The sequence below is a fragment of the Brevibacterium sp. CT2-23B genome (assembly GCF_013168765.1).
GTDB lineage: Bacteria > Actinomycetota > Actinomycetes > Actinomycetales > Brevibacteriaceae > Brevibacterium > Brevibacterium sediminis.
Genome location: NZ_JABBYK010000008.1, coordinates 1 through 57,671, shown reverse-complemented (window position 1 = coordinate 57,671; position 57,671 = coordinate 1). Strand labels below are relative to the sequence as shown.

Genomic DNA, 57,671 nt, shown 5'->3' with positions numbered 1-57,671 from the left:
AGTGCGGGCAGATCGGCGCTCACTCCCCCGCGGGCACCGTCGAGGACCTTCATACCGCGCAGCTGGCCGAGCATGTCCGCGATCTGCGGCTTCGTCAGCGGTGCGGTGCCGAAGGCGATGTCTTCGAAGACCTCGACGAGGATGCCGCCGAGTCCCACCATGACGTTCCACCCGATCCCCGGGGACCGGACGGCGCCGACGATGACTTCGTGGCCGCGGGGCGCCATCTCTTCGACGAGGAGGCCGGTGAGTTCATGGCCCGCCTCACGCAGCGACAGCGTCATCTCCGCCTCGACCCGGGACAGTTCGTCCGAGGTGACTCCGACGCGGACTCCTCCGGCATCGGACTTGTGCACCAGGGTGGGCGAGATCGCTTTGACGACGAGCGGATCGCGCAGGTTCGCAGGGCAGGGCTGGCCGAGTTCGAGCTGGGCACCGGAGGGAACGTCGATTCCGTAGGAGGCCAGGAGCGATTTGCCCTCGGCTTCGGTGAACATCCCAGATTCTCGGGACCGTGCGTTGGCGACGAGGGTGCCGAGCGAAGCTGCGCTGCTCCGCAGAGGCGTATCGACTGACAAGAGAATGACCTCACTGTGATTCGGGATGCAGGCGGTGCCTGCGAAAGCATCTTGTGTGAGTCAAGTCTCGCCAGCGAGAGTGGCAGTGGGAAGCCAGAACGCGCTGGCACGGTGATACGCAAGCCCTATCGGGCGCACTATCACTGGGGTCGTGCGAAGGCTACGCGCGGGTGGCGGCGGCCTCTCGCAGCAGCTTGAGGAAGGCCTGCACGGCCGATGAGCGCGCCTCGCCCTTGCGCACAATGGCCGAGGTCTGCGCCTGCGCCCATTCGTAGTTGAGCGGCACGAGCGCGACGCCGTCGCCGCTGACGGTGGAGTCGACAAGGGTATTGGCCATGGAGATGCCCACCCCGGCGCGGACCATCGCCCGCACGGACTCCGCGTTCGGCGAGGAGTAGACGATGCGGGCTTCGACACCTTCGATGAGCTTGTCGAAGGCAACCTTGATGATGCTCGAATCCGCAGGGAAGATAAGCGGTTCGCCCTCGAGATCGGAGGGGTGGAAGCGATCGACGGTCGCCAGCCGGTGGTTCTCAGGCACGGCGAGGACGATGCGACCGGGGATGAGATCGATGTACTGCAGCAGGGCATCCTCGGCGGCGACGAGCTCGATCCCCGGCAGACGGGTGACGAGACCGACGTCGAACTTGCTGCTGAGGACTCCGCGCACGACCATCCTCGACGGGCCTTCGTCGACATTGAATCGCAGGCTCGGATAGTCGGCCAAGAGCTTGTTGACCACCGAGGGCAAGATCGTCTGGGAACCGGCGGGAACAGTACCCAAGCGCACCTCACCCAATTGCAGACCGCTGATCGCCGAGGCCTCCTCGCGCAGCATGCGCTCGGCTTGGACGGCGGATTCGACGTGGGGCAGGATCTGCTCGGCGGCGTAGGTGGGCTGCACGCCTTTGGCGCCGCGCGTGACGAGAAGGACCCCGAGGTCCTCTTCGAGTCGTTGGACCTGGCTGGTGATCGTCGGCTGCGAGATGTTGAGTTCCTTCGCTGCCTGGCGGAACGAACCGGTGCGCAGCGCCGCTTCCAAGTACCTCAGCTGCTCAAAGCGCATGATTCTCATCCCCGTTCGTCCGGCTCCAGCGTCCGGAACAATTAATATCCCCCGCGCCGGGGCAAGTCAATTTTCGACCGAATGGTCAGGATTATCGACCGGTTGGTCAGGAGTGCAGGTGTCCGGCCTAGTCCGGTTGGTCAGGAGTGCAGTTCATCAAGCCCGGTCGAGTCTCGCGACAGTGCCCCGCCCTCGACGGGGATGGTCGCCGCGGTGATGTTCCCGGCGGCCGGGGTGAGCAGGAACGCGATCGTCGCCGCCACCTCGTGCGGCTGCCCGAGCCGCCGCAGCAGCGGCTTGGTCGACAGCGCCCCATCGGCCGCTTCGTCGAGACCGGCGGCTGCGACCCGCGGAGACAGGAAGAGCCCCGGAGCGACCGCATTCACGCGCACCCCACGCGGCCCGTGTTCGGCCGCGAGCTCCTTGACCCACACCTCGAGTGCGGCCTTCGTCGGCCCGTATCCGGGTGAGAACAGGGATCCGTGGGTGCCGCCGACGCTCGAGACGAAGACGATCGCACCGTCCGTCACCAGCGGCGCCAAACGGCCGCCGGCCAGCAGCGCATGTCGCAGATTGATCGCGAAATCCGCCTCCCACTGCTCGAGCCCGTACCCGGTGATAGACGCAGGGAGCATCCGACCGATGACATCGACGAAACCGTTGGTCTCGCCGAGGCGGCCCTGCGCAGCCGCGACCACGTCCTCCACCCCCTGTGGGGTGGTCGCGTCCGCGGCGATCCAGGGCATGCCGAGGTCCGTGGCCACGGTTTCGACCGCCGCCTCGTCGATATCGACGCACAGGGCGCGACCGCCGAGCCCGGCGATCGCGCGCACGACCTGTTCACCGATGCCGCCGCCGGCCCCGAGCACGACGAACCCTCGTCCGTCGAGTCGGAACAGGCCGGCATAGTCCCGCTGTGAGCTGTCATACCGTGAGCCCGCTGTCATCAGCGGGTCCAGTTGGTGACGACCTTGTGCAGGACGGAGATCGCCATGTCGACGAGCATCGCCAACAGACCCATGGCCACGAGGATGGCGAAGGTCTCGGCGACCTGGAAGTTGTTCGTCGCGATGACGATGCGTTGGCCGAGGCCGACATAGGATCCGACCATCTCCGCGACCACCGCACCGAGGATCGAGTAGACGGCGCCGAGGCGCAGACCGCCGATGATCGACGGGAGCGCCGCCGGGATCTCGATCTTGAAGAAGCGCTGGATCTTCGTCATCCCCAGCGATTTCGTCAGCTGGGAGATGTCGTGTTCGATGCTCTCGAGCGCACCCATGGTGGAAGTCAGGAGCAGGAAGTAGACCATCGTGAAGGCGACGAGGGCCTTCGGTGTGAAGCCGAGGCCGAACCACAGGATGAAGATCGGGGCCAGCGCCGGACGCGGCAGGCTGTTGAGCAGGGTGAGGAAGGGACGCACCGCCGTGTAGAGGACGGGCACGCGGGTGAACACCACGGCCGAGATGATGCCGAGGACGGCACCGGCGGCCAGACCGACCATCGCCCCGCCGAAGGTCGCGAACACGTCTTCCCAGAAGGTCGGGTCGACGAGCTGGAAGACGAAGGCGAGTCCGACGTCCTTCGGCTGCGAGACGAGCGTGGGGTCCATCAGCCCACCGCGGACGAGCAGATCCCAAGCGGCGACGAATGCGACGAAGATGCCCAGGCGCAGACCCCACACCCAGACGCGGCTGTTCATCCGGTCGCGTCTGCGTTCGACGAGGATGCCCGAATCGTCGTACGGCTGTCGGGCGGGCAGCTTGGCGGGGTTGCGGATGACGCTGCCCGCCTGACGGCTGGCGCGATAGTCGCCCGAACCGCCGCCGGAATCGCTCCGGCCGGTGTCCTCGGAGTTGTGATCGGTGGTCACTGTTTCAGTCATCGTCGCCTCCGCGGATGAGTTGGATATCGGCCGGTGAGGAGGTGTGCGGACCACCAGCGACCGAGAGCACTGTGCCGGTGATGTAGCTCGAGGAGTCGGAGCACAGGTACATGCAGGCGTCGGCGACCTCTTCGGGCTGACCGACCCGCCCCAGGGCCAGGTTCGCACCGAACTTCCGTTCGGTCTCGGAGTTGTTGAACCGCGATGCCGCGGTCAGTGTGGCTCCGGGCTCGACGCAGTTGACGCGGATTCCGCGATCGCCCCATTCCCAGGCCATGGTCTTCGTCAGCGAGGCGATTCCCGCTTTCGCCGCGGCATAGGCCCCGCGCATCGGGTGGGCATGATTCGCCGAGGCGGATCCGACGTTGAGGATCACCCCTCCGCCCTGGGCTTCGAAGACGGGGAGCACCGTGCGGGCGGCTTGGAAGGCGCCGGTGAGGTTCGTGCCGATCGTCGCGTTCCACGCGTTGAGCGACATGTCCTCGAGCCGGCAGGCGAAGTTGCCGCCGGCGTTGTTGATGAGGATATCGATGCGACCGAACTTGTCCATCGCCGCGGCCACGAGATCCTTCGCGGTCTGCTCTTCCTTGATGTTGCCGGTGACCATGACCGCTTCGCGCCCGTGGCGCTGAACGGCTTCGACCTTCTCTGTCAGGGTTTCGGCCTTCCGGCCGTGGACGACGAGGTCGGCCCCCGCCTCGGCGAACTTCTCCGTCATCGCACCGCCGATCCCACCGGAGGCGCCGGTGACGATGACGACCTGGTCGGTGAAGTCGAAGTGTGTGTGTCCGACGCGCGGCCCACTCAGGGCGTCCCCGTCGGGATTGTGCTGTGTTCTCACGCTTGCTCCTCGATGCGGCTGGACACGCTGCGTTGCGTGACCGTCTCAGACGCGACATGTGCGTAGGCGCACATTCGGCGTTCGTGACAGCATTGAACGGATTCGGTGCTCCGATCAAGCAGACATCGCCTATCGAAGCGATAGCCACTGTGAGAGCGCCATTTCCTTGACTCTCACACCGAGGTGACGAACGATTCTTGCAACGAACAACGACGTCGAAGAACCACCCGACCCGGCGCTCTCCCGCGCCGCCTCAAGCCACGCTGTGACACAGAGTCGTCTCGCACCGAAGCAGGCGAACTCTCGCGGACCGATCGCCGATCGATCCGACCCGGTCACGGCCGACCCACGTTAGCGAGGAACCATGACCCAGACAGCCGGGACCACAACCCTGACTCGTGAGCCGAACGGAGACCGCCAGGCCCGCGGGGTCTCCATCACCTTCGAAGACGTCAACCACTCGTTCCTCCACGGGGACACCCCGGTTCGCGTGCTCACCGACTTCAACCTCGACATCAGGCCGAGCGAGTTCGTCTCCATCGTCGGCCCGTCCGGCTGCGGAAAGACGACAGCGCTGGGCATGATCGGCAATCTGCTCAAACCCCGCGCCGGCAGTGTGAAGATCGACGGTGCGCCGGTCAAGCCCGGCGGCAACGACGCGGCCTTCCTCTTCGCCCGCGACGCACTTCTGCCCTGGCGCCGGGTCCGCAGCAACGTCGAACTCGGCCTCGAGGTCCGCGGAGTGCCGAAGGCCGAACGCAGGGAACGCGCCGAGGAATGGCTGCGCCGCGTCCGGCTGACCGAGTTCGCCGACTCCGACGTCAACCACCTCTCGCAGGGCATGCGGCAGCGTGTGGCCATCGCCCGCACCCTGGTCCAGAACCCGCAGGTGCTGCTCATGGATGAGCCCTTCGCCGCTCTCGACGCACAGACCCGGGCCATTCAGCAGGAGGAGTTCACGAGCCTGTGGGAGGCCGAGAGGCCCACCGTCGTCTTCGTCACCCACGACCTCGAGGAGGCGATCCTGCTCAGCGACCGTGTCATCCTCATGGCCAGCCGTCCCGGTCGCATCGCCGCGGAGATGCCGATCGAACTCGAGCGTCCCCGCCGCCAGGAGATGCGCCGCGAGTCACCGCTGTTCAAGCAGTACTACGAAGAGATGTCCGACCGCCTGCGCCACGAGGTCCAGCTCGCCGAGGATCGGATGCGGGAAGAGAACGCCATTGACTGAACAATCCATCATTCGGGAGGACGGGACGACGATCACGTTCGGCCGCCTCGGCGAGGGTGCGCAGGTCATCACCTGCCTGCATTCGCTGGGTCTCGACGGGTCGTGGTACTCGCCCCTGGCCGAGGAGATCGGGGGTGAGTTCACGCTCATCGCTCCGGATTTCCGCGGTCACGGCGGTTCGGATTTCGGATCCACCGGACCCACGCTGCCGGCGATCGCCGCGGATGTGCTGGCGATCTGGGATCACCTCGGCATCGCATCTTCGCCCATCATGGGTATCTCGTACGGCGGGATGGTCGCCCAGGCCCTGACCGGAACCGCCCCGGACCGGGTGAGCGCGCAGATCCTCATGGCCACTTCCGGATCGTTCGCGGGCCCCGCCGCCGAGGCGACACTGGGCCGGGCAGCGGCCACCAGGTCCCCGGGCGGGGCGGAGGAGGCGCTCGAGCCGACCATGCACCGTTGGTTTGGCGATGAGGCCGAGAATCCGGACAATCCTCTCGTCGCTCGCGCCCGGCGACAATATCTCGATGCCGGGGCCGAGACTCTGGCCACGTGTTTCGAATCGATGGTCACCGTCGGCGATTACGCGACCGGCGATCCCCCACCGACCCTCGTCCTCGGCGGCGACGATGACCGCAGCACCCCGCGTGCCGCCGTCGAAGCCCTGGCCGCGTCCATCGACGGAGCACGGCTCGCCTTCGTCGACGGCGGCCACCTCGTCGCATTCGACCGACCCCATGTCGTCGCGGCCGAGATCCTGCCTTTCCTGGCCGCCCTCGACTGACGGACGGCGTCCGACCCGCTGCCGGGCCGGACACTACGCACCTTGGAGAAGACAATGAAGAACCTACTCGAAACCGCACCTGCCGACGTCGTCACCGCCGAAGAGCTGCGCACCCACCTCGACTCGGCCTCGGTGCCGGCGCTCGTCATGCTCACCGTCCACGTCACCGGCGACACCTCGCTGCTGCGCGAGGAATGGCGACCGGTGGTGCCGGGCCAGCCGGACTCGGGGCGTTCCGCCGAGGTCGAGGACGACGCCCGCCGCATCTGCTTCGAGGCGCTCGTCCCCCATCTGAATCGGCAGCAGGAATGGGACACAGAACCCAGTGATGAGCTGCGTGAGCAGATCACGACCTGGCTGGTCGGCGGCCCCGTCGAGGATGCGTTGGCGCTGTCGAAGGTCTCGTTCGTGCCCAACAACACCGATCCCCGCAAACCGCAGTGGACCCTCGACGAGGTGGCCCCCGACTCCGCCCTCAACGCCGTGATCATCGGCACCGGCTTCTCGGGTCTGCTCGCCGGCCTGCGGTTCAAGCAGGCCGGTGTGCCGTTCACGATCCTGGAGAAGAACGACAACGTCGGCGGCACCTGGTGGGAGAACACGTACCCCGACTGCCGCACGGATGTGCCCAGCCATATCTACACGTATTCGTTCGTCCAGAGCGACTGGCCGACCCACTTCGGACGGCAGTCGCTCATCCACGACTATCTGCACCGGTTCGCCGTCGACAACGGCCTCATCGACCATATCGAGTTCGGTCATGAGGTCACGGCCGCGACGTGGAATGAGGATTCGCAGACCTGGAGGGTTGAGAGCACGACCGCCGAGGGCGAGGAGAAGATCTTCGACTCCAGTGTCGTCGTCAGCGCTGTCGGCCAGCTGAACAAACCCTCGTACCCGAATATCGAAGGTATCGATTCGTTCCAGGGTGAGACCCTGCATTCGGCGCGGTGGGACCACGACGTCGACTTCACCGGGACGCGTGTTGCCGTCATCGGCACGGGAGCCTCAGCCTTGCAGTTCGCTCCCCCGATCGCCCGGGACTGTGATGAGATGACGATCTTCCAACGCAGCGCCCCGTGGCTGAAGAAGACCCCGGTGCTGCGTCAGGACATCGATCCCGGCGAGCGCTGGCTGCTGACACACCTGCACCAGTACCGTGCGTACTACCGGTACTCGATCTTCCTGCCCCGCGTCGTCGGAAATCTGCCGGTGGCCACCGTCGATCCAGAGTTCGACCCGACGGAGACTTCGGTGTCCGAGGCGAATGAGGCGCTGCGCAAGGACCTGGCGAACTACCTCATCGAGCAGGCCGATGGCGATGAGGAGCTCCTGGCGAAGATCATGCCGAACTATCCGCCGGCGGCCAAGCGCATCATCTGCGATGACGGCACCTGGGTGAGCACTCTCAAACGCGACAACGTCCGCCTCGTCTCCGAAGCCGTGACCCGCGTCGATGAGACCGGAGTGTGGTTCGGAGACGAGCACGTCAAGGCCGACATCATCGTCTACGGCACCGGGTTCAAGGCCGCGGACTTCCTCATGCCGATGACGATCACCGGCACCGAGGGCCGAGACCTGCACGAGGAATGGGGCATCGATGCGAGCGCCTTCATGGGCACCGCGCTGCCCGGATATCCGAACTTCTTCTGCATGTACGGGCCGAACACGAACACCGTCATCCACGGCAACCTCGTCTTCTTCCTCGAATGCCAGGCCAGCTTCATCACCGATGCGATCAGGGTCCTCGCCGAGGACGGGAAGCGCTCCCTCGAACTCAAGCCCGAGGTGTTCGCCGAGTACGACAAGAAGATCGTCGCCGAGTCCTCGAAGCGGACCTGGGGCTGGTCGAAGACTCACAGCTGGTACATGAACGCCGAGGGCCGCTCGACGATCATGTGGCCGCTGCCCGCCCGCGAATACTACGAGGGCACGCACCACATCCGCCGCGAGCAGTTTGGCTTCAACTGACCTCGGTCGATCTCGGCCGATCTTCAGACAGCACCAACCACGTTCCACGAGCGTGAGAACCACGCACGACCGAACCACAGGAGGTTCCCTTGCCGACCCAGTTGCCCACCATCACGGACACGACCGTCGTCGTCTCCGACCTCGAGACCCGCTATCTAACCGGCGGACCCGAAGACGGCGCTCCCGTCGTGTTCTTCCATGACGGAGCCTGGGGCGGCAGCGCCGATGTCACCTGGGGCGATATTCTGCCCCTGGCGGCCGACGCCGGATTCCGGGTCATCGCTCCGGACTTCCTCGGCTACGGCGGTTCGGCGAAGTCCGTGCGGGTCGACGTCTCCCCCTTCGCGTTCCGCATCCGCCACACCTTCTCCCTGCTCGATTCGCTCGGCATCACCGGTCCGGTGCACTTCGTCGGCAACTCCTTCGGCGGATCGCTGGCGCTGCGGGCCCTGACCGATCCGGCCGACCGCGACCGCATCGCCTCGGTGACGTCGATCAACGGCACCGGTGGTCCGTACAAGGCTCCGGACATGGCGAAGATGGGTGCGTTCGATGGCACCGAGGAGGCGCTGTCCACGATCCTCGACCTCCTCGGCGATGACACCGCCAACCGGTCCGCGCACCTCGAGGCACGGCTGAGCTGGGCGAAGCAGCCGGGTCACTTCATCACGATGCTGGCCCCGCATACGCAGGTGCCCGACCTCATCAAGGTCGACCGTCCCGAGGATCCGTACCCGCACAATCTCTCGGATGTCACCGTGCCGGTGCTCCTCGTCCACGGTACCGAGGACACCCTGTACGAGCCGGTTTGGCCGGACAAGCTCGCCGAGGTGATCCCCGGCGCCGAGGTGGCACGGCTGCCCCATGGCCACAGCCCGAACATCACGCACCCGCGGGAGACGTGGGACATCCTCGGTGAGTTCCTGGCTCGTGCGACGGGAGCCGCGAACTGATGACGGACACAGCATCGACGAACCCCGCAGGCACTCAGCGCGATCTCGTCATCTCCGGAGGTTCCGCCGGGATCGGTGAGGCTCTGGTCAAGGATTTCCGCAATGACTGGACGGTCACCTCGGTGTCGCGGTCGCTGCCGAAGAGCCCGGTCGACGGCGTCAACTACGTCGCCGGCGATGTCTTCGATGACACGGCCGTGAACGCGGTGAGGGAATCGCTGGATGCGCGCGGAGTGGGCAGCATCCATTCGCTCGTCCACTGTGCGGGCGTCGCCGATTTCGGCGAGTTCCTCACCATGGACAGGAGCAAATGGGAGCGCACGCTCAACCTCAATCTGCACGGCACGCTCAGCTTCGTCCAGGGTGTGGCACCTCTCGTCCAGGACGGCGGACGCATCGTGCTGTACTCCTCGGGCACTGTGTTCAAGACGCCGGCGGGGGCTGCGGCCTATGCAGCGTCGAAGGCCGGCATCATCGGCTTCGGCCAGACCTTGGCCGCTGAGCTCGGTGCGCGCGACATCACCGTGAACATCGTCGCACCCGGACTCGTCATCACCGCACTGGCCGAGGATCTGGCTCCCGGCGAGGACGCGAATATCGCGACGCGAGCGATCAGACGCCCGGCAGTCGTCGAGGATTTCGTCGGCCCGACGAAGTTCTTCCTCTCAGACGGCGCCGGCTTCGTCACCGGTCAGACCCTCGTCGTCGACGGCGGCTCCATCCGCCGCTGAGGCTTGCGAGGCACCCCTCCCGTTGCGCGCGTGCCCGCTCGTTCAAGAGCACGCGTGGACGAGCAGCGTTGCCCCGCTCGTTCAACGCGAAGCCCGGTTGTCGATAGGAGCACCTATCGACAACCGGGTTTTGCGCTTGAACGACGGCAGCGATTACCCGCTGTGACCGTGGACGGACGCCCGGTCACGACCTTTGCTCCGTAGAATCGGGGCAATTGAACGATCGCTCGGACAGAGCGAGTGGACGGCCAGACCGCTGGCGAGACTAGAAGAATGAGGAAGACATGAGTGTGCTCTATCTGGTTCGGCACGGGCAGGCGTCGTTCGGCACGGATGACTATGACAGGCTGTCTGATCTCGGCAAAGAGCAGAGCCGCATCACCGGTCGCTTCCTCGCTTCCCAGGGCATCGAGCCAGACCAGCTCGTCCACGGAGAGATGCTGCGGCAGCGTCAGACCGCCGAGGGCCTCCTCGAAGGCATGAGCCGGAGCATGGACGCCCACGTCGACGCCGGCTGGAACGAATATGCCGCTTGGGAGCTCACCGGAGTGCTCACGGATCTCGACCCTCGCGCCCAGCACGATTCCAAGATCTTCCAGGGTGAGCTCGAACGCGGTGCGGCTCGCTGGGCCTCGGGCGAACACGACGAGGACTACACGGAGACCTACAAGCAGTTCACGTCACGGGTCGAACGTGCCCTCGATGAGACGACCAGCGCGATGGGCTCAGGCCAGTCAACGATCGTGGTCTCGAGCGCCGGCGCCATCGCGTGGACCGCCGCCCGCCTGATCGGCGGCGGTTTCGACCAGTGGATGGCATTCAACCGGGTGACCATCAACACCGGCATCACGAAGATCATCACCGGCCGAGGCGGCACCAGCCTCATCTCGTTCAACGACCACGGTCACCAGGATCCGAAGAACGCCACCTACCGCTGAGGCAACGTAAGCCGAACCTGCGAATCAGCCCGCTGAGGGGCAAAAGTCGAGGCGGCGAAGGTCGGCCCCTCGAGTCAGCCGTTCCCGCTCTCTCCCGATCGCCCGTGTTCTGTCCCTGTGGGTATCCCGATCACAACCGGTTCTGCAGGTCCGCAGCATCCGGCTGCGTCTGATGCGTCCGATGCGGCAGCGGTGTCGGGCAAGTCGACAAAACCCGACTTGCCGGTCGGCGCATCACACGAAGATCCGGCGTCGGTCGAACACACGCCGGTCTCCGGCAAGACGAGCTCGACTCGGTCGGCTGCCTCCTGGTCCCCGGCGATCGCTGCGACGACGGAGCGGATTTGCTCATAGCCGGTGTACATGAGGAACGTCGGGGCGCGCCCATAGGACTTCATGCCCACGATGTAGAAATTCGGCTCCGGATGCCCGAGCACCCGGGCACCATGCGGAGCGACAGTTCCGCAACTATGATGTTCGGGATCGATGAGCGGGCCCAACTGCCGCGGAGCTTCGACAATCGGATCGAGGTCGAGTCGGATCTCACGTAAGAACCCCAGGTCCGGCCGGAAGCCGGCGGCAGGGACGACCCTGTCGGCATGGAGCGTCACCGACTCGCCGCCACTCTCCGCAGCTAAGGTGCCACGACCGTCGGTGGAGAATCCGGTGATCGTCGTCGAGGCATGCACTTCGATGACTCCGGTCTCGACGAGGTGGCGAAGTCGCGTTCCCAAGGCCCCGCGTGCTGGCAGACCGTCCTGGTCCTCTCCGCCGTAGACAGATGCGGGATCTGATCGCCTGAGCACCCAGCCGATTCGCGTGCCCGGGGCTTCCTCACGCAGTTCGGCCAGCGCCAGGAGCGTGTTGGCCGCCGAGTGCCCTCCACCAACGACAAGAGTCCGCTGCCCGACGAACTGCTCTCGATCTCGGCCGACCACATCGGGCAGAGGCGATGTGACGAACCCGCTGCGACGGGCTTCGGCCTCGCCGGTCGCTGCGAGACCGGACTGCCCGAGCGGGTTCGGGCTCTCCCATGTCCCCGAAGCGTCAATAACTGCCCTGACCTGCAAATCCGCCGATGTTCCATCTGAGCTCCGAGTGCGGATAAGGAAAGGAGTCGATTCGCGCTGCGCGGTGCCCGTCCGATCCATTCCGACTCTGCTCACTGCCACAACCCGGGTATCGATGAGGACGGAATCTCGGAGTTCAGCTGTCTCAGCAAGCGGCTTGAGGTAGTCACGGATGAGCTCGGCACCGGTGGGCAGGCGGTCCCCGTCGGGCTCATGCCAGTCGGTGGGCGCCAGCAGACTGCGCCCCGCCTCGTCGATGTTGTACTTCCACGGAGAGAACAAACCGATATGACCCCACTCGGCCACTGCCGCCGCGACAGTGGTTCCCGCTTCGAGAACGAGCGGTCGAACACCGCGTCGGACGAGCTGGGCCGCGGCCGCGAGGCCGACGGGACCGGAACCGATCACGGCGACCGGGAGCTGTTCGAGCGCATAATCAGTCATTGGGCGCCTCCTCGGCGATGGGGTTCGACGTGGTCGTCGACAGTGTGGATCTCGTCCCTGCATCGGGGGCGAGATCGACGACGAGGGCTTCGACTCTGGTCCCGATCTCATCCCGGATTCGGCGCACAGATTCCAGGCCCTGACCTGCGGGATCATCCAGAACCCAGTCTTCGTAACGTTTGCCGGGGAAGATCGGGCAGGTATCGCCGCAGCCCATCGTGATCACGACATCGGACGCGAGCACGGTGTCGGCGTCGAGGAGCGTGGGACTGTTTCGAGTGATGTCAATGTCGAGTTCCCTCATCGCATCGACTGCGACTGGGTTGATCGTCTCGGCCGGTGCGCTGCCGGCCGACCGCACCTCGATGCGCTCTCCGGCCAGTTCGCGGAGGAATCCAGCCGCCATCTGGGACCTGCCGGCGTTGTGCACGCAGACGAAGAGGACACTCGGCTTGCTCATCTGTGTAGGACTCATACTCGGTTCACTCCTTGACCAGCGACCGATGGGAAGAATCGGGGTCGCACCCAGAGCGCGACGTAGACGAGGGCGACGAGGATGGGCACCTCGATGAGCGGGCCGACGACTCCGGCGAGCGCCTGCCCCGAGGCGACACCATAGGTTCCGATCGCCACTGCGATGGCGAGTTCGAAATTGTTGCCGGCAGCGGTGAATGCCAGGGTCGTCGTCTTCTCATAACCCAGGTTCAGTGCCTTGCCGATGACCATCCCGGCAGCGAAGACGACGACAAAGTAGACGAGCAACGGCAAGGCGATGCGGGCGACGTTGCCCGGGTGAGAGGTAATTTCGTCACCCTGGAAGGCGAAGAGCACGACGATGGTGAAGAGCAGTCCGTACAGTGCCCACGGCCCGACTTTGGGGAGGAATCGATCTTCGTACCACTGACGTCCCTTTGTCTTCTCTCCCACCGTGCGTGTGAGGAAGCCGGCAAGAAGCGGGATTCCGAGGAAGACGAGGACGCTGAGGGTGATCGCCCAGAAGGAGAATTCGCTGGACGTCGTCGGCAGACCCAGCAGGCTCGGAAGCCACTGGAGGTAGAACCAACCGAGGAGCCCGAATGCGAGAACCTGGAAAACCGAGTTGATGGCCACGAGCACGACGGCAGCCTCACGGTCTCCGCAGGCCAGATCGTTCCAGATGAGGACCATGGCGATGCACCTGGCCAGACCGACGATGATCAGTCCGGTCCGGTATTCGGGCAGATCAGGAAGGAAGAGCCATGCGAGCACGAACATGAACGCCGGTGCGGCCAACCAGTTGATGGCCAAAGAGGTGATCATGAGCTTCTTGTCACTCAGCACGTGTCCGGTCTCGTTGTACCGAACCTTGGCGAGCACAGGAAACATCATCACCAGCAGGCCGATGGCGATCGGCAGGGACACGTCGGCGACCTTGACCGCGTCCAGAGTCTCGGCGACGCCGGGCACGAGTCTGCCCAACACCAGGCCCAGGGCCATGGCGCCGATGATCCACAGCGGCAGAAATCGATCTAGTGTCGACATCTTCGCCGCCACAGGCGAATCGGTGCCGGCTGGCGCAGTGGAATGCATTGTCTCCCTCGAGGTCCTGATCGACTCGGCGCCGCGGTCACATGCTGACGCATTGAAGTTTATCGATACGATAGGACCACAATACATCGACAAGTGTCAATGTATGGGCATAATGGAAGAGTGACCACACAACCCGCGCCCCCTCCGACACAAGCGGACGACTGCTGCCCGTCGCTGACCGTCTCGCCGTTGAGCCTCGATGACGCTCAGGATTTCGCGCGCATCTTCAAGGCAGTAGCCGATCCGACTCGGTTGCGCCTGGTCTCCCTCGTCGCCGCGCACGAGCAGCAGGAAGCGTGCGTCTGCGATCTCACCGAACCCGTCGGTCTCGGCCAGCCGACCGTCTCCCACCACCTGAAGATCCTCGTCGATGCCGGAGTCCTTCACCGTGAGAAGCGCGGAGTCTGGTCGTACTACTCGCTCGAGGTGGACACATTGAACCGGCTGTCCGCGTTTCTCTCTACGAAGTGAGAGCACAACGGCAAAGCAGGGAGCTCGCCCAACTTCACGCGTGCATCCGCGCGCCTTTCACCACCCGGTCGACCCCGTTCTTCGCGCCGCGCAGGGCCACCCCGACGAGGTTGAGCTCCTCGGCCGGGACACCGGCCACGGCGGCCCGGTTGGCTGCGTCGTGGCCGGTGGAGAACAGCTCCTCGGTATAGATCGCTGTCGGGATTCCGCGACCCATCGCCTTCGTTCGGATCGACCGCAGCTTATCCCCATCCGCGGTCATCACCATCACCGGTTGGCGCAGCATCGGCAGGTAGTCGTTGCCGTCGGCGTCCCGGTAGTTCTCCCCGACCAAGCCCTCATCGCTCGTGGCGATCCCGGACATGAGGAAAGCGGTGACGTTGAGCTCCTGCCACGGCTGCAGGTCGTCGCGAAGGACGACGACGACCTTGGTGTCGAACCGCACCGGCACGCTCGGATCGGCGGACAGTGTTGGCGCGGCTGCCTCGGTGATGGAACTGCTCGCGGCCGCCTCGGAGGGGGTGGGCTGACCGTCGGTCTGATCTGTGGCATTCGTGTTCTCGTGCATGCATCCACTCTGGCCGACCGTGGCACTGCCGGTCTTGTACATTTGTTGCATGGTCGACGTCATCCGCGCGTGGCACCCTGCGGTCCCGCAGGTGCAGGAAGTCCTGCACGCCCGTTTCGACCATCACGCCTACCCCGCGCACACCCACGATTCATGGACGGTGCTGCTCATCGACGACGGCGCGGTGACCTATGATCTCGACCGCCACGATCACCTTGCCACTCCCGCGGCCGTGACTCTGCTGCCGCCGCAGGTGCCCCACGATGGCCGTTCCGCACTGGCTGACCAGGGCTTTCGCAAACGGGTGCTCTACCTCGATGCCGATTGGCTGCCGCCGACCGCTGTCGACGCTGCGGCCGATTCGCCCACCCTGCTCGGCGCCGATGCGCTGAGCACCGTCACCGATATCCACTCCGCCCTCGCCGATCCCGCCGATGCCTTCGCTGCCGAATGTGGTGTCCTGGCCCTGCGCGAGATCGCGAATTCCTGCCTCACGCCGTCGACCGAGACCGCGTCCGATGCGCCGCTCGCCCGTCGTCTGCGGGAGATGCTCGATGATCGTCTGCTTGAGTCGTTCACCATCGCCGAGGCGGCCGCCGAGCTCGGCGCCCACCGCAGCCACCTGGTGCGGGTGTTCACCACGACGTTCGGGATCGCGCCCCACCGGTATGTCATCGGCCGCCGGGTCGATCGTGCCCGCAGGCTTCTCCTGGCCGGGCACTCCCCTGCCGAGGCGGCTGTGGAGTCAGGATTCCACGACCAAGCTCATCTCACCCGCCATTTCCGGTCGACTCTGGGAGCGACCCCCGGTATATTCTCCGGACGGTAGAGGGCGGGGCCGATATCGATTCGGCTCCGCCCTCTGCGCTCGGATCAGATACGAGACTGCATCACAGCAGGTCGGTCTTTCGTCGTCGTGACACGAGGATAGCGGCGATTCCGCCCCCAATGAGGAGCACGCCGAGGATGCCGAACGTCACCGCTCCAGCGGCACCTGTCCTCGGCAGATGAGAGCCGTCGCTGCCGCGGTCGTTTCCTCCGCTGGTGTTCCCTCCGCTGTCGCTGGTGGATCCATCGGCTGAGGTGCTTCCGCCTTCAGACGTGCTCGACGCAGCACTGCCCGCATTCGAGTTCGTCGCGGCCGAGTCATCAGCGTCCGGATCAGCTGCGGCCGAGTCGCCGGCGCCCGGATCAGTCGCCGCATTGGCATCCGGATCGGCCGTTGCCTTGGCATTGGTGTCCGTCGAAGCTGTGTCCTGGCCGCTGGGATCGGCCGATGCCTGGCCACTCGGGTCAGCCATGGCGTCTACGTCGGCATCCTTCGACTCCTCGTCCTTGCCGTCAGGGTCCGTCGACGCATCGTCAGCACCATTGGGATCGGTCGAAGCCTCGGCGTCAGACTCCTTCGATGCGTCGGGGTCGGCATTCACGTCGGACGAAGTGTCCGGGTCGGATGAAGTGTCCGGGTCAGTCGATGCATCCGCATCAGGCGACGCGTCGGGATTTGCGGACGCGTCGGGATTTGCGGACGCATCAGGATCAGTGGAAGCGTCCGCGTCTGCACCCGGGTCTGCAGAGGAGTCGCCATCCGGATCGGCACCAGCTCCGACGTCCTTCTTGTTGACGATGTCGGAGAACGCCACGTCCCGCTTATCACCGGTGATCGTCACGGTCTGCGTCTCGTCAGTGAGCACATATCCTTCAGGAGCGCTGGTCTCCGTGATGCTGTAGTCGCCCCAAGCCAAATCGGTCACTTCGAACTGCCCGGCCGCCTCATCGGCGTCGAGCTCTCCGTTGTCGGCCACGACGAAGTCCTCGCCGTCCGGACCCGTCAAGGTGAATTCCGCACCCACGAGCGCTTTGCCGTCCTCGTCGACCTTCTTCCAACTCAGTGCTCCGGGAATCTGTTCGTTGACGATCCGGCAGGTGATGATCGCGTCCGTATCGACAGTCTCGGTCAATTCGAATCCGTCGGTGATGTTTCTGGTTCCGACTTCGCGTCCGTCTGCGGTGCAGACCGCGTTCGATCCCGATTGCGGCTGGAGCCGGTAGCCTTCCTGCTGCTTCTCGGAAGCCTGCACCCCTTCCGCCGGGGTCTGCAGTTTGAAACTCACCGTCCCGGCCGCGTCCGTGGTCTTCTCCACTCCGTCCACCGAGTCCGGAGACGAGATCGCCCAGCCCTCGCCTGGGTGCGTCGCGGTGTTCTTCGCGTGTTTGCCGGCCCCAGGGTCGATGAGTTTGGTGACGTTGAGAGTTCCGCGACAGCTCTTCGTGGCGATCTCGCGGAGCTTCTCGGCCAATTCGGAGTAGTCCGAGACCACATAGTAGTCGTCTCCTGAGGTCTGGCCCGAGACCAGCTTGATATTGCCCTCGTTGATCTCGCTGCCCACTCCCAAACCGACGACCTTGGCACCCTGCGACTTCAGTGCATTCGCCGATTCGATGGCTTTGTCGATATCGATCTGATCGGTTCGCGTACCGCGGTCGGAATTGCCCGGTTCGGATCCCGGCACCCCGTATGCCGTTGGCTTGCCGTCGGTGACGAACAGCACCAGGTCATGGTTCGTGCCGCCCAGCTGCCCGAGACCGCGGTCCCAGTTCGTGCCTCCCGAGTCCTGCGGAACCCGCCGAAGCGCGTCGATCTGCTTATTGAGTTCGTCAACTGAGTCCGAGGTTGCGACAGACGTGCTGTTGATGGGCTCGTTGGTGCCGTCGGGCCCGAACGTCGCAAACGAGTTGACAGACACTCTGCTGGGAGTCCCCGAGAGGCCGCTGGCGACAGATTTGGCGGCCGACTTCGAATCGTCGACGTCTCGATCTGACAGGGAATTCGACAGGTCGAGGACGACCCCGATATCGAGGCCGCATTTGTCGGCCAATGAGGGGTTCGGCAGGGGCTCTGCCGCGGCCTGTGCCGGCGCGACGGATGCACCGAGGAATGCGAACGAAGCAAGAACGGACGATGCGAGGATCGCGGCTCCGTGCTTCGTCAGAGGATGTCGCTTCAGAGACAAGGGTTGGCTCCTTCAGAAAAAGCCGTCACCTGCGCATTCGACGAATGCCAGGTAAGCGGATGCACTGACTATGGGGGTGTGAGGCGGCCCTGCAACCACGTGGTTCTGCAGGGCCGCCTCGGGCGAGTCCGGGACTCGGAGGGGACCCGAATCGGCTGTTGTCCAACTGCCGGCTCAGGCTCGGAGCGATCGTGGGTCTTGACCTCTCCATAGACTGAGACCTGCGCGCGGAGGCTTTCGTTCGCGAGTTCCAGAAGTTTCTTCCGGAGCACCAGGACAAGGTCTTCGGTCGTGCGTCCGGCCGAATTCGAATTGCTCAGTCTCACGTGGGCCTCCCTGCACATGTGGCCGAGAATGCGTCGCCAAACACCCAGACCTGGGCGATTGGGAAGCTGGGTTCTGCTCCTGTAGAGTTCTTCCACTCCCCCTGAAAAGCCCCGAACTGTCCCCGAACTCACAGTTGAGGTCCCTCATGCAGTCTCCCCATCGACGTCCGCGCCTTACCTTCGAAGCGATGAGCTGATGACCGAAGCGTGGTCATCATCGACCGATAGTTCCCGGTCCCCTTTCGGACTGCCGCGCCCAGGCAGCGAACTCAGCGACTCCGACCTCTGTGCCCGCATCCGTGACCACCGGCCCGAATCGGCAACTGCACGGACCGCCTACGGTGAGCTCTATGCCCGACATCGACTGCCCGCATTGCATTTCGCACTGCGCCTCAACCGAAATCGTGCGCAAGCAGAAGATGCCGTCGCCGAGGCTTTCGCCAAGATCTGGCGCGCGTGGGGGAACGGGAAAGGGCCGGATGAGTCCTTCAAGGCGTACCTCATGGCCGCTGTGCGCTCCGAATCGTACCGGCGCACGGCGACAGCCCGTGCGACAACGATCGTCGAACCCGATGTGCTGACGTTCCTCGCAGACAGCGAACCGGGCGATCACGCCGCCGAGGTAGCTGAGCGAGATCAGCTGGGCCGTGCCTTCAGATCTCTCCCCGATACCTGGCAGAACGCACTCATTCTCATCGACATCGACGGGATACCGACCGCTGATGCAGCCGAGAAGATGGAGCTGTCGCCGAATTCCTTCAGCTCGCTTCTGCGTCGTGCCCGAGAGGGGCTCCGGGCCGCCTATCTGCAGGAACACGTTGAGCCCAGTGCACCTGAATGTGCTGAGTACTCCTCCGAGCTTGCGCGTTTCGTGCGCCGGCAGCTGAGCCAGAAACGCTCCGAAGCGATCGAGACCCATCTCAGCCACTGCGGTCGCTGCCGCCGTCAGTCCTTCAAGCTCCGCAGCGTCAATACGACGTTCCAGGCATGGATCACGCCCGCTGCTCTCGCTGCCGCGCTCATCGAATGGGGCTATTTCCCGGACTCAGCTGTGCTGCTGACAGGAGCAGGAACGGCGAACGTCGGGCCCGATGGGCAGTCGGGTACGATCGCCGCGGAGCCGCACTCAAGCCCGGCAGCCGCAGTTTCGAAGAGTACCACCGGCACAGCGGCTGCGGGCGGCTCGGGAGGCAGCACCACCGGAATCGCGGCCGGGGCGTCTGCGGTCAAAGTCGCAATCGCGAGCATCGCTGCCAGCGCCGCCATCGCGGCCGGTGCCGCCACACTTGTGAATCTTCAGAGCGACCCTGCCCCACAGTCTGCTGCTTCGGCAGAGACCTCATCGGCGCCTGCTGGCCCACCGAACACGATGCCTTCTTCAGTCTCTCCACCGCACGCTGCTGGGCCGGCCGGAAGCGATGAGAGAGGTGAGAGTTCGGACGAACGCGAGCAGAACGCCGCTGAGCGCTCCGCTTCACGCGAGGAGGAGCGGTCGCGGGCCTCCCGGAAGAACGCTCAAGAGCCCGCCCCGCAGGAGAAGACCCAGACCCCCTCCTCGTCCGACCGGCAGCAGCCGAAGGACGATGACGAAGAGCATGAACCCGCCAAAGTTCCGCCTGCGGAACCGGATGAGCCCTCATCCGAAAAGACCCCAGAGACTGCCGAACCCACACCGGCTGAGGAGCCGACGGACTCGAGCGAGCCCAGCCCAGAACCGAGCAGCACTCCTTCGGCCCCAGCAGGACCGAGTTCCGACTCCTCTTCGGATTCGTCGGAAGGCACTGACGATGCGGCTGCGAACGGCGACGCGGGCTCCTCGACCGCGCCCAGCGAATCGGATGCGGGGGGCGACTCGACCTCAGAAGCAGTCGCAGACGCAGACGATTCGACTGCAGCAGATGCTTCTGACGCCTCAGACGCCGACGGAGAAGACCCTGACGAAGGATCCCACTGTCACGTCGTCGGCTGGTGGGAGTTCTGCCACTGATCCACCGCCGAAGACAAAGAGCTCAGACTGCTCGCGGTGGATCGATCGTTCCGGTGCCTCTGCTAACTGGCCGTCAGGCGGCCGCCTCGCCGCAGACGATTCTCACGCAATCACCTGTGCTGAGCGCGGTGGGCATAGGCCACAGCCTCGGCACGGCTGCGCACGCCGAGCTTGCGGTAAAGCGCGGACAGGCGATTCTTCAGCGTTCCCGACACCACTCCGAACTCGCGGGCGATCTGCGCGATCGACTTCGATGAGTCGATCGCGAACAGCAGCGACTGCTCGGTCGGCGTGAGATCGGTCTGGAAATCGGGCACCGCCTGCGAGGTCTCAGGCAGATCGAGCAGACGCCTTCGCAGCTCGCCCGCCGCCACCTTGCCCGGACCGAACGACCTGGCTACCGCATCCCACATCGGATGCTTCGCCGACTCATGAACAAACGCAAGCCTCGCTCCTCGGGTAAGCTGTGTGATCGCCAGCACGGACGAAGTGATCGAACAGTAGTCGAGCACATGGACGAACGTCTCGAGCGCTTCGTCTGCCCGGCCCTCATGGTGGAGGATGTCGGCGCGCAACGCCATGGCCGAACTCTTCAACCTGGGCCCCTGGTCACCGGCCAGCGCCTGCCCAGTCGCGATCCACAGTACATCGTGCTGGCCGAACACCAGAGCCTGCCGTGCCTTGACAATGGAATATCCAGGACTCTGCGGGTTCATGCGGTCGCCCAGATTCTGCAGCGCCTTCGTCTCCCCCGCGGCAACCAGCACGGAGCTGGCGATGTTGAGAATGCCCGAGAACCGCGTGCTCTGTGCTTCGGTCATCGGCAGGAAACCTACTTGCATGCTCTCCGTCAGTAGCTTCGCCGCGTGCGACGCGCGCCCTTGGAAGACATAGTGCAGGCTTCGTACGATATCGGGAATCGGCCCGAGGTGTTCGGTCGGCAGTGCTGTGTCGAGCGCGGAGACGATCTGCTCGGCGGCAGCAAGATCGAGACGGTCGAGGCTGCGCATTAACTCGATGCACAGGGCCGTGTGCTCATCCGGCAGTGCCTCCATCCCGAATCGGGACGCGGCCTCTCGAGCCCGATCCAGGTTGCGGTCCATTTCCGATCCGTGCCCGTGGCCCATCCCGGCCAAGGCGGTTTCAACCAGTCCGGGCAGCAGAGGGTGGGGAGAGTTCGGGGTGTAGATCTCGGCAAACTGGACAACCCGCTGCAGCATCGACATCGCCTCGGGAAAGCGACCGGCCACAATGAGGTTGCGCCCGTGTTCGAGGTTGAGCTCGGACTGCAGCATGAGCGTAGGTCCGGGGTGACTTAGGCCGAGGTGGCGCAGTCGATCACGTCCCGCTTTGAGGATCTCCAGCGCAAGTCGGTTCTCCCGATTCAACCGGTGCGTCCGCGCTTCCAGCGTGGTGACCACAGCCACCTCGTCGGCTGAGAGCGGCAATGCTGCCTCCTCGCGGAGCAGACCGTGGAGTTCGGGCACGACGATGCTGTCGAAGTCGGTGGCAGCCAGCAGCGTCGGTCCATCGTCTGTGCGAAGCCGCAACCGGGTCGAGTCGATACGGCGGGCCGCGCTTCGGGCCAGGGTAAGGATCGGGTTCGTCGCGAGGACATCCTCGGGGACGCTGAGATAGGCCTCGACGGCGGTGGAAGCGTCGAGAAAGACATTGACCGAGCGGCGGGCCCAGGCCCGTTCGAGGATATGCCAGTTCCGAGTCTCGACGGCAACATCGACGACTTCAACGAGCCCGGATCGCTCATCTGCACGCTGCCGGCCGAAGGTGTCGGCGGCGGCCGCCCCGAGAGCCTCACGCGGGTTCTTGCCGGCGAGTCTCGGGTCGATCGCGGTGTTGCGGCGGACGAGCATCCGGATGAGGGCAGGGACAGCGAAGACCTCGTCGGGGCCGGTCGAGATCGTCAACAGCCCCTCATCGATGAGGAAAGAGGTGAGGTCCTCGGCCGTCGCGTTGGCCGTGTCGGTCACTTCGGCGGCGACGTATGCGGCGTGGACGAGATCGACTGCCACCGAGGTGATTCGCGAGGTCCACGCGAAGAGAGTCAGCAGGAAGAGTGCCGCGGATTCCCGGGAGACGCCGTCGACGACGGGCGTGAGTGCGGGCGGGAGCTGTGCATCGATACGGTCGGGATCGGTGTCGGCAACGGGCACACCTGCGTTCAGGCGTGCCCGCAGGAGGATGTCGGCGACGCGGGTGCGACCACCAGCGCAGGTGAAGAACTGGGTGAGTTCGGACTCGGAGAGGACGTCGCTGCGTTCGATCGCTGCGGCGAATTCAGCCTCCGAGTACGCTCGCGGACCCCATTGTGCGTCGAATGTCGAGGGCGGTGGGGTCGCCGTCTCGTGTGGGTTTACGGCTCGGTTCGTATGGTCGTCTGTCACTGTCGGGATCTTCTCTATCCTCTCGGCGCGCGCCGAGGTGGCAGCGGGGGAACTGCGCAGATGGGCTGGGGATGTGCGTAATTGAGTATGACAGATCTGGTCAGGCCGAACGCGTCGTCGAACCTGACTGTTTCCTTACAGCCGCAGCTTCACCGACCCTTCACACCCACCGGTACTCGTACTCGGGCCGCCCTGGAGTCCCGTGCCGAGGCTGTTTGATCGCCTGCTTCGTCGAGACGAGGTGCTCCAAATACCGGCGGACGGTGACCCTGGACAGATCAAGCCGACGCCCCACCTCGGTGGCGGAGACCGGAACCGTGGAATCGCGGACGAAGGCGGACACGGCTTCCAGGGTCTCGGCGATGAGCCCCTTCGGCAGAGTCGTCGACGATACCGACCGCAGGGCTGAGAGCGCATTGTCCACCGAGGCCTGAGTCGCCAACGTCCCCGATCCGCTGAGTCCGCGCCGGAACTCCCGCTGGTTCTCCAGCTTCTCCCGGAACGACGCGAACGTGAAGGGTTTGATGAGGTATTGGGTGATGCCCGACGAGATGGCCGACCGGATGACCTGCAGATGCCGCACCGCAGTGATCGCGATGATATCGACGTCCTGACCGCGCGAGTTCAGCCGCCCGGCGACCTCGAGGCCGTGCGAATCCGTGAGATTCATATCGAGTAAGACGATATCGACTGGCGTCCCGGCCGCGGCGAGTTCGTCGAAGCGTTCGATCGCCTCGTGCCCGCCCAGACACGTTCCGACGACCTCGAACCCGGGCACCCGGGCCACGAAGTCCGCATGCGCCTGCGCCGTCATCGGATCGTCTTCGACGATGAGCACCAGCAGCGCGGCATCATCGCTCACGTGGGTCTCCTTCCGCCCGATCCTGACTCGAATCCTCACCATCAGTGGTGTGGTTCTCCGAAGAATCGTAGTCGCCGGCCGCGTCGATGTCCCCCAATGGAAGCGTCACCGTGAAGATCCCACCGCCATCGGAATCGACATCGATATGTCCGCCGAGGCGGCTCACCGCCTGCCGAACCAAGACGAGCCCGAAACCGTGCCGTCCCACTCCCCCGACCTCGGGTTTCGCCGAGGCGCCGAGGTGGAAGAGCGCATCGATGTCCTCCCCCGCAACTCCGGCACCGGAATCGGCGATGGTGATGATGAGCTCCCCGTCAGCCGCGACGAAGTCCGCCCACACGTGCTTCTCATCCGAGTCCGCGACCGCGTCAAAGGCATTGTCGAGGAGGTTTCCGGCAACGGTGACGAGGTCGCGGGCGTCGAGTCGTTCGGGAGGGAGTTCGCCGGTGGCGGTGACGGTGAGTTCGATGCCCCGCTCATTGGCCTGCGCGGCCTTGCCGATCATGAGCGCGGTGATGAATGGTTCGTCGAGTGAGGCGACGAAGGAATCCGTCAGCCGCTGCGATTCCTGCTCGTCCTTGACTGCGAAGTCGAGCGCCTCCTGCACCCGACCGAGTTCGATAAGAGTGGAGACCGTGTGCAAACGGTTGGCATGTTCATGAGTCTGCGCACGCAGGGCCTCGGACAGAGTCGTCATCGTCGCCAGCTCACCGGTGAGCTCCTGGATGTCCGTGCGATCGCGCAGGGTCGCGACCGTTCCGCCTTCATCGCGCCCGCCGCGCGGCTGCCGGGCCTGTTTCTGACTGATGACGAGGACACGGTCCTCGGTGAAGTGGATTTCGTCGACGGCGACCCGACCGGTTGTCAGAAGGTCGCGGACAGATTCGGGCAGGGCCACCTCGGCGAGGGAGATCGGCGTCGATTCCTCCACCTTGGGCAGGCCGAGCAGGGACGCGGCCTCGTCGTTGTAGAGGACGAGCCGACCGGAATCGTCGGCGAGGATGAGGCCCTCACGCAGGGAATGCAGGGCCGAATCGTAGAACGCGAACAGACGGCGCAGCTCCTCCGGACCATAGCCGAGGGTGACTCGGCGCAGGTAGCGGGCGAGCAGCCAGGAGCCGAGTCCGCCGAGAGCGAGCGCGGCGAGGCCGACGAGGATGATCTGCGGCAGGGAGGCCGCCTGCGCCACCGACAGGGTCTCGAGTGTCACGCCCACGGCGACCATGGCGGTGACCTCGCCATCGGCGTCTGTGATCGGCACGATCGCGCGCACCGACGGGCCGAGCGTGCCCACGTATTCCTCGGTCTCGGTCTGCCCTGAGAGGGCTTTGGCCCTGCTGCCGAGGTAGGTCTTGCCCAGCTGTTCGGGATCGGGGTGGGTGTAGCGCGTGCCGTCGCGGTCCATGATCGTCACGAAATCAACCTCGGCGAAATCGATGACGGTCAGCGCATAGGGCTGCAGCCGGGCCGAGGGATCGTCCCCGGTCACAGCCTCGGTGACGTAGGGATCGTGGGCCAGCGTCTCGGCGATGGACAGAACCCGCTCGCCGGTAGCGTGCCGGATGTTGTTCAGCGTCGTCACGTAGCTCGTCACCGACAGCGCGGTGCAGACGAGGACGATGAGGACGAGCTGGACGAGGAAGAGGCGCCTCGCCAGGGTGGCCTGCGCCGGCCTCCTCACGCGTCGTCTACTGCTGATCGTCGTCCTCTTCCCTCTGCCGCACCACTGAATATCTCAAGAACAGGTGACTGACTCCTGTTCCGCGCACCCCGGCGGACAGGGCAGGGGCCAGATTCTTGTTCTATGGTGCCAGAACCCTGAGCGCGGCGGTATAGGAACCGGTCGACCGGTAGGCGTTTTCGGTGGTCTCCGACCAATTCTGCATCGACGCTCGGCATGCTGCGATCAGCTGTTGTGCCGCCTGGCTGATGCCCGATCGGCGATAGACGAAACCGAAGTCGCTCTCGACGAGAGGCGCAGTGTCATAGATTCGCGCCCCCTGCCTATAGGCGGTCAGCGCCATCCGCAACGGCAGGAAGGTGAACATCTCTCCGCTGAGCACAAACGCCAGCTGAGTCGACCGGTTGGGACAGATCGCTCGTGGGGAGAACTTGGTGCCGCAATCCTCGAAGACCCTGGCCACGGCAGTGTTCTCACGGTTGGCCAGGTGTGACACGGCAATCGGGATCTCGGGCAGGTCCGCAATGCTCACCACATCCCCTTCGGCAACCGAGTCGAGGTCATGGGCGGAGTCCTGAGGCGCCACCAGCAGCAGTCGCTGCGTGCCGATGACCACAGAATCCAGCTGCGGATTCTCCGCAATCGGCAAGGAGGTGAAACCCAGTTCCGACTTGCCCGTCTCGACGGCTGCGGCCAGGCCGGCTGCGCTGTCGGCTTCGGAGATCAGGTAATGGAACTTCGGGTTCTCTCGAAGAAACGACGACGCCCAGTTCACGAGCGCGTCGCTGGAGAGCTCCGGCATCGTCGTTATGGCCATGACTCCGCCCCTGGCCTCTTGGATCTCACGGGCGTGGTCACTGACGTCGAGAACTCCTTTGAGCGCTTTGCGCGCGTCGCTGACCAGCGCTATCCCTGCGGGACTGGGCGTGAGTTTCCGCCCGGTGCGCACGAACAGTTCGACCTTGAGCTCACGTTCGAGCACTCTCAGACCTTGAGAGATGGTCGGCTGCGCCACGTGCAGTGCTTCAGCAGCTCGACTGACTCCGCCGTGGTCGACGACCGCTACGAAATACTCGAGGTGCCGGAGTTCCATCTGTTCATACTATTTCACTCGGTAGGAGTCCGGCAGAGTCCCGTCTTTGAGCGACTGTTTGACCATGGCGCGCCCGAGGTTCCTCCGGTGGATGGGAGACGATCCTTCGTAGATTCGCAGCCCGCGGACGTCCCTCCACATCCTCGGCACCGCATGACCACCAACGATTCCTTCGCCGCCGAGCAGCTGCACGCATTCGTCGGCGACCTTGCTGGCCATTTCCGTGCAGTACAGTTTCGCCGCCGAAATCCGGTGCCGGGCAATCGTTCCTTCATCGAAGGTCCGCGCACTCTCCAATGTCAGCGCCCGGCCCGCTTCGAGCTGTGCGAAGCACTCCCCCAAGGAGTTCTGCACTACACCGAGGTCCGACAGCGGAGCGCCGAACTGTTCTCTCTGGCTGACATGCTTCACTGTCTCTTCCAGCATTCTGGTCGTCTGGCCGACAGCGGTCGCGGCCACATGCATCCGAGCGTGATTGATGCCGCGAAGCGCCATATTCATTCCAGTGCCCTCAACGCCCCCGATGAGCGCTTCTTCCGGCACATGAACATCGCGCAGCTCGATCTCGGCGACAGGTCCTGCCTCATGACCGTTCATCGTCTCTGCTGCGCGCGTTGTGACTCCAGTGGCGAGACGATCGACGATGAAGCAGCTGATGCCCTCGCCGGTTCGGGCGAAGATGAAGAGCTGGTCGGCCCAGGCGCCGTTGGTGATGTAGCGCTTGTCCCCGTTGATCACCCAACCGTCGCCGACTTTGTGTGCTTTTGTTATCAGCGACCCGGCGTCGGAGCCGGCGTCGGGCTCGGTCAGGCCGAATGCGGTGACCGTTTCGCCAGCGGCCATCGAGGGCAGCCATTTCGCCTTCTGCTCGCTTGTGCCGAAGTCCAGCAGACCTTGCGAACACAGCCCGATGACGGTGGAGAAACGTGACCTGTACACCGCGGACGCGCGGGTGAATTCCATGGTGAGCTTGACCTGCTCTTCCATGGACCAGCCCAGCCCGTCGAGCTCGCGGGGAAGGGAGATGCCGAACAGACCGAGGTTCGCCATCGATTCGACGATTGGATCAGGGACCTTCCCGGCCTTCATCATCTCCCCTTCGCCGGGGATGAGGACATCGTTGGTGAATGCTGCTATCCGGTCCAGATACTCCGGGAACGTCATCTGTCTGATGGCTTGGTCGATCATTCTCAACCCTTTCTCATGTGATTGCATCGGTTGCCGCGCGAGGACTCAGTACCCGTCGGCGCGTGAGGTGGTGTGCGGTGGTCAGTTCTTCACGGGGTGATCTGATCCGACTGGTGGCGCTCCCTGCGCCGCGGTCGCCCGTTCGCCATTGAAGACGACCGGTGCACCCGGCAGAGTCAGCGGTTTCCCTGTCGACGATTCAACTACCGACAGCAATCCGCTGGCGCACAGGTCGGGATCGTCGCGGATCTCATCCAGGGATCGGATGAGTCCGCAGACGATGCCCGCTTCGCGCAGCATGGTGACTGCTTCGTCTGCGGTCATTCCCGTGAGCGCGGAGGTGATGACTTCAAGCATGGCCGGCCGGTTGGCCACCCGATTCTCGTTCGATCCGAATCGGTCGTCGGTGAGCAGATCCTTTCGCCCGATGGCGGTGCACAGCGCAGCCCATTTCGCGTCGGTATAGGCAGACAGCACGAAACTTGATCCGTTCACGGTGATGACATCCGCGGCCGGAGCTGCGTGCGGCTGGCCGTTCCCCTTGCGCACTGGGGCCCGTCCGGTGAGCGAGTACTCCGCCCACTGTGCAGCTTGAGCATGAACAGTTGCTTCCATCAGTGAGGTTTCCACCAGAGTTCCGCGACCTTCACGGTCGCGGGCCACCACAGCAGCGAGCACACCGCTGGTCAGAGCGTGAGAAGCGAGAACATCGGCAACGGCGAATCCGACTCGTTGCGGTTGCCCGTCAGCTTCCCCTGTCACACCGAGGACACCGAATTCAGCTTGGGCCATGATGTCGAGACCGGGGCTGTTCGCATGGGGGCCGAGTCGCCCGAAGCCTGACACGACGCCGCAGATCAGTCTTGGGAATCGTGCTGAGAGGGTCGGCCAATCCACTCCGAGCTTCGTGGCCGTTCGCGGAAGGAAGTTGTGGATGACGATATCGGCTGTGGCAGCCATCGAATAGAACTCTTCTTTGCCATCGTCTGTGCTGAGGTCCAGCGCACGGCTGGACTTGCCGCGGTTGCTCGACTCGATCATGGTGTCGCCGAAGAGTCCGATGTTGCGTGCCTGTTCGCCTCTCGGCGGTTCGATCTTGATAACGCGGGCTCCCAAATCGGCGAGGTTCTGCCCTGCCAGTGGAGTAGAAATGTACTGTCCCAGGTCCAATACGGTCAGGCCCTGCAGGGGTGGGGTACTCATTCAGCTGTCCTTTCTGCTGTTGTATTCGGCGGTAGCGACCAGCAGTGTGAGACGCGCCTTCTCCGGGTCGAGCAGCTTCCCGCCGATGAGAGCGCAGACGATGATGGCGATACCCACAACGCGGAAAGCCAGGGCGTATCCCACTTCAACCGTGTCAGCTGAATCAACGATGAGGCCGATGACGTAGGGAGCCGAGATACCCGCAATGCTGTAGAAGCCGATGATGCAACCGAAGAAGGCAACTCTCTGCTTGGCAGGCAGGAAGTCGGAGGCTCCCGCGAAGGCAATCGAGAAGGCCACGCTGTTGATGGAGAATGCCGCGACCACGAAGATCATCTGGATCATGCTCGATTCGATGGAGCTGAAGATGATGAAGCTGATACCGGCAAAGATGAGCGCGCCGGCGGTCAGGTAGCTGCGTGCCGCCTTCGAGGTGAATCCTCGTTTCAGCAGCCACCCGGAAAGCGCACCGGAAGAAATCAGCACGACGACGGCGAAGGCATAGGGCAGGGTGACCAAGGTGCCGGTCAGTTCCTGAGAGTAGCCCAGTCCTTCGTGCATGAACACGGGCAACCACGACGTTTTGGACGAAGTGATGATATATCCGCCGAAGCTCAGGATTCCCAAGCCCCAGAACGATCCGAGGCGGAAATAGTAATAGAAGGGAACTTTGATATCGCCGTTCGGATCGGCTTGTCCTCCTTCGTCTTCGAACCGCGATCGTTCGACGGCAGGAAGGTTCGAGTTGAGCACCTGCATCTGTCCGCGGTTTGTCATCCACCAGACGATCATCCACACGACGCCGACAGCGATGAGGACGAGAAATGCCGCATGCCAGTGGAATTTGACGATGATCCAGGCGAGTATGGGCGCACTGATCAGCGGACCGACTGATGAGCCGGCATTTACGATGGCACCGGCCAAGGCTCTCTTCTCGGGTGGGAAGCGCAGCGCGACGATACCTTGGCACAGAGCGTGCGCCGGACCCTCGAAGAATCCGAGTGCCATCCGCGACATGAAGAGCACCAGAAAGCTCGTCTCCATGGTCAAGGGGCTCATCGTGGTTACCCACGCCAGCATGAGGACCGGCGCAGCCCACAGCAGGTTGATCCACCGGAAGAGTGCGGCGATGCCGACAGCGCCGGCGGCGAAGAGCCAGAAGAAGCCGCTGCTCAGCAGTCCGTATTCGGCATCACCGACCCCGAGGTCGGCCTTAATCTGTGAAGCCGCAAATCCCAGCGAAGCCTTGTCGGCAAAATTGAGGGTGAAGAACACCAGCAGCAAGACGACGATCACCCAATCTCGCCGCGTGGGCGCGGCACTGCTGGGTGTGAGCGACTGCTCGGTGGGTTTCAAAGTGTGTGGCGTGTTCATCTGCTCATCTCCATTGACGACTGGTGATTTCAGAATCTCAACATCGCCGAGGCGGAACAAGATGAATCTATTGCTAAACCATATAGGTCAAACCTATATGTCAGCCAGCAGCCGGGCAGACGCAATGAGGCCCGGCCCTGCCGAGAACAGCAGAGTCGGGCCTGATGCAATGGGATGCGCCGGATCCGTTCCCGGCCCCGCCGTGGTGGGGCCGGGACGGAGGTCATTACTTCGTGTCGCTCTTCTTTTTCTTCTTGCTGCCGCCGGAGAGGAGGAGGGCCAGGCCGATCGCGGCCAGCCAGGTGTCCTTGGCCAAGGCGATGCCGTCCTCGGACGGGCGGATTCCGTCGTCCTTGGTCATCGAATCGATGGAGAAGTAGTTCGCGACGAGGCCTGCGGCAAACGTCGTCAGTGCGGCGCCGGCGATGCGGGTGGGCACGAACGGCAGCAGCAGTGCGGAGCCGACGGCGATCTCACCGTAGGAGAGGAACTTCCCGAACTGGGCGGGGGTCATGTTTTCGACCATGGGCACACCGTTGGCGGCCATCTGCTGGAGTCCCGCGGCGGAATCCTCGTCGAGGCCGAGCTTGCCGATGCCCGAGTTGAGGATGAATGCGCCGGGGGCTGCGCGCAGAAGTGCGGTGCTGAGTTTCATATCCTGCTCCTTCGTAATGGGATCGTCACTGAGCCAAGACTATCCGCGAGAGCGCAGGTGCGCCACAGTACAAGGACTGTCGACCCCAGCTGCCGAGACTCTCAGCCCTGCGTGCTGGTGCGGATCCGCTCGATGAGGTCGTCGAGGGCGTCGTCGAACTCGCGCTGGGCGTGGTCTTCCGTGAGCAGGCCCTGCAATCGCGACACCGTGGGATACTCGCCGAGGTCGTCACCGGCGGAGGACTCCTCCTCATCTCCGAGGACCTCCGGGGTCAGGGAGGCCGCTTGGAGCAGAAGCGCGCCGACGAGGAAGCTCGTGAAGGCCTTGTATGCCGCCACTGCCTCGGCGTCGGCAAATCCGAAGCGCTGCAGCGAGGACAGGAAGTCCTCGACCCAGCGCACGCTTCGCAGCGGCGGACGGAGCCAGGGCGCCTGAGGTGGCTGGGTGGCGATGAGAGGGAAGATCCGCGGATGCTTGAGGGCCAGATTCCGCGTGGCATTGGCGACACGCTGCAGATACTCCTCCCACGAATGGGAGTCCTCTGTCATGAGATCGTCGTCGAAGAGGCCGTCGATGAGCTCGTCGACCATGGCCTCGAGGAGGTCCCCCCGCCCCGAAACATGCCGATACAGTGCCATCGCCTCTACGTCCAAGGCCGTTCCGAGGCGACGCATCGTGAGCTCGCTGAGACCGCAGGCATCGACGAAGGCGATCGCCGACTCGACGACCTGTGCACGATCAAGTCGCTGCTGAACCACGCGCGCCTCCCTTTCCTCGTCGGAGATGTCGCAGACCGGGCGGATTTCACCGTCAGTCTACTCGCTTGATCCGACGCGTCGAGAGATCCCCTGATAACGCGATTACACTGTAAACTCCTCATGGATGACTAAGCTATCACTCTCCATCGACCACCCGACTCGCCGGATCTATTGCGCAGCGAAAACTCGGTCTGCTAAGTTGATTACACTGTAAACATGAATAGAGTTCGACAGAGCATAACGTCCAGACCGATCCACACGAAAGGACGAATCATGAATTCTCACGACAAGGCCGACAAGGCTTCGGACAAGGCAGAAGAGCTCAAGGGCAAGGCGAAGGCCGCCGCCGGCAAGGCCACCGACGACAAGAGCCTCGAAGCCGAAGGCAAGACTGACGCGGCCAAGGGCAAGATCAAGCAGGTCGGCGACGATGCCAAAGACTCACTGAAGGGCGTCAGAGACTCGCTCAAGGACTCACCGGAGAACTGAGGGACGCGGCTGGAGGGCGGAGGCACTGTCTGCCTCCGCCCTTCGGCCATGCTTTCAGATTCCATGCCCCCGAAGTCGACGTGCCAATACGATCCGTCCCGGCGGCACGAGAAGAAGAGAAGATGATGGGAACTGACCGCCATGCTTTCGTCGTGGTGGCCAATCGCCTCCCCGTCGACCGCATCGATGGGGCGTGGGAGGCCTCGCCCGGCGGACTGGTCTCCGCCGTAGCTCCCGTGGTGCGCGAGCACGCCGGAGCCTGGGTGGGCTGGGCGAACACGCACGACGACAGCCTCGAGCCCTTCGACTTCGACGGGATGAGCCTCGTCCCCGTCTCCCTCAGCCACGACGAACATCAGCAGTACTATGAAGGATTCTGCAATGCCACTCTATGGCCGCTGCACCACGACCTCATCGTCGCGCCGCAGTACCACCGCTCATGGTGGCGGGCCTATCGGGAAGTCAACGCCCGATTCGCACAGGCCGCAATCAAGGCAGCCGAGGCTGGGGCGACAGTCTGGGTACACGATTACCACCTCCAGCTCGTACCGGCGATGATTCGCGCTCAACGACCGGACATCCGGATCGGATACTTCTGCCACATTCCGTTCCCTCCCGTCGAGCAGATGGCCCAGTTGCCCTGGCGTGACGAGATCCTCCGCGGCCTGCTCGGGGCCGATGTCATCGGTCTCCAGCGAGAAGCCGATGCCGCCAAGGCCCGCCAAGCTATGCAGAAGCTGCTGGGCATGGATCCCGAGGAACTTCGCGGCCGCATCGGCTCGTACCCGATCTCGATCGACGTCGACGAGATCCGGGCCGCGGCCGAATCCCCGGCGGTACAAGAGATGGCCCGATGCTTCCGCCGTGACCTGGGCGATCCCGCCACCCTCATGATCGGTGTGGATCGTCTCGACTATTCGAAGGGAATCCTGCACCGGCTGTGGGCCTTCGAGGAGCTGATCGACGACGGAATGCTCGATGCGCAGGGAACCTGTCTCGCACAGATCGCAGTCCCCTCGCGTGAAGGCGTGCGCGCCTACCAGGACCTGCGCGATGAGGTCGAACATACGGTCGGGCGCATCAATGGGAGGTTCTCCACTCTCGGCGGCGATGTCATCCACTACTCCCACCACTCACATTCGACAGAGGAAGCCGTCGCTCTGTACCTGGCCGCCGACATCCTGCTCGTCACCTCCCTGCGGGACGGGATGAACCTCGTGGCCAAGGAATTCGCCACTGCCCGCCGAGGCAGGGGCGGTGCACTCGTCCTCTCCGAATTCGCCGGAGCCGCCGAAGAACTCGACCAGGCCATCATCGTCAATCCCCATGACAGGGCCGGCCTGAAGGCGGCCATCCATCACGCGGCCACGCTCAGTGAAGACGAGGCTCGGAGGCGCATGGATGCGATGGCCGACACCGTCGACGCCTTCGACGTCCGCCGCTGGGCGCAAGCTTTCCTCCACGACCTGCGAAACCCAGCATCTGCGGCGGCTCTGACGCCCAGCGACTGGTGACACCGACCATTCTGACCGACCCACCCCAGGAGACCACTGTGTACACGATGCTCAACAACCAGGAATCCTCGAAGTACGACCTCTACCTTCCCGGCAGGATCGTGGCCGCGCTCCATTACAAACTCGAGCCCGACGCCAATGAGGTCATGTTCATCTACTGCGAAGCTATCGAGCCCATTCAGGCAGATCAGCACCGCTGGGAGCTCATGTGGCGGGCCGTCGAAGACGCCAAGAGCCGACGCCTCAAGCTCACCATCACCTGCCCCATCGGCCTCAAGGCCCTCGAACAGCGGGAACCGCGTGCCGACGCCGGTCACCGGCACGCGGAGGAGCCGCGGGCCTGACCCTCGCCGGCCTGACCCTCGTCGGCCTGTCCTCCCTGGCCATACTCCTGCCTCGGCGCGTCTCACTCCTCCTGTGAACACTATGAACGCAACCGAGACACCCGTCACATCGGCTGGCACAGTTGTCGGGTACATCACCACCGCGGCCAGTCGTCGCGCGCGTTCGCACCCACCGACGGGTGAGTTCGCGGAAATCATTTGGAGGAATCATGGCAATGTCGCCACAGCAAGAAGGCGGGCCCGCGAATACGGGCAACGCCACCGCAGCGGCCACCGATCAGGGTGCCCCGCAGCGGAAGAAGGATCGCACTCACTGGCTCTACATCATGGTCATCGTGGCAGTGTTCGCCGGTGCCGCCATCGGCCTCATCGCCCCCGAGGCAGGAATCGCCCTCGAACCGCTCGGCAAGGCGTTCGTCGCTCTCATCAAGATGATCATCGCCCCGGTCATCTTCTGCACCATCGTCCTCGGCGTCGGTTCCGTGGCCAAGGCGGCCACCGTCGGCAAGGTCGGCGGCCTGGCCCTCATCTACTTCCTGGTCATGGCAACCTTCGCCCTGGTCATCGGCCTCGTCGTCGGCAACTTCATCCACCCCGGCGACGGACTCCACCTCCAGCCGTACGAGGAGGCATCCGGCGGCGAGGAAGGCGGCATGGTCGCCTTCCTCATGAGCCTCATCCCCGGTGACATCCCGGTCCTGCCGACACTGGTGCTCGCGCTCCTCGTCGGTTTCGCCCTGCAGTCGATGGGCAAGGCCGGCGAGCCCGTGCTCACCGGAATCAAGCACATCCAGGCCGTCGTCTTCAAACTCATGATGATGATCATGTGGGCCGCCCCCGTCGGCGCCTTCGGTGCGATCGCCGCAGTCGTCGGCAAGACCGGCTGGGCCGCAATCGGAGCGATGGCGACCCTCATGGGCGCCTTCTACCTCACCTGCGCGCTGTTCATCGTCATCGTCCTCGGCGGTCTGCTCAAGATCGTCACCGGCCTGAACATCTTCCTGCTGCTGAAGTACCTGGCCCGTGAGTTCCTGCTCATCTTCTCCACCTCGTCGTCCGAGTCGGCCCTGCCGCGCCTCATCGCGAAGATGGAGCACGCCGGAGTCTCGAAGCCGGTCGTCGGCATCACCGTGCCCACCGGCTACTCGTTCAACCTCGACGGCACCGCCATCTACCTGACCATGGCTTCGCTGTTCGTGTCCTCGGCCATGGGCATGCCGATGTCGATCCCCGAACAGATCTCGCTGCTCGTGTTCATGATCATCGCCTCCAAGGGCGCCGCAGGAGTCACCGGTGCGGGCCTGGCCACCCTGGCCGCCGGTCTGCAGTCGCACCGTCCCGAGCTGCTCGACGGCATGGGCGTCATCGTCGGCATCGACAAGTTCATGTCCGAGTGCCGTGCCCTGACGAACTTCACCGGCAACGCCGTGGCCACCCTGCTCATCGGCAAGTGGACGAACGAGATCGACCTCGACGTCGCCCGCGCCACCCTGTCGGGTGACAACCCGTTCGACGAGCTCTCGCTCGAACCGGATGCGCATGGTGCCCCCGCCGAGGCGGCTCGCCCCGCAGAAGGCGAAAAGGTCGCCGTGAACTGACCTTCGGCCGCTCCCGCTCCACAACCACCACGGGTGCCGATGTCCTCATCGTGAGGACGTCGGCACCCGTGGTTTTTCGTCTCCCCTCGCCGAGGCGGCCCTCCCCTGTCGTAGTGCTGTGACGAAGGGTTCGAAACATCGGACCAAGAAAAACTCTTGGCCAGCCAATCCACATTCGCGAGTCTTCCGAATGACACATGTCCGTCCCCGTACGGACGATTGCCACCGATACCAGAAGAGGACAGGGACCATGAAGAATCTCAAGCTCATCAACGCCCGCACCGTCTCCGGTGCCGCACTCGCGGCCATCCTCATGTCGGTCGGTCTCATGGCCGCGCCAGTCAGCGCCTCCGCTGCCGAGACCTCACCGACCGATTCGACCGAAGCCTCGGGGGCACTCATCAACGGCCCGATCATCGATCTGGGCGACCTCCTCGGCGATATCAACATCGGGCAGTTCCAGTAACACCTGATCCCGTGCTTGCTCACGTGACCCCACAGCCGGGTTGCGCTGAGCACCCGCGCGCCTCCTTGCCGACGGAAGCCTCGCTCAAGGAAATCTCCACCCAATGCGAAAGACACGATGACTGACGAGAACGCTCGAATCGACCTCACCTCAGCACAGCGCGGAATCTGGTACGCCCAGAAGATCGAACCCGACAACCCGACGTTCCAGATCGGGCTCTATGTCGATATTCGTGGACCGCTCGATGTCAACAGAATGCGCAAGGCGGTCGCCACGACCGTAGCCGAAGCCGACTCGCTCAATGTCGTCTTCGGCGAGGACGAAAAGGGACCCTTCCAAAAGCTCGGACCGGCACGCAGCCATCTGCTGGTCCGAGATCTGCGGACGGAGTCGAGTGAGGATCCCGAAGCCTCAGCTCATGCGCTGATGCAGGAGGATCTCGAAACCGTCCACGATGTCGATGAGGGTGAACTGCTCCGGTCCCAGCTGTTCCACATCGGACCCGACCACTGGATCTTCTATCAGCGGGCCCACCACCTCCTCGTCGACGGCTATTCCGCCATCCTCGTCCTCCGCCGCGAATCCCAGGTCTACCGGGAACTCGCCGATCAGGGAACCGCATCGGACTCACCCTTCGGCAGCCTCGACGATCTGGTGGCCGAGGAGGCTCAGTACCGTTCCTCGCAGCGCTTCACCACCGATGCCGAGTTCTGGAAGCAGGTGCGCTCCGAGTCGGAGACGGCCACCGGCTTGGCCGACCGTCCGGCATCACCGGCACGACGGCTTGTCACCTGCAATGCCGACATCCCCCGAGAGCTCTCATCGCGCCTGGCCGATTCTCGGTCGGCACCGACGCTCATTCTCAGCGCCGCAGCAGCCTACCTGCACCGCATGACCGGGCGAGAGTCAATCTCGGTGGGCCTTCCGGTCACTGCCCGTCGCAGCGCCCTGTCCAAATCAGTGCCGTCCATGATGTCGAAGATCCTGCCGGTGCAGCTGCAGGCAGCACCGGGGATGACGTCGGCAGATCTCGTCGCCGGCGCCGGCGCTACGCTGCGTGAGACGCTCATCCACCAGCGCTTCCAATATCAGGAGCTGAGCACCGACAGCGACTACATCGGACCTTCGGTCAACATCTTCCCGCACGTCGACGACATCGACTTCGGAATGCCGACCGCCTCGCTGCACCTGCTGTCGACCGGCCCGGTCGATGACCTCTCGATCATCATCCACGGCATCGGAGCGGATCCCAGCTCCGATGGAGGCAGCAGGCCGGCAATCGTTCGATTCGAGGCGAACGCCGAACTCTACGATCAGCACAGCCTCGCCGAGCACCTGCGGCAGTTCCTCTCCGTCCTGTGCCAGTTCGAGGCCAGTGAAGATCAGCACCTGGCGGGACTCTCGCTCATCGATGCCAGCGAGTCCGACGAACTCATCGCAGGGGGCAGGGGACCCGAGCAGAGTCTCCCCCGCCACACCGTGGTGGAGGAATTCTCCCGTCACGCCCGCAAGTCCCCATTCGCCACCGCGGTCGTCGCCGAGGACGGGCACATCAGCTTCTGCGAACTCGACCGACGCTCGACTCAGCTTGCCGACTATCTTCGGGACTTCGGTGCAGGACCCGGGGCTCGCATCGCGGCACGCTTGGGCCGGTCCACCTCGTTGCCCATAGCCGTGCTCGGAATCCTCAAAACAGGTGCCGCCTACGTACCCCTCGACCCTGACTATCCGGCCGACCGCATCGAAGCGATGATCGCCGATTCCGCGCCGGTGCTCGTCATCAACTCCCCAACCGTGTCGGGTCCCGCCGGAGAGACGAGTATGACCACCGATCGTCCCGTCATCGACATCGATGCGGAACTGCGGTCGGCAGCGCCCGTGCCCGAGTCGACCCAGGCCGGATCACAGCAGACCGGATCGACTCCTGCTCCCGACGACCTCGCCTACGTCATCTTCACCTCCGGGTCGACCGGTCGACCCAAGGGCATCGGGGTCGAGCACCGGTCGCTGCTCAATCTCTTCCACAGCCACAAAGAGACCATCTTCGATCCGGCCGCCCAACGGCTTGGACGAGGACTGCGCGTGGCGCACACGGCAGGGATTTCTTTCGATGCCTCCTGGGATCCGCTGCTGTGGCTCTTCGCCGGGCACGAACTCCACCTCATCGACTCGATCACCCGCCGTGACCCCGAAACTCTCACCGACTACTTCGCCGCCCACGGCATCGACTCGATCGAGACGACTCCTTCATTCGTCAAGGCCCTTCTCGCGCACGGCACGTTCAGCGGCACCGAGCATCCCAGCGTCGTCGCCCTGGGCGGCGAAGCGGTCGAACGCGGTCTCTGGGATCAGCTCGCGGCCCTGCCCGAGGTGGACTCCTTTAACTTGTACGGACCGGCAGAAACGACGGTCGACAGTCTCACCGCTCCCATCGTCGCCGGTGCCTCACCCGACCTCGGCGGCTCCGTGGCGAACACCAGGCACTACGTCCTCGACTCCCGGTTGGCCCCTGTTCCGGCGCAGGCGCGTGGGGAACTCTACATTGCGGGGCTGAATCTGGCGCGCGGCTACGTGGGCCGCCCGGCCACCACCTCAGAACGATTCATCGCCGACCCCTTCGCCGACGACGGCTCCAGAATGTATCGCACCGGCGACATCGTCCGCAGACCTCTGGCCGGAGGCATCGAGTTCCTGGGCCGGGCCGATGAGCAGATCAAACTGCGCGGCTATCGCGTCGAACTCTCCGAGGTCGAGCTCGCCCTCCAGTCGGACAGCCGGATCCGGTCGGCCGCGGTCATCCTGGGACAGAACCAGGCCGGCTACAGTCAGCTTCTCGGCTATATCACCGCCGATGAGCAGATCGATACCGCCGAGGTGCGCCGCCACATGAAGACGCGCGTACCCGACTACATGGTTCCGTCATTCATCACACAGATCGAACGGATTCCCCTCACCGTCAACGGCAAGCTCGACCGCGCCGCGCTGCCGGAGCCGCAGTCGACGCAATCGGAATCGGCAGAACCAAGGACGGCCCAGGAGCAGGCCGTAGCCGAGGCCTTCGCCCAAGTGCTGGGGGTGGAGACCGTCGGCATCGACGATGACTTCTTCGAACTCGGCGGGCACTCCCTGCTCGCCACCCAGCTGGTGGCCTCACTGCGCGAGAGGTTCGCCTCCCCACCCGCCCTGAGCGAGATCTTCCACCATCCCACCGTCCGCGAACTCAGTGCCGGGCTCGACCTCGACGACACGGCGCAGGAGCCGGCAGACGAACTCGTCGCCGCAAACCGTCCCGCGACCGTTCCCCTGTCCTACGCGCAGAGCCGTCTATGGTTCCTCAACCAGTTCGACCCGGCATCCGCGGCCTACAACATTCCGCTCACCCTGCGCATCCGCGGAGACTTGGACACCCATGCTCTGCGTTCTGCAATCAACGACGTCGTCGCTCGGCACGAGAGCCTGCGCACCGTGTTCCCGTGGACCGAGGGTCAGCCCGAACAGGTGGTCCGCGCCGCCGACGATGCGCAGATCGCCCTGCCCATTGTGGAGATCAGCGAGGACCTAGTCGATCACACCGTCGATGCAGAGGCGACACACGGCTTCGACGTTTCGACGCAGCTGCCGATCCGGGCCCTGCTGATCAGGCTGGGCACCGAGGATCATCTCCTGCTCCTCACGCTCCACCACATCGCCGCCGACGGCTGGTCGCTGAGGCCCCTGGCCGGTGACCTCTCCGAGGCCTACCGCGCCCGGGCTCGCGGCGCCACCCCCACCATCCCCGAGCTGCCGATCCAATACGCCGACTACGCACTGTGGCAGCGGAGGACTCTCGGCTCCGAAGACAACCCCGACAGCGAGATCGCCGACCAGCTGGCTTATTGGAAGAACACACTGACCGGGGCTCCGGTCGAACTCAGACTCCCCGTCGATCGGCCCAGGAGCGCACGGAACATCGACCGTGTCTCCCGCAGGATCCCGGTCGACATCGACGCCGAGACCCACGCCGGTCTGCGCCGGCTCTCCGGCGAGCGCAACGCCAGCCTGTTCATGGTCCTGCAGGCCGCCTTCGCGGTGCTGCTGAGCAAGCTCGGTGCCGGCAACGACATTCCCATCGGCACTCCCGTCGCCGGCAGGACAGAGACGAAACTCGACGATCTCATCGGCTTCTTCGTCAACACCATCGTTCTGCGCACCGACACCTCCGGCAACCCCAGCCTCATCGATGTCGTCGATCGGGTCCGCGCGTCCAACCTCTCTGCCTATGCCAATCAGGATGCGCCGTTCGAACGAGTCGTCGACGAACTCGCACCCCCACGTTCGGACCAGCTCCATCCTCTGTTCCAGGTCATGCTGACCCTGCAGAACACTGCCCCCGCGGCTCTGGACATGGGTGACCTCGACGTCGAACCCGCACCCGGGCCACAGGTGTCGGAGGCGAAGTTCGACCTCCTCCTCGACCTGGCCGAACGCGAGAACGAGGGCGCGCCTCACACGCTCGGTGAAACAATGCCCACGGTCAGTGCGGCTGCCGGCATCACCGGCTCCCTCGAGTTCGACTCCGCGCTCTTCGACGAATCCACCGCCGAAGCCATCGCCGCACGATTCGTCCATGTGATCAACCAGTTCGCCGCCGACCCGCACACACCGCTGGGCGAACTCGAGGTGCTGCACCCGGACGAGCTCGCAGAGATCCGCGCTCAGGGTCAGGGCCGCGACGCGGTCGCACCTGAGTCGACGGTCCTCGACGTCCTCGATTCGACGATCAGGAGGCATCCCGAACGCCGGGCGCTCATCGCCGACGACGGCGAGCTGACCTTCGCCGGACTCGGGACCCGCATCGACCAGATCGCTCATGTCCTGGCCGCCCGAGGAATCACAGCGGGAGACACCGTCGCCATTGCCCTTCCCCGGTCCGCCGACGCCATCGCGGCACCCTTGGCAGTGCTCTCGATCGGGGCAGTCGCTGTGCCCATCGACCTCAGCTACCCCGGAGAGCGGATCCGGCTGATCCTCGACGCGAGCGCCCCCGCAGCCGTCATCACCGACGAGGCTGAGCTCCCGGTCCGCCCGGGCACAGCGATCGGCACCACCGAACTCCACACCGCCGAGGCGGGTCGACGTGACGATGAAACCGCCGAACTCGGTCGTCACGGAGCCGACCGTCCGGCTCCGAGCGACCGCGCCTATGAGATGTACACCTCCGGATCGACCGGCACCCCGAAGGGCGTGGCAGTCCCCCACAGTGCCCTGCTGAATCTGCTGGCCCATCATCGGGAGACCATCTTCGCCGAGGCGGGACTCGACATCGGACCGGTCCAGGCAGCGCACACGGCAGGGTTGGGCTTCGACGCCGCCTGGGACCCGGTGCTCTGGCTCGTGGCCGGAGCGAGCCTGCACATCGTCGGCGACGAGATCCGCCGCGATGCCGAAGCACTCGTCCGATTCTGCCGCGAGCACGAGATCCGGGCCCTCGAGACCACCCCTTCGTTCGTCAGGCAGCTCATCATCTCAGGACTGTTCGAGAACGTAACCGAGGAAGACCGATTCCCGCTGTCGCTCGCCCTCGGCGGAGAGGCCGTGCCCGCCGATCTCTGGCAGGAGCTTGCTGCAAACCCCAAGGTGCGAGCCCACAACTTCTACGGTCCCACCGAATTCACCATCGATTCCGTCACCGCCGCGGTCGCGGGAGACCGACCCACCATCGGCCATCCGATCAGGAATGTTCGAACCATGGTCCTCGATCAGCATCTGCGTGATGTCCCCCACGGAGTCGTCGGCGATCTCTATCTCGCGGGCGCCGGAATCGCCTCCGGCTACGTCAACAGACCGAAGGAGACGGCAACACGATTCGTCGCCGATCCTCTCGAACCGGGCGCTCGGATGTACCGGACCGGCGACCTCGTGCGCCGAAACCCCGACAGCAGCCTCGACTTCGTCTCCCGCGATGACGACCAGATCAAACTGCGCGGATACAGGGTCGAGCTCGGAGACGTCGAGAACGCCCTGGCCTCGGGCAGCGGCGTCACCCAAGCGGCGGCCATCGTCGAGAATCTCACGGATCCTGAATCGGCACGGCTCATCGGCTACTACACCGGGGACGCCGACGAGGCCGCCCTCCGCGATCACCTCGCCGCCCAGCTGCCGGCACCGATGGTCCCCCACATCCTCGTCGGTCTCGACTCGATCCCACTGACCTCACACGGCAAACTCGACCGCTCCCGGCTTCCTGCCCCCACTGCTTCGGGGACCAAGCACTCCAGAGCCGCGCGCACCGTGGACGAACACACCATGTGCCGAGTCTTCTCGTCCGTGCTCGGCACAGAGGAGATCGGCCTCGACGACGACTTCTTCGACCTCGGCGGGCATTCGCTGCTGGCGGTCTCCCTCATCGGCCGCATCCGGACTGCCTTCGACACCGAGTTGCCCCTGCGCGCAATCTTCGACTCTCCCACCCCGGCTGCGCTGCTGCATCGACTCGATTCTCGCGGCCCCACCGAGGCGGAACCCGCCGAGGACCCCACGACCACGGCGGAATCGGCCGACGGTGCGCCACAGCTGAGCCTCACCGCGTGGAGTCGGTCGCACGGACCCACCCGCCCGCAGCTGATCCCTCTGTCCTATGGGCAGGCGCGGCTGCACTTCCTCAATCAGCTCGACACCGACGCCTCGGACTACACCATCTCCCTGGCTGTCCGATTCTCCGGAGATCTCGACGCAGAGTCCCTCGGCCAGGCGCTGACGGACGTGATCGCCCGACACGAGATCCTGCGCACCATCTACCCCAGTGTCGATGGCAGCCCCGTCCAGCAGATCCTGCCCCCGGACGCCGGTGAGGGTCTCATGGCACGCCGCACCACGACCTCTGGCACGGAGACCGCGGAGCGAATGCGGGACGAGGCCGCCGTCGGATTCGATCTCAGCCACGACCTTCCCATTCGTGCGAGCCTCTTCACTGAAGGCGACGAGTGGGTCCTCCACCTGGTGATGCACCATATCGCCACCGACGGCGCCTCGCTGAGACCGCTGACGCAGGACCTGTCCACCGCCTACGCCGCACTGCGCGGCTCGGCCCATCCGATGCAGCGCACCCTCGAGGTCCAATACGCCGAGTTCGCGCTCTGGCAGCGCCATGTTCTCGAGGACCAGCAGGCCTTTGGAGCGGAGGTCCCACTCCTGGAACGGAAGATCCAAACCTGGCACGACCGGCTCGAGGGGATTCCCACCGACATCACCCTGCCCGCCGATCGCCCCCGTCCCACGACCGCCAGGCAGTCGGGTCGTCACCATCACTTCAGTCTCGACGCCCGCACCTCTGCCCGTCTGGCAGCGGTGGCCGCGGAGAACGGGGCCAGTCTGTTCATGGCGCTGCACTCCGTGCTCGCCGGCTATCTCAGCAGGCTCGGTGCCGGTGAGGACATCGTCATCGGCTCCCCCAGCGCCGGACGTTCGGATCCGGCGCTGGAGGACATGGTCGGACTCTTCGTCAACACCGTTCCGATCCGCACCGACACCTCGGCAGGCCCCGGCCTGCGTACACTCCTGTCTCGCACCCGCGCCGCAGTCATCGATGCAGTGGAACTCGACGACGTGCCGTTCGAACGTCTCGTCGAATCGGTCAATCCGCCTCGCGAGCTGGGACGCCACCCCCTGTTCCAGGTCATGCTGTCTCTCGAGGAGTCGGCAGAACCGAAACTCGAGCTGCCCGGGGTCACCACGAGCATCGAACCTCAGGTCGAGACCGGTGACGCGAAGTTCGACCTCTCGTTCACTTTCCGCCGCAGCGATGCCGACGCGGGACTTGCGGTGGTCCTCGATTACAACTCATCGATGTTCGACGCGGAGACCATCGCCGACATCTGCCGACGATTCTCCCGATTCGTCGATGAGGCCGTGCAGGATCCCGAACGACCGCTTGAGGACATCGCCCTGCTCGACCCGGTCGAAACCCGGACGGCGATCGAGTCCCTCACCGGCCACATGCCTGCTGACACGCCGCCGCCGGTGCTCGACGTCTTCGCCGTCACCGCAGCCCGAATGCCCGATGCCGTAGCGGTCCGGTCCGACCAGACGTCACTGTCCTACCGCGAACTCGACGCCGCCTCGTCCCGTTTGGCGCACGAGCTCATCGACCATGGAGCAGGTGCCGGCGAAACGGTCTCCGTTCGACTGAGTCGCGGCCCCGGCGTCATCGTCGCGACACTGGCCGTGCTCAAGTCCGGTGCAGCTTTCAACCCGATCGACATCGACTATCCCCGCGGTCGCACCACTGCGATCCTCGCCGACGCCGAACCGCTCATCGTCATCACACAGTCGGGCAGCACCTCAGAGCTCTCGCCCCTCCTCGTCGGTGCCGGGATCACCCCGAACATCATCGAGATCTCGCCTGCCGACGGTTCGACTCGCCCCTCACCTGCTCCTCAGGAATCCACGACCTCAAGGGCAACCGCTGCGACCACGACCGCGACGCTGCCCACGCCTCACTGGGATTCGGCGGCCTATGTCACCTTCACCTCCGGCTCGACAGGCCGGCCCAAGGGTGTCGCAGTCGGCCACTCGGCCTTGGCGAACCTCCTCGCCTCCCACCGGGCACGGTTCCTGCCGACCCCGACCGATGAGGCCGACCGCATTCCGGTCGCCCACACCACCGGAATCGGCTTCGATGCCGCTTGGGATCCGCTGCTGTGGATGGTGGTCGGGCATCCGCTTCACATCGCTTCGGAGGCCGTCCAACGCGATCCACAGCAGCTGGCGGCCGATCTGCGCCGACTCGGCATCGGATTCTGGGAGACGACACCAAGCTACCTTCGTCTGCTCTCCGCCGAACCGGATTTCGAGCGCATGATCGCTGAGGCCGCTGAAGAAGACTCTCCGATCATCCTCGCCCTCGGCGGGGAAGCGATCGATCCAGATCTCTGGCAGTGGCTGCGTGGCCACCCGGGCATCATCGCCCACAACCTCTACGGGCCCACGGAGACCACGGTCGACGCATTCGCCGCACCTGTGGGTGCCTCCCCGACTCCGATTCTCGGGTCGCCGCTTGGGCGCATGCGCGGATACGTCCTCGATGAACGCCTCCATCATGTGCCGGCCGGGACGATCGGGGAACTGTATCTGGCGGGCGAGCAGTTGGCCCACGGGTACCGGGGCCGACCGGGGCTGAGCGCCGAACGCTTCATCGCCGACCCCCACGGGGGCCCGGGCGAGCGCATGTACCGGACCGGCGATCTCGTCGTCCGGCACGAGGGCGGAGAGCTCAAGTTCATCGGTCGCAGCGATGATCAGATCCAACTGCGCGGATACCGAGTCGAACTCGGGGAGGTCGAGCAGGCCCTGCGCCAGGCACCGGGCGTCAAGGACGCCGTCGTCCGCCCGTTCGGCACGGACCCTGCCACGATGCAGCTCGTCGGCTATATCGTCGCCGAGGTCGGCGCGAGAACGGAGACCGACGCCCAGCTCGCCGAGGACTCAACCGGGACTTCGTCTCGGGGCCTCCTCGCCGATGAGGCCCGCGACCATGTGCGCTCGGTCGTTCCCTCCTACATGGCGCCCTCGCACCTCGTCGTCATCGACGCGATCCCCCTCACCGCTCACGGCAAGATCGACGAGGCGGCCCTGCCCGACCCGTCGACCGCGACCGTCGGATCGCGACTGAGACCACGCACGCCGCAGGAGGAGACCGTCGCCGCGATCTTCGCACGCGTGCTGTCCCTGCCACATGTCGGCATCGACGAGTCGTTCTTCGAACTCGGCGGGCATTCGTTTCTCGCCCGGCCGCTCATCGCAGCAGTCAACGAGGCCCTCCGTGCCGATCTGTCGGTCCAGACCCTGTTCCGCTCACCGACCGTCGAACAGCTCGTTCGCGAGGTCGGCCGAGGCAGTGCGGACTCCGTCGCTGACAGCCTCCACCGCCTGCTCCCGCTGCGCCGCGCGGGTACGAAGCCGCCGCTGTTCGCCGTTCACCCGGCCACGGGCATCAGTTGGGGATTCGCCGCGATGCTCCACGGCCTCGATCCGGACCGCCCGCTGATCGGACTGCAGATGCCCGGCCTCTCACCCGGGGACCCGGAAGAGATGACAGCCCAGACGCTGACCGAACTCGCCGACGACTACATCGACCACCTGCGGACGGTTCAGCCGTCGGGCCCCTACCACCTGATCGGGTGGTCTCTCGGCGGCATCCTCGCCCACCGTCTGGCCACCCGCCTTCAGGAGCAGGGCGAGTCCGTCGCGTTCCTCGGAATTCTCGACGCCTTCCCCACCGGGCAGGAGCGCAACGCCGATGTCGGCGAAGGGTCCGAGCTGTGGGCGAACTACCTCGGCGCCAATCATCCGGCGATCACGGAGACGACGGAGGGTCTCGATGACGAACGTGCCCTGGAGATCCTGCGTGCACACGGTGATCCTCTCGGAAATGTGACACCGGAGACCATTGCGGCGATGACTCGCGGGTTCTTCACCCTGGCCAGACTGATCCGCGAGGCCCCGGTGGAGACGTTCGACGGTGAGCTGGTGCTCTTCACCGCAGCCCGGGACGTTCCGAACGGCACTCCCGGTCCTGACTCATGGCGTCGGTTCGTCACCGGCGACATCCACGTCACCGAGGTCGACGCCCGGCACTCGGACATGCTGAGTGCCGAGGCTCTCGAAGAGATTCTTCCCGTCCTGTCCATCCACATGGACGAGGCCGCCGAATCACAGATGAGTTCCATCCACTCCTGGAACCAAACCCCGCCAAGCAACACCACTAGGAGCTGAACCCCCGTGAATAACCCCTTCGATGACACAACAGGGACCTTCCGCGTGCTGGTCAATGACCTTCAGCAGCATTCGCTGTGGCCATCGTTCGCCGATGTGCCCGCGGGATGGGTCCTCGTGTTCGGACCGGCCAGCCGCGACGACTGCCTCGAATTCGTCGAGGAGAACTGGACGGACATCACTCCACGCCGACTCACCGAGATCGCCTCATAGTGATTCGCCTGGAGAATCTGAGGAAGAACTATGGGGCCTTTCGAGCTCTCGACGGCATTAGCCTGGACATCGAGGAGGGACAGATCTTCGGTCTCCTCGGCCCAAATGGGGCCGGGAAGACGACGACCGTCAAGGTCCTGTCCACACTGATCCGCCCCGACTCCGGCACTGCCGTCGTGGCAGGCCACTCGGTGACCGCCGATCCCACTGCCGTCCGCCGCAGCATCGGCCTCTCGGGCCAGTACGCGGCCGTCGATGAGAAGCTCACCGGTTACGAGAACCTCGTCATGGTCGCCCGCCTCTACGGGATGAGCCGCCGGGAATCGGCGGCCCGCGCCCGCGAGCTGCTGGCCGAATTCGGTCTCAGCGACGTCGCAGGCAAACGCGCAGGCGCCTATTCGGGAGGCATGCGGCGACGACTCGACCTGGCCTCGGCCCTGGTCGTGCGCCCGCCGGTCGTCATCCTCGACGAACCGACCACCGGGCTCGACCCGCGCGCACGTCTCGACACTTGGGAGGTCATCACCACTCTGGTCAGAGGCGGCACCACAGTGCTGCTGACGACCCAGTACCTGGAGGAGGCAGACCAGCTGGCCGATCGCATCGCCGTCATCGACTCCGGACACGTCATCGCCGAGGGAACCTCAACGGACCTCAAGGGCAAGCTCGGTGCCGAACGAATCACACTGACGCTGACCCACCGCGACTCCCTCGACAGAACCCTGCAGATCCTCGACCGCATCATCGGCGACTCCGCCCACCCGCAGACGGACTCGTCGGGACAGCGCATCACCGCGTCCGCACCACTGGGACAGCGGAATCTGCTGCAGGTCCTTGCCGCCTTGGATGAGGAGGGGCATTCCGTCACCGAGGCGGCCCTGTGCCGTCCCACGCTCGACGACGTGTTCCTCGATCTCACCGGACAGCCCACCTCGGCGAGGCCCGCTCGGACACCGGCAGACACCGCCGAGGTGGGAGCATGACCGCACTCGTCTCCGCCGCTCGCGACAGCTCCGTCATCGCCTGGCGCAATCTGCTCACCGTCCGTCGGACTCCGGGCGCCCTGGTCACGGGAGTCGTCCAGCCGGTGATCTTCGTCTTCCTCCTCGCGTTCGTCTTCGGCGGCAGCCTCGGCGGCGGGCCGTACCGGGAGTTCCTCATCGGCGGGATCCTGGCTCAGACGCTGACCTTCAATTCCTCCTTCACCGCCGTCTACCTCGCCAAGGACCTCCAGCTCGGACTCATCGACCGTTTCCGTTCGCTGCCGATGTCACGGGTCGCCGTGATTCTGGGCAGAACATCCTCGGACCTGGTCACCAGCCTCATCTCCTTGGCGGTGACGATGATCTGCGGTCTGCTCATCGGGTGGCGCATCACGGAGGGATTCGGCTCAGCCCTGCTGGGCATCTCGCTCCTGCTGCTCTTCAGCTTCGCCATGTCGTGGATCGGTGCGGTCATCGCACTGACGGCCAGGAGCGTCGAGGTGGCACAGAGCCTCGGCCTCATCTGGCTCTTCCCCGTCACCTTCATCTCCGGAGCCTTCGTCTCGATCGACACCCTTCCGGGCCCGCTGCAGACGATCGCCGCGTGGAATCCCATCACCGCGGTCGCCGCCAGTGTCCGAGAACTGTTCGGCAACCCACCACCGGCTGGTTTCGTCACCAGCTCGGGCTGGGCGGCCGACAACGCCGTTATCTATGCGATCCTCAGCTGCGTTGCGGTCATCGCCGTCTTCTCTCCCATCGCCGTCTCCCAGTACCGTCGGATCGGTCGGAGATGACGAGAGCCGCGATCGAATACCTCATCAGCGACATAACAGCGATCGAACGGGTGCTCGGCGAGCACCCGTGGCTCGATTCGCTATTATCACCGGACGAGGCCGCTCGCGCGGACCGCTTTCGCAGACCCTCCGATCGGGCCGCGTTCCGAGGGGCGCATCTGATCTTTCGGCTCATGGCGGCTCGCCGCCTCGGCGTCGATCTCGACGAGGCCGGCGACTTGGAGATAACACGCCGCTGTCGCACGTGCGGCGGCCCTCATGGCAAGCCGACAGTCCCAGGGGCGGAGCTCAGCCTGTCTCGGTCGAACGGGGTCGTGGCGATCGCCTCGGCGCCTGGGACCTCACCGATCGGAGTCGACATCGAACAGGTCCCTCCCGATGTCTTCTCAGGCTTCGACGACTACGTCCTCGGCCCGACGGAGACTCTGACCGAGGGCGGCGATCCCGTGCGTCAGCGCGTCGACCTCTGGGTGTGCAAGGAAGCCGCGGTGAAGACCACCGGGCACGGGTTATCTGTGCCGCCCAGTGATATCGAAATCATGGACCTGCCGTCGGGAATCGGCCCGCACGGACAATGGACGGCCACGATCGCGGCCCCCGGAAATTCCGAACTCGACGCACTCAACATCTCCCGGCTCACATGCCCTCGACCGTATGTCGCTGCGTTGTGCAGTGCCGATCGACTGCCCGTCGAGGCTGTCGGTCTGGAGGAGATTCTCGCCGGCCGGTGAGGACGCATGTAGCCCAGCAAGGTCAACGTCCTCAGGACGGATCCCGATCGCCGAGGACTTTCCCCGGGTTGAGGTTCTGCCCGGGGTCGGTGGCTCGGAATACGGCATCGACCATGAATGCCCCCGGCTCGCTGATGTCGTCGACGAGCCACGGCTGGTGTTCGGTGCCGACTCCGTGGTGGTGCGACAGGCCTCCGCCGGAGTCGATGAACTCCTGCTGGATGCTGTCCTTGACGTCCTGATACTCCGCCAGCGCCGTGTCCTCATCCGTGTAGGGAATTGCAAAGGTGAAGTACAGGCAGGCGCCGCCGTGATAGCTGTGGGACAGATGGCAGAACATGAATCCCGGTCCGCCCTGCTCACTGCGGGTCTGGCGGAATCGCTCGTGCACTCGAGCATGGACGTTCTTGAGATCTCCCCACGTCACTCCCGTTTCGCAGACATCGCCGAAGACCTTGTAGTTGAGCAGGAAGTCGCGTAGATACGGGGTGTCGAACTTCTTCTGATCGTAGACGGCGCCGGGCCCGGAGCCGAGACTGATTCCGCCTCGGCGACCGATGAGTTCCTTCACCTCGGCCTTCTCCCGTGCCACGCGCTCCTTCGACCCTTCGAAGCAGACGTATGACAGGCACATGCCTTCTGTCGTGTCCCATCCTTTGGACCGCAGGTAGGCAAACAGGGCGTCCTGACCGCGAGCCGCGATCGTTGCCTTCACGCCCCGCGGCTCAGAGACCATCGCGAGACTGAACCGAGTCTCGGGCCCATCGGAGAGACGGGTGAACGCGGGCGTGACCTCGGACCGGGCGATGTCGTGCATGGCCTCGACCCCACTCGACCAATCAGGGAAGAGGTAAGCGATGACCTGCCGCACCTTCGGCAGCCGATGCACCTGCACCGTGCATTCCGAGATCACACCGAGACGGCCTTCGCTGCCGAGGACCATCTCATGCACCGACGGGCCCGAATCGCGGCCCGGAATGGGCTTGCTCACCATCACGCCACGAGGGTGGACTACGCGAAGTCCACGCACGATGTCTTCGATGTCACCGTACTTGTCCGACTGCATTCCCGATGACCGGGTCGCCGCCCATCCGCCGAGGGTCGAATAGCTGAACGAGTCGGGGAAATGACCCATCGTCCATCCGCGAAGATTGAGCTGCTCCTCGAGGTCAGGTCCGTATGCTCCGGCTTCGACTCGGGCGAGGCCAGAATACTCGTCGATGTCGATGACTCGACGCATCCTCCCGAGATTCAACGAGACGATGGGACGCTCCTCATCCGGACTCGGGGTCACAGAGCCGGAGATGCACGAGCCGCCGCCGTAGGGAATGAGCACGAGATCTCGCTCGAGGACGAGAGCGAGCACAGCGGCGATCTCATCCTCGCTGCCGGGGTAGACAACGGCGTCGACGAGGCGGGTGATCGGCTCGTGGCGCACCCGGTATAGGTCCGGCAGGGAGCGGCCGGACGAATGGACCACGCGCAGTTCGTCGTCGACGCTGACATTGTCCGACTCGACCACGGCGCCGAGCTCGTCGAGAAGTGTCGATGTCATACGAGACTCGGGTATGTTCAGATCGCTGAGCACCGGGGTGGTCGGCCGCGGAGCATTCCAGAGATCGAGACCGACTTTGTCCTTGGCGATCGCAGCGAAGTCGGGTCTGGTCTCCCACCGGAAGTCGACACCTTCGGCTCCCCAGCCCCACCAGCGGTGTCGCTTGACGTCCTGCATTCTCATGGGTTCACTCATTTCTTCGTCCTTTCCGGCGATTCAGCGTGTTCACTGCCGACACCGATGTCGTCTGCTCCCGTGGCGAAGAGCTCCGCCACGAGTTGCTGCACCCGCGCGGTGAGCTCAGACAGCGATTCTTCTGATCGGGCGGTGACCGGTTCACCGAAGACCACATGCACAGGTGGCCTGCCCGGCACCGGCCAGGCAGAGCCTTTGGGCATCGCTTCTAAACCGCCGACGACCGCTGCCGGCACGATGGGAACCGACGCATCGACGGCCAGCTTGATCGACCCGACCTTGAAATCAGCGATCGTGCCTGACTTCTGCCGACCGCCCTCGGGAAACAGCAGAACCGGCACACCCGAGCGCAGCAGAGCGCGGGGCAGATGCGCGCTGCCGCGTGATCCTTCGCGATAGATCGGAAACGCGTTGAACAGCCAGCGGACGAAGAGCCGCTTGTGCCACACGGTGAAGAAGTAATCGTAGGCGACTCCGGTCGCAAGGAACCGCGACTGTCTGCGCGGCAGGCTCTGCGCGATCATGGGCGCGTCGAGGTGTGAGGTGTGGTTGGCAATCACGAGAAAGCCTCGGTCGAGCTTGCGCACTCCTGGAGCGATACTCACCGTCGGAGTGATCGTCGAACGGACGAGGCCCCGGAAGAGGACACGTTGGAGGAGGAATCGCAGCGCGGAGCGCGTGCGCGACCGGTACTTCGGCGGCGCCGGCGGGGAGAGAGTGTGATCAGTCATCTCCACTGATTCGGAGCCGCTATCGCATTCGGATGGGCATTTCCCCGAATTTCTTCGACCGGTCGAGCGTCGCCGCCCTACCCCTCCTGCTGCCGACGAGAAGTGAGCAGAGCGGACAGACGGTGGATTGCCGGACGCGGCAGCACCCGAAGCGTCGACGAGATCATCTTCCACCGCAGCTGCGGCACCGAGATCCTCTTCCCGCGAGCGACGTCTCGCAAGCACCCCTCCACGAGCATGTCCGCATCCATCCACAGCAGGTCGGGAATCGACGTTCCAGCGATGCCGGCTCGGGAATGGAACTCAGTGCGCACCCATCCGGGCACCAGAGCGGTCACACTCACCCCTGTACCTGCGGTCTGAACCGACAGCGCCTCGGAGTAGTTCTGCGTCCACGCTTTGATGGCGGTGTAATTGTTCTGCGTCAGCCCAGCGCTGACGGAGCAGACATTGATGATCCATCCCCGCCCTCGATGCTTCATCGCTCTGGCGGCGGCACCGCCGATGATCAGCACAGCGCGCTGCATCACTTCGAAGCCGCGATCATGTTCGGTGACATCCGGGCTGAGCAGGCTCGATCGGACCGAGAATCCCGCATTGTTGACCACGATGTCGATATCGGGTTCCGAACCGGGCTCCTCGATCCGAGCCGCCACGCGGGCCTGGGCATCTCGGTCGGCGAGGTCAGCCGCGATCGTTTCGACATGAACTCCGTAGTCGGCGCGAAGCTGCTCGGCAGACGACTCCAGGGCGTCGGGGTCTCGGGCGACGAGGACAAGGCTGACACCGCGTCTGGCGAAAGCGCGGGCAAAAGCCGCACCGATCCCCGCAGTGCCACCAGTGATGAGGGCCACATTCATATTGCTACGATACAGGCATCCAAAAACCGGTCCGCACCGAATCAATCGTGTAAACCACGTCCGCGTTTCCACGGGATCGCACTCTCTACCCGATAGGTTTCCGCATGCACCTCAGCCGATATCTCTTGACCGGTACCACAGGGTTCCTTGGTCAGGCGCTGCTCCAAGCGCTCCTCGAAAGCGACTCGCACGTCGCCATCACTGCACTCGTTCGTCCCCGCGGAACCCAGTCCGGACATGATCGACTGCAGCGGCTGCTCGGCAAGCCGGTCTTCGCTTCCTGGATCGATCGGGTCGGTGAAAAGACGGTGCGCGAGGCCTTCGAATCGCGGGTCACGGTACTCGAGGGGGATCTCGCTGATCTGCCGCCCCTGACCGATCGTTTTGACGTCGTCATCCACTCCGCGTCGAGCGTGTCGTTCGATGCCGCGATCGACGAGGCGTTCGACACCAATGTCGGGGGCGTCGAGCGACTCTACGCTGCCTTGTCGGAATCGCAGCAGAGCCCCCACGTCATCCATGTCTCGACAGCCTATGTCGGAGGGATCGCAAAGGGCGTCGCGCAGGAGTCCCGGTTGCGCCACACCGTCGATCATGACGATGAGTGTCGGGCGGCCAGACAGGCCAGGACCAGCGTCGAGGCCGAATCCCGGCAACCGGAGAAGCTGCGCCGATTCATCCGCACAGCTCAAGCACAGAGCTCTCGGATGGGCCCGAAATCGGTGGCCGCCGGGGCGGAAGCCGCCCGGGAGAGCTATGTGCGGGATCGACTCGTGGAGTTCGGACGCACCCGTGCCCAGTCCCTCGGGTGGACAGACATCTACACCTTCACCAAGGCACTTGCCGAGCGGATCGGTGAAGAGTGGGCAGCCGAGGGGCATCAGGTCTCATTCGTTCGCCCGTCCATCATCGAATCCGCGTTCCGTCGACCGAGCCCCGGGTGGATCGACGGCTTCAAGGTCGCTGACCCCCTCATCATGGCCTACGCCAAAGGAAGCCTCTCGGAGTTCCCCGGGCACGCCGATTCGGTGCTCGACATCATTCCCGTCGACTATGTCGTCAATGTCATCCTCGCCCTTGCCGAACAGGGTCCACTCGAGCGGCAGCCGGCAGAGCACGACAGCAGCTCCGGACAGCCGGAGCACGGTCATTCGGACTACTACCAGGTCGTATCGGGTACGAGCAATCCCCTGCCGTTCCACCAGATGGTCGGAACCGTCCGCGAGTACTTCCTCGCCCATCCCCTGCCTGACACAGAGGGGGTTCCCACGGTGGTGCCCGAATGGAGCTTCCCCAGCTCCGAACTCATCGAACAGCGCATCCGGCTGAAGGAACTGGTCACGGGCGTCGGCCGCGAAGTCGTCGAGCGACTGCCCGCCTCGACGCGCACACGCGCTCTGACCTCACGGCTGCACAGAACCGACGTCAAACTGAAGTCACTGCGTCAGTTCGCCGACCTGTACCAGCAGTACACGAAGACAGAGATGATCTTCGATGATGCGAACACGAGACGTCTGCTTGAGCGACTGCCGGAGGACTGCCCGACCAACCGCAGGTTCGACGTGACCGAGATCGACTGGACGGAATACTTCCAGGACGTCCACATCCCGGCGATCACAGAACTCACCCGCAGCTATTCGCGCAGACGCCGCCAGAGCGAGGCCCCGCCCACTCCGCGCCCCCTGCCGCCCACTTCCGAGGCTTTGGCCGTCTTCGACCTCGACGGGACGGTGATTTCGGCGAACGTCGTGCAGCAGTTCGCGGCGGTCGTGCGCGCCACGCAGCCGATCTACAAGTGGCCGGCGATGATGGGAACGATGGCCGGAGTCGTCCCCGGACTGCTGCGCGCCGAGTACCGCGACCGTTCGGACCTCATCCGCATGGTCAATCGCCGATATCAGGGCTTCGAACTCGATGAGCTCCGAGCGGCCGTCACCGGCCGCCTCGGGCAGACGATCCGCGACTCCATCCGGCCCCAGGCCCGGCAGCTCATCGACGAACACCGCGCGGCCGGTCACCGCACGGTCCTGCTCACGGGCGCTCTCGATGTCCTCGTCGAACCTCTGTCCGATCTCTTCGACGAGGTGGTCGCAACCCGGATGGACGTCACCGATGACGGTGTTCTCTCGGGGTTCCTCGCTAGCCCTCCGCTGGTTGATGAGGCTCGGGCGAACTGGCTGCGCAAATACGCCGACACCGTGGGCGCCGATCTGGGACGTTCGACCGGCTACGGCGACTCTCTGGGCGATGCCGCATGGCTCGAACTCGTCGGCAGCCCCGTTGCCGTCACTCCGGATCTCGGTCTCTACGGCCTGGCACTGAAGAAGCGATGGAAAGTGATGGAATGGTGACAAGCGACAGAACACTCCACAACCCCCTCGTCGAACATCCGCCCGGGCACATCAGAGGACGACTGTTCTCCGATGCAGAGCATCCCATCGTGCTCCGCACAGCATTCGATGTCGACGACTATCTTGCTCACGCTCGAGGACGCATCGAATTCGACTCAGAGCGCATCGAGGTGGCCGGGGACGTGGTACGCGATCTCGGCTTCCTATGGCGACTGGAGAACTCAGCGCTGGCCGAGACCCGGGCGATGTTCGCCTCCTGGACGTCCAACGAAGCGCGAATCACAGCCTTCGTGACGGGATGGGGCTACGAGCGGTACTGGTTGGCGCGGGCACTGCGCGACATGCTCGAAACCACCCTCAGCCCTGAGGACCTTCGCGGGGTCAGGTCACGGAGACTGCGCGGAATGTGGGTCGAACGGGGGCTGCCGATACTCGCACCTGTCGTCGGCGGACTGGTCAAGGAACCTCTCACCGCCGGACACATGGCCAGGCTCGCGATACAGGAGGCGGGCCTCCAGGCAGCTGAACGGGCAGTGCGTACACGACTCAGCGGTGAAGCCGCTCGCGTCCTGACCGAGATCATCGACCGGCGCGAGGCGATCGTCCGCTTCTTCCGTTCGGAGGCGGTGGCTCGGATCCGACGATCACGGATCGAAGCAGTCTCCGCTCGTGCTCACCTCATGCGGCCGTGGGCTCCTCTGAGGATCGTCGGAGTGCCCGAACCGGATGAGGCCAGCGCTCTGACAAGCATCTTCGCCTCTGCCTCCGACAGACGACGCCTGATCGACTCGGATGCCGAGATCGGACGGTTCCTGCCGGGGAACCCTCAGCCTTCGATGAACCAAGTGACGGCGGCGCTGCGCTCGACGCGCAGAGCCCATGCTCAAGCAGGGAGAAACCATGGCCTTTGACTTCGACAAGTACGCCGAGACGTCCGAGGCGGTGAACTGGACCGATCTGGATCTCGATGTGTTCGATGACATGCGCTTGGACAGAGACACTCTCCGGTCGGTGCGATACATGTGCGACGTCGAATACCACACCACATGTTTCGTCAGGGAGCTGCTCGTCACTCCTTCACACAGTGAGGACGCCACGGCGGCATTCATGACCATGTGGAACCGTGAGGAGTTCTGGCATGGAGAGGCGTTGGCCGCCGTGCTCGAGAAACACGGAATCCACGTCGATTACGACGAGGTCAAAGCCAAGCGGATGAGCTTGGGGTGGAAACTCGCTCTCGGGCCTGCAAAGCAGTCGCTGCTGTCGAACATGGTGGGCACGGACTTCATTGCCGTGCATATGGCTTGGGGCGCGGCCAACGAGCTCTCCGCCACAGCCGGATATCGCAGGATGGCGGCGATGCAGGACCACCCGGTGCTCTCTCCGCTGCTTGAGCGCATCGCCAAACAGGAGACTCGACATGTGGCCTTCTACACGACTCAGGCACGACAGAGGCTCGAGGACAACCCACGAGCTCAGAAGATCGTGCGCCTGGCGCTGGGAAAGCTGTGGAAGCCCGTGGGCTCAGGGATGATGGACGATGACGAAGTCAAGCACGTGATGAGTCATCTCTTCCAGGATCACACAGACGAACTGGACAAGCTCGACAAGAGCGTCCAGAAGCTGCCGGGTCTGGATTCGCTGACCATCTTCCGCGATGCCTTCGCCCGCTTGGGAGTCGGCTGACTGCGGCCGGTTCCGCGAAGGATTACTCACTTTTCTTCTCCATCCACCCATCCGAGCCGGGCACCGCGCCGAATACCCAGTACACAGCGAGCAATGGAGATCACTTCACAGCTGTGCGCGAATACGCATCACTGTTGATTAGGAGAAGAACAATGAAGACACTGCTTCGCACACGCACCGCCACCGTCCTCTCGGCCGGCGCCATCGGCCTGTTGGCTCTGAGCGGCTGCGGAATGGATTCCGGTTCCGGCGGGGAGGAGTCCGGTTCGGAATCGAGCAGCTCCGAATCTCAGCCCGCTGACTCGGGCGAGTCCGAGATGCCCGACGAGTCCGGCGACTCCTCCATGGCCGATTCCGACCTCGTCGGCAAGGGCTGCTCGGCTTACGCCGAGGCGAACCCTGACGGGGCAGGTTCTGTCGAGGGCATGGGCCAGGACCCGGTGGCCACTGCCGCCTCGAACAACCCGATGCTCACGACCCTGACCAAGGCTGTCTCGGGCAAGCTCAACCCCGATGTCGACCTCGTCGACACCCTCAACGGCGACGAGTTCACGGTCATCGCCCCGGTCGACGATGCCTTCGCCGATGTGCCCAAGGACGACCTCGACGCCCTGGCCAAGGACTCGGACCAGCTGACGAAGGTGCTGACCTACCACGTCATCCCCGGACAGCTCTCCCCCGATGAGATCGCCGGTGAACACGAGACCGTCGAAGGTTCGAAGGTGAAGATCTCCGGTGAGGGCGAGGACATGAAGTTCGA

45 protein-coding genes (1 of these 45 running past the window's edge) are annotated in these 57,671 nt (G+C 64.6%); 23 read left to right on the top strand and 22 right to left on the bottom strand.

Features of this window, described 5'->3' with window-relative positions:
- The 5 genes from HIM68_RS17710 to HIM68_RS17690 all read right to left on the bottom strand — a co-directional run.
- A protein-coding gene (locus HIM68_RS17710) for an acetate--CoA ligase family protein (protein WP_172174851.1) crosses the window boundary here: on the bottom strand, positions 1-578 show its 5' portion. Its footprint begins 1,678 nt before the window's first position; 578 of the gene's 2,256 nt are visible here — the first part of the coding sequence; its start codon is at positions 576-578; its stop codon lies off the left edge, out of view.
- 160 nt (positions 579-738) lie between these two features.
- Positions 739-1,644 (bottom strand): LysR family transcriptional regulator, encoded by a 906-nt coding sequence (locus HIM68_RS17705; RefSeq protein WP_172174848.1) that lies wholly within the window; start codon positions 1,642-1,644, stop codon positions 739-741.
- A gap of 140 nt (positions 1,645-1,784) precedes the next feature.
- Positions 1,785-2,591 (bottom strand): SDR family NAD(P)-dependent oxidoreductase, encoded by an 807-nt coding sequence (locus HIM68_RS17700; protein WP_172174845.1) that lies wholly within the window; start codon positions 2,589-2,591, stop codon positions 1,785-1,787.
- Positions 2,591-3,529: an ABC transporter permease gene (locus tag HIM68_RS17695; RefSeq protein ID WP_172174842.1), complete on the bottom strand. Its 939-nt coding sequence runs from the start codon at positions 3,527-3,529 to the stop codon at positions 2,591-2,593. Before HIM68_RS17695 ends, HIM68_RS17700 begins: the two co-directional genes overlap by 1 nt.
- On the bottom strand, positions 3,522-4,370 hold the full coding sequence (locus HIM68_RS17690; RefSeq protein ID WP_172174839.1) for a glucose 1-dehydrogenase: 849 nt from the start codon (positions 4,368-4,370) through the stop codon (positions 3,522-3,524). The genes HIM68_RS17695 and HIM68_RS17690 overlap by 8 nt, the downstream gene beginning before the upstream one ends.
- Before the next feature lie 364 nt (positions 4,371-4,734).
- On the opposite strand from HIM68_RS17690, the gene HIM68_RS17685 reads away from it, so the two are divergent.
- From HIM68_RS17685 to HIM68_RS17660, 6 genes are all read left to right on the top strand, one after another.
- Positions 4,735-5,601 (top strand): ABC transporter ATP-binding protein, encoded by an 867-nt coding sequence (locus HIM68_RS17685; protein WP_172174836.1) that lies wholly within the window; start codon positions 4,735-4,737, stop codon positions 5,599-5,601.
- Positions 5,594-6,388, top strand: coding sequence for an alpha/beta fold hydrolase (locus tag HIM68_RS17680; RefSeq protein WP_172174833.1), 795 nt, complete (start codon positions 5,594-5,596; stop codon positions 6,386-6,388). Before HIM68_RS17685 ends, HIM68_RS17680 begins: the two co-directional genes overlap by 8 nt.
- A 54-nt stretch (positions 6,389-6,442) precedes the next feature.
- Positions 6,443-8,359 (top strand): NAD(P)/FAD-dependent oxidoreductase, encoded by a 1,917-nt coding sequence (locus HIM68_RS17675; RefSeq protein WP_172174830.1) that lies wholly within the window; start codon positions 6,443-6,445, stop codon positions 8,357-8,359.
- An 89-nt stretch (positions 8,360-8,448) separates the two neighbouring features.
- Positions 8,449-9,312 (top strand): alpha/beta fold hydrolase, encoded by an 864-nt coding sequence (locus HIM68_RS17670; protein WP_172174827.1) that lies wholly within the window; start codon positions 8,449-8,451, stop codon positions 9,310-9,312.
- On the top strand, positions 9,312-10,043 hold the full coding sequence (locus HIM68_RS17665; RefSeq protein ID WP_172174824.1) for an SDR family NAD(P)-dependent oxidoreductase: 732 nt from the start codon (positions 9,312-9,314) through the stop codon (positions 10,041-10,043). The genes HIM68_RS17670 and HIM68_RS17665 overlap by 1 nt, the downstream gene beginning before the upstream one ends.
- A gap of 284 nt (positions 10,044-10,327) precedes the next feature.
- Positions 10,328-10,981 carry a histidine phosphatase family protein gene (locus tag HIM68_RS17660; protein ID WP_172174821.1) on the top strand — a complete coding sequence of 218 codons (654 nt, stop codon included), beginning with the start codon at positions 10,328-10,330 and terminating at the stop codon, positions 10,979-10,981.
- Positions 10,982-11,055: 74 nt separating this feature from the next.
- On the opposite strand, the gene HIM68_RS17655 is transcribed toward HIM68_RS17660, so the two are convergent.
- From HIM68_RS17655 to arsB, 3 genes are read right to left on the bottom strand one after another with little or no spacing between them, the layout of a single operon-like run.
- Positions 11,056-12,495, bottom strand: coding sequence for an NAD(P)-binding domain-containing protein (locus tag HIM68_RS17655; protein ID WP_172174818.1), 1,440 nt, complete (start codon positions 12,493-12,495; stop codon positions 11,056-11,058).
- Positions 12,488-12,955: an arsenate reductase ArsC gene (locus HIM68_RS17650; protein WP_172175073.1), complete on the bottom strand. Its 468-nt coding sequence runs from the start codon at positions 12,953-12,955 to the stop codon at positions 12,488-12,490. Before HIM68_RS17650 ends, HIM68_RS17655 begins: the two co-directional genes overlap by 8 nt.
- A gap of 11 nt (positions 12,956-12,966) precedes the next feature.
- Positions 12,967-14,064: an ACR3 family arsenite efflux transporter gene (arsB, locus tag HIM68_RS17645; protein WP_172174815.1), complete on the bottom strand. Its 1,098-nt coding sequence runs from the start codon at positions 14,062-14,064 to the stop codon at positions 12,967-12,969.
- 174 nt (positions 14,065-14,238) lie between these two features.
- Between arsB and HIM68_RS17640 the strand changes: the two genes are divergently transcribed.
- On the top strand, positions 14,239-14,535 hold the full coding sequence (locus tag HIM68_RS17640) for an ArsR/SmtB family transcription factor (protein WP_367647586.1): 297 nt from the start codon (positions 14,239-14,241) through the stop codon (positions 14,533-14,535).
- Between the two features lie 34 nt (positions 14,536-14,569).
- On the opposite strand, the gene HIM68_RS17635 is transcribed toward HIM68_RS17640, so the two are convergent.
- Positions 14,570-15,103 (bottom strand): DUF2000 family protein, encoded by a 534-nt coding sequence (locus HIM68_RS17635; RefSeq protein WP_172174809.1) that lies wholly within the window; start codon positions 15,101-15,103, stop codon positions 14,570-14,572.
- Between the two features lie 49 nt (positions 15,104-15,152).
- Between HIM68_RS17635 and HIM68_RS17630 the strand changes: the two genes are divergently transcribed.
- Entirely contained in the window at positions 15,153-15,932 is a 780-nt protein-coding gene (locus HIM68_RS17630; protein ID WP_172174806.1) for an AraC family transcriptional regulator, read from the top strand.
- Between the two features lie 61 nt (positions 15,933-15,993).
- Here HIM68_RS17630 and HIM68_RS17625 read toward each other — a convergent pair whose 3' ends face one another.
- Positions 15,994-18,117, bottom strand: a complete 2,124-nt coding sequence (locus tag HIM68_RS17625; RefSeq protein WP_172174803.1) for a SpaA isopeptide-forming pilin-related protein — start codon at positions 18,115-18,117, stop codon at positions 15,994-15,996.
- 522 nt (positions 18,118-18,639) lie between these two features.
- Here HIM68_RS17625 and HIM68_RS17620 point away from each other — a divergent pair.
- Positions 18,640-20,430 (top strand): sigma-70 family RNA polymerase sigma factor, encoded by a 1,791-nt coding sequence (locus HIM68_RS17620; protein ID WP_172174800.1) that lies wholly within the window; start codon positions 18,640-18,642, stop codon positions 20,428-20,430.
- A gap of 110 nt (positions 20,431-20,540) precedes the next feature.
- Here HIM68_RS17620 and HIM68_RS19385 read toward each other — a convergent pair whose 3' ends face one another.
- The 9 genes from HIM68_RS19385 to HIM68_RS17575 form a co-directional block, all read right to left on the bottom strand.
- A complete protein-coding gene (locus HIM68_RS19385; RefSeq protein WP_172174798.1) occupies positions 20,541-22,832 on the bottom strand; it encodes a LuxR C-terminal-related transcriptional regulator in 2,292 nt (763 codons plus the stop codon).
- A 160-nt stretch (positions 22,833-22,992) separates the two neighbouring features.
- The gene (locus HIM68_RS17610; protein ID WP_172174795.1) at positions 22,993-23,736 is read right to left on the bottom strand and encodes a response regulator; all 744 of its coding nucleotides are present in this window, start codon (positions 23,734-23,736) and stop codon (positions 22,993-22,995) included.
- The gene (locus tag HIM68_RS17605; protein ID WP_367647580.1) at positions 23,684-25,375 is read right to left on the bottom strand and encodes an ATP-binding protein; all 1,692 of its coding nucleotides are present in this window, start codon (positions 25,373-25,375) and stop codon (positions 23,684-23,686) included. The genes HIM68_RS17610 and HIM68_RS17605 overlap by 53 nt, the downstream gene beginning before the upstream one ends.
- Positions 25,376-25,496: 121 nt before the next feature.
- Complete coding sequence (locus HIM68_RS17600; protein WP_172174792.1) at positions 25,497-26,468, bottom strand: LysR family transcriptional regulator; 972 nt, start codon at positions 26,466-26,468, stop codon at positions 25,497-25,499.
- Between the two features lie 9 nt (positions 26,469-26,477).
- Positions 26,478-27,656: an acyl-CoA dehydrogenase family protein gene (locus HIM68_RS17595; protein ID WP_172174789.1), complete on the bottom strand. Its 1,179-nt coding sequence runs from the start codon at positions 27,654-27,656 to the stop codon at positions 26,478-26,480.
- 81 nt (positions 27,657-27,737) lie between these two features.
- Positions 27,738-28,859 (bottom strand): CaiB/BaiF CoA-transferase family protein, encoded by a 1,122-nt coding sequence (locus tag HIM68_RS17590; RefSeq protein WP_172174786.1) that lies wholly within the window; start codon positions 28,857-28,859, stop codon positions 27,738-27,740.
- On the bottom strand, positions 28,860-30,233 hold the full coding sequence (locus HIM68_RS17585) for an MFS transporter (RefSeq protein WP_172174783.1): 1,374 nt from the start codon (positions 30,231-30,233) through the stop codon (positions 28,860-28,862).
- A gap of 226 nt (positions 30,234-30,459) precedes the next feature.
- On the bottom strand, positions 30,460-30,888 hold the full coding sequence (locus HIM68_RS17580; RefSeq protein WP_172174780.1) for a hypothetical protein: 429 nt from the start codon (positions 30,886-30,888) through the stop codon (positions 30,460-30,462).
- Positions 30,889-30,989: 101 nt separating this feature from the next.
- On the bottom strand, positions 30,990-31,646 hold the full coding sequence (locus tag HIM68_RS17575) for a TetR/AcrR family transcriptional regulator C-terminal domain-containing protein (RefSeq protein WP_172174777.1): 657 nt from the start codon (positions 31,644-31,646) through the stop codon (positions 30,990-30,992).
- Between the two features lie 273 nt (positions 31,647-31,919).
- Between HIM68_RS17575 and HIM68_RS17570 the strand changes: the two genes are divergently transcribed.
- The 10 genes from HIM68_RS17570 to HIM68_RS17525 all read left to right on the top strand — a co-directional run bounded on the left by HIM68_RS17570 (position 31,920) and on the right by HIM68_RS17525 (position 49,533).
- Complete coding sequence (locus HIM68_RS17570) at positions 31,920-32,135, top strand: CsbD family protein (RefSeq protein ID WP_139906896.1); 216 nt, start codon at positions 31,920-31,922, stop codon at positions 32,133-32,135.
- A gap of 122 nt (positions 32,136-32,257) precedes the next feature.
- Entirely contained in the window at positions 32,258-33,649 is a 1,392-nt protein-coding gene (locus HIM68_RS17565; RefSeq protein ID WP_253904047.1) for a trehalose-6-phosphate synthase, read from the top strand.
- Positions 33,646-33,993 (top strand): hypothetical protein, encoded by a 348-nt coding sequence (locus HIM68_RS17560; protein WP_172174774.1) that lies wholly within the window; start codon positions 33,646-33,648, stop codon positions 33,991-33,993. The genes HIM68_RS17565 and HIM68_RS17560 overlap by 4 nt, the downstream gene beginning before the upstream one ends.
- Before the next feature lie 326 nt (positions 33,994-34,319).
- The gene (locus HIM68_RS17555) at positions 34,320-35,591 is read left to right on the top strand and encodes a cation:dicarboxylase symporter family transporter (protein WP_253904054.1); all 1,272 of its coding nucleotides are present in this window, start codon (positions 34,320-34,322) and stop codon (positions 35,589-35,591) included.
- A 250-nt stretch (positions 35,592-35,841) separates the two neighbouring features.
- Positions 35,842-36,057, top strand: a complete 216-nt coding sequence (locus tag HIM68_RS17550) for a hypothetical protein (RefSeq protein ID WP_172174768.1) — start codon at positions 35,842-35,844, stop codon at positions 36,055-36,057.
- A gap of 117 nt (positions 36,058-36,174) precedes the next feature.
- Complete coding sequence (locus HIM68_RS17545) at positions 36,175-46,809, top strand: non-ribosomal peptide synthetase (protein WP_172174765.1); 10,635 nt, start codon at positions 36,175-36,177, stop codon at positions 46,807-46,809.
- 6 nt (positions 46,810-46,815) lie between these two features.
- On the top strand, positions 46,816-47,022 hold the full coding sequence (locus tag HIM68_RS17540) for an MbtH family protein (RefSeq protein ID WP_172174762.1): 207 nt from the start codon (positions 46,816-46,818) through the stop codon (positions 47,020-47,022).
- The gene (locus HIM68_RS17535) at positions 47,022-48,005 is read left to right on the top strand and encodes an ATP-binding cassette domain-containing protein (RefSeq protein ID WP_172174732.1); all 984 of its coding nucleotides are present in this window, start codon (positions 47,022-47,024) and stop codon (positions 48,003-48,005) included. The genes HIM68_RS17540 and HIM68_RS17535 overlap by 1 nt, the downstream gene beginning before the upstream one ends.
- Positions 48,002-48,802 (top strand): ABC transporter permease, encoded by an 801-nt coding sequence (locus HIM68_RS17530; protein ID WP_172174759.1) that lies wholly within the window; start codon positions 48,002-48,004, stop codon positions 48,800-48,802. Before HIM68_RS17535 ends, HIM68_RS17530 begins: the two co-directional genes overlap by 4 nt.
- On the top strand, positions 48,799-49,533 hold the full coding sequence (locus HIM68_RS17525; protein WP_172174756.1) for a 4'-phosphopantetheinyl transferase superfamily protein: 735 nt from the start codon (positions 48,799-48,801) through the stop codon (positions 49,531-49,533). The genes HIM68_RS17530 and HIM68_RS17525 overlap by 4 nt, the downstream gene beginning before the upstream one ends.
- 31 nt (positions 49,534-49,564) lie before the next feature.
- Here the strand turns inward: HIM68_RS17525 and HIM68_RS17520 are convergent, their stop codons facing one another.
- From HIM68_RS17520 to HIM68_RS17510, 3 genes are all read right to left on the bottom strand, one after another.
- Positions 49,565-51,283 carry an FAD-binding oxidoreductase gene (locus HIM68_RS17520; RefSeq protein WP_172174753.1) on the bottom strand — a complete coding sequence of 573 codons (1,719 nt, stop codon included), beginning with the start codon at positions 51,281-51,283 and terminating at the stop codon, positions 49,565-49,567.
- Positions 51,280-52,014, bottom strand: coding sequence for a 1-acyl-sn-glycerol-3-phosphate acyltransferase (locus tag HIM68_RS17515; protein ID WP_172174750.1), 735 nt, complete (start codon positions 52,012-52,014; stop codon positions 51,280-51,282). Before HIM68_RS17515 ends, HIM68_RS17520 begins: the two co-directional genes overlap by 4 nt.
- A gap of 77 nt (positions 52,015-52,091) precedes the next feature.
- Entirely contained in the window at positions 52,092-52,874 is a 783-nt protein-coding gene (locus HIM68_RS17510; RefSeq protein ID WP_172174747.1) for an SDR family oxidoreductase, read from the bottom strand.
- Positions 52,875-52,999: 125 nt separating this feature from the next.
- Between HIM68_RS17510 and HIM68_RS17505 the strand changes: the two genes are divergently transcribed.
- From HIM68_RS17505 to HIM68_RS17490, 4 genes are all read left to right on the top strand, one after another.
- On the top strand, positions 53,000-55,225 hold the full coding sequence (locus tag HIM68_RS17505; protein ID WP_367647579.1) for an HAD-IB family hydrolase: 2,226 nt from the start codon (positions 53,000-53,002) through the stop codon (positions 55,223-55,225).
- A complete protein-coding gene (locus HIM68_RS17500) occupies positions 55,219-56,136 on the top strand; it encodes a hypothetical protein (protein WP_172174741.1) in 918 nt (305 codons plus the stop codon). Before HIM68_RS17505 ends, HIM68_RS17500 begins: the two co-directional genes overlap by 7 nt.
- On the top strand, positions 56,126-56,911 hold the full coding sequence (locus HIM68_RS17495; RefSeq protein ID WP_172174738.1) for a ferritin-like domain-containing protein: 786 nt from the start codon (positions 56,126-56,128) through the stop codon (positions 56,909-56,911). Before HIM68_RS17500 ends, HIM68_RS17495 begins: the two co-directional genes overlap by 11 nt.
- A 152-nt stretch (positions 56,912-57,063) precedes the next feature.
- Positions 57,064-57,671, top strand: a 608-nt coding sequence (locus HIM68_RS17490) for a fasciclin domain-containing protein (protein ID WP_172174735.1), incomplete at its 3' end; no start/stop codon positions are given.

What these genes read in the sequence shown, in the direction of transcription:
- HIM68_RS17705 (WP_172174848.1), bottom strand. Translation starts at nt 1,644, where the DNA reads ATGCGCTTTGAGCAGCTGAGGTACTTGGAAGCGGCGCTGCGCACCGGT.
- HIM68_RS17700 (WP_172174845.1), bottom strand. Translation starts at nt 2,591, where the DNA reads ATGACAGCGGGCTCACGGTATGACAGCTCACAGCGGGACTATGCCGGC.
- HIM68_RS17695 (WP_172174842.1), bottom strand. Translation starts at nt 3,529, where the DNA reads ATGACTGAAACAGTGACCACCGATCACAACTCCGAGGACACCGGCCGG.
- HIM68_RS17685 (WP_172174836.1), top strand. Translation starts at nt 4,735, where the DNA reads ATGACCCAGACAGCCGGGACCACAACCCTGACTCGTGAGCCGAACGGA.
- HIM68_RS17675 (WP_172174830.1), top strand. Translation starts at nt 6,443, where the DNA reads ATGAAGAACCTACTCGAAACCGCACCTGCCGACGTCGTCACCGCCGAA.
- HIM68_RS17665 (WP_172174824.1), top strand. Translation starts at nt 9,312, where the DNA reads ATGACGGACACAGCATCGACGAACCCCGCAGGCACTCAGCGCGATCTC.
- HIM68_RS17660 (WP_172174821.1), top strand. Translation starts at nt 10,328, where the DNA reads ATGAGTGTGCTCTATCTGGTTCGGCACGGGCAGGCGTCGTTCGGCACG.
- HIM68_RS17655 (WP_172174818.1), bottom strand. Translation starts at nt 12,495, where the DNA reads ATGACTGATTATGCGCTCGAACAGCTCCCGGTCGCCGTGATCGGTTCC.
- HIM68_RS17650 (WP_172175073.1), bottom strand. Translation starts at nt 12,955, where the DNA reads ATGAGCAAGCCGAGTGTCCTCTTCGTCTGCGTGCACAACGCCGGCAGG.
- arsB (WP_172174815.1), bottom strand. Translation starts at nt 14,064, where the DNA reads ATGCATTCCACTGCGCCAGCCGGCACCGATTCGCCTGTGGCGGCGAAG.
- HIM68_RS17635 (WP_172174809.1), bottom strand. Translation starts at nt 15,103, where the DNA reads ATGCACGAGAACACGAATGCCACAGATCAGACCGACGGTCAGCCCACC.
- HIM68_RS17630 (WP_172174806.1), top strand. Translation starts at nt 15,153, where the DNA reads ATGGTCGACGTCATCCGCGCGTGGCACCCTGCGGTCCCGCAGGTGCAG.
- HIM68_RS17620 (WP_172174800.1), top strand. Translation starts at nt 18,640, where the DNA reads ATGACCGAAGCGTGGTCATCATCGACCGATAGTTCCCGGTCCCCTTTC.
- HIM68_RS17610 (WP_172174795.1), bottom strand. Translation starts at nt 23,736, where the DNA reads ATGGTGAGGATTCGAGTCAGGATCGGGCGGAAGGAGACCCACGTGAGC.
- HIM68_RS17600 (WP_172174792.1), bottom strand. Translation starts at nt 26,468, where the DNA reads ATGGAACTCCGGCACCTCGAGTATTTCGTAGCGGTCGTCGACCACGGC.
- HIM68_RS17595 (WP_172174789.1), bottom strand. Translation starts at nt 27,656, where the DNA reads ATGATCGACCAAGCCATCAGACAGATGACGTTCCCGGAGTATCTGGAC.
- HIM68_RS17590 (WP_172174786.1), bottom strand. Translation starts at nt 28,859, where the DNA reads ATGAGTACCCCACCCCTGCAGGGCCTGACCGTATTGGACCTGGGACAG.
- HIM68_RS17585 (WP_172174783.1), bottom strand. Translation starts at nt 30,233, where the DNA reads ATGAACACGCCACACACTTTGAAACCCACCGAGCAGTCGCTCACACCC.
- HIM68_RS17580 (WP_172174780.1), bottom strand. Translation starts at nt 30,888, where the DNA reads ATGAAACTCAGCACCGCACTTCTGCGCGCAGCCCCCGGCGCATTCATC.
- HIM68_RS17570 (WP_139906896.1), top strand. Translation starts at nt 31,920, where the DNA reads ATGAATTCTCACGACAAGGCCGACAAGGCTTCGGACAAGGCAGAAGAG.
- HIM68_RS17565 (WP_253904047.1), top strand. Translation starts at nt 32,258, where the DNA reads ATGATGGGAACTGACCGCCATGCTTTCGTCGTGGTGGCCAATCGCCTC.
- HIM68_RS17555 (WP_253904054.1), top strand. Translation starts at nt 34,320, where the DNA reads ATGGTCATCGTGGCAGTGTTCGCCGGTGCCGCCATCGGCCTCATCGCC.
- HIM68_RS17550 (WP_172174768.1), top strand. Translation starts at nt 35,842, where the DNA reads ATGAAGAATCTCAAGCTCATCAACGCCCGCACCGTCTCCGGTGCCGCA.
- HIM68_RS17545 (WP_172174765.1), top strand. Translation starts at nt 36,175, where the DNA reads ATGACTGACGAGAACGCTCGAATCGACCTCACCTCAGCACAGCGCGGA.
- HIM68_RS17530 (WP_172174759.1), top strand. Translation starts at nt 48,002, where the DNA reads ATGACCGCACTCGTCTCCGCCGCTCGCGACAGCTCCGTCATCGCCTGG.
- HIM68_RS17525 (WP_172174756.1), top strand. Translation starts at nt 48,799, where the DNA reads ATGACGAGAGCCGCGATCGAATACCTCATCAGCGACATAACAGCGATC.
- HIM68_RS17520 (WP_172174753.1), bottom strand. Translation starts at nt 51,283, where the DNA reads ATGAGTGAACCCATGAGAATGCAGGACGTCAAGCGACACCGCTGGTGG.
- HIM68_RS17515 (WP_172174750.1), bottom strand. Translation starts at nt 52,014, where the DNA reads ATGACTGATCACACTCTCTCCCCGCCGGCGCCGCCGAAGTACCGGTCG.
- HIM68_RS17510 (WP_172174747.1), bottom strand. Translation starts at nt 52,874, where the DNA reads ATGAATGTGGCCCTCATCACTGGTGGCACTGCGGGGATCGGTGCGGCT.
- HIM68_RS17500 (WP_172174741.1), top strand. Translation starts at nt 55,219, where the DNA reads ATGGTGACAAGCGACAGAACACTCCACAACCCCCTCGTCGAACATCCG.
- HIM68_RS17495 (WP_172174738.1), top strand. Translation starts at nt 56,126, where the DNA reads ATGGCCTTTGACTTCGACAAGTACGCCGAGACGTCCGAGGCGGTGAAC.